This is a genomic window from Synechococcus sp. R5-15 (assembly GCF_047462035.1).
GTDB lineage: Bacteria > Cyanobacteriota > Cyanobacteriia > Thermostichales > Thermostichaceae > Thermostichus.
Genome location: NZ_JANSIK010000039.1, coordinates 1 through 55129 on the forward strand (window position 1 = coordinate 1; position 55129 = coordinate 55129).

The following is a 55129-nucleotide window of genomic DNA, read 5'->3' on the forward strand; positions in this document are numbered from 1 at the left end:
AAACCAACTTCATCCTCTTTCCTCTATAAATTATTCTCTCTATCCTAACATAAGATCAACACGACCTAGGCGACTTCTGGTTGCGCCGGTGGGGTGAAGTTTGTTGAACATTCGATGTAGTCAATTTCGATGTAGTCAATTTTCAGCTCTCGGCCCGAGCGAATCTCTTCCATCGGGGATCCGCAGTTGGGGCAAGCATAGCGCCGGCCTATCTCTGGCTTGTACTCTTGGCCGCAGGGATGGCAATAGGCAATGAGCGGCGTTTCCCGGATGACCAACTGGGATCCCTGTAGGAAAGTACCCTGGGTTTGTGCGGCATAGGCAAAGGTTAGGCTGGCCGGCTCTACACAGGTGAACTGTCCTACCACCAGGTGCACCCGAGCGATCTGAGGCTGTCCCGGCTGACTTTGCCACCAGTCACGTAGTGTTTGGATCAAGGCGCGGGTCATGTCGGTCTCGTGCATCTCTTACCTCCAGTCGCCGGCCATTTCTGGCGTCGCCTCCGGGTGGATGTAGGCGGGCTTCTCTCGGCGCGGCAGTTGCCCAGATACCACCAAATGGGCCAGCGTATCGCAAATAACTCGGGTGGCCATTAGAGCTGTGATATCGCTAATGTCGTAGGGGGGAGAGACTTCCACCACCTCCAGGCCACAGATCGGTGCTTCCCGCACAATGCGCTTGAGCAAGTAGAGCGCTTCCCGCGGCAGCAGCCCACCCGGCTCTGGCCAGCCTGTACCGGGTACAAAGCCGGCATCGATGCAGTCGATATCGAAGCTGATGTACACACAATCGGTGCCGTCTAGGGCTTTTTCGAGGGCGAAATCGGCGGCTGCATCCAAGCCCATTTCGGTGATGTCGGTAACGGTGAGGATGTGGGTGGCCCGCTCCCGGCACACCTTCACCCCTTGCCGTGGCACTTGCCAGCCACCAATGCCCAGTTGCACCAGGTTGTGGGCCGGTGCGTTGCGGATGTTGGTGGCATGAAACCAAGGCTAAGCCTCGACTCATTGTTGCCAGCCGGATAGGGAAAGCCTCGCTTCTTTGGCCAAAGCCGCTTGGGCTTCGGTGGAAAAGCCGTTATTTGCGTTCGATTCGGTGGTCATGGCTGGGATCCCCCGTTAGGTGGTGTATTCGGCGTTGATGCGCACGTAATCGTAGCTGAGATCGCAGCCCCAGGCCACGCCCTGGCCGGATCCCTGATGGAGATCCACGGTGAAGGTCACCGGATCCCCTTTCAAGTACTCAGAGGCTGCCTTGCGATCGAAAGCCAGGGGCATTCCCGCCTGCATGAGCAGAAAATCCCCCAGACGGATATCCAACCGGCGGCTGTCAAAAGGGATCCCGGCTCGGCCGGCGGCGGCTGCCACCCGTCCCCAGTTGGGATCGTTGCCAAAAGCTGCCGCCTTCACCAAGGGAGAGCTGGCGATCACACGGGCCATATGCCGGGCTGCCCCATCATCCACAGCCCCACACACCCGAATTTCCAGCAGCTTGGTAGCTCCTTCCCCATCGCGGGCAATGGCCTTGGCCAGATGAATGCAAACTTGGTTGACCATCTCCGCCAAAGTCTGGGCAGCTTCTGTGCCGGCTTGCAGGGTTGGGATCCCACTTTGGCCGTTGGCCAGAGCCAAGAGCATGTCGTTGGTGCTGGTATCCCCATCCACCGTGATTTGGTTAAAGCTGAGGTCAGCAGCTTGCTTGAGGATCTGCTGCCACAGGCGGGGATCCACAGCCGCGTCACAGGTTAAAAAAGCCAGCATCGTGGCCAAGTTGGGGTGGATCATGCCGGATCCCTTGGCAATGCCCCCGACCCTGACGGTGTACCCGTCGATCTCAGCTTGCAGGGCAACGCTTTTGGTCACCAAGTCGGTGGTGATGATGGCGCGGGCGGCGCTCTCCCCCCCCTCTGGAGAGAGGCTGTCGATAAGGCCAGGCAGGGCTGCTTGGATTTTCGGCATTTCCAGTTGTCGCCCGATGACCCCTGTGGAGGCCGTGAGCACCTGATGGGCCGGGATCCCCAACCGTTCTCCCACCCAGAGGGCCAGTTGGGCGTTGTTGCGCTCTCCTTCTTCTCCGGTACAGGCGTTGGCTTGCCCAGCATTGCAGAGGATGGCCCGCACCGGCTGCTGTTGGGCGAGGATCCCTTGGTTGTAGGTAACACAGGCTGCTTTGACCTGATTGGTGGTAAAAACGCCTGCCCCAACCGCATCGCACTCGGAAACGATCAAAGCCAGATCCGCAGCTCCTGAGGGCTTGAGGCCAGCGGCCACTCCAGCGGCTCGAAACCCTTGCGGGGCTGTAACAGCACCTGCAACCGGTTTAAATGGGGATCCCATGTGTTCCTTGGCCAGAGGGTGGTCGGCAACATCATACCGACTTGCTGCTCCGATTTGGGTCATCGCAAGCTTTCCGTGAGAAACTCTCTGGAAACCGGTTCTGAGGGAAAGAGTTGTAGTTACGCCTACCAAGCAGAGGCGGCAGAGAGGGTTATTTTGAAAGTGTGTGCTTCCTCTGCTCCGGGAATTGCCAGCCATGCCCACCCCTGTCATTACCCTCAACCATGTCAGCAAGGTCTATTCCAATGGCACGGTGGCTTTGCAGGACATGAATATGACCATCCAAGAAGGGCAGTTCGTTAGCTTGGTGGGGCCATCCGGCTGTGGGAAAAGCACAGTGCTACGGTTGGTGGCAGGTCTGGGGCATCTGACCACAGGCTCTATCGAATGGGGGCAAAATCTTGAGAAGGGTGCTCCCCAAGGGGAACCCAAGTTGGCCTTTGTGTTTCAGGAACCGGCCCTTATGCCTTGGGCGACGGTGATGGACAATGTGGGGCTACCCTTAAAGTTGGCAGGTGAGCCCAAGCCAAAAGCCAATCGAGATGTCTTGGAAGCTCTGCAACTGGTGGGCCTGCGGGGGTTTGAGCGCAGTTTTCCCCGCGAGCTATCGGGCGGCATGCGCATGCGGGTTTCCATTGCTCGCGCCCTGGTAACCAAGCCGCAGGTGTTGCTGATGGATGAACCCTTCGGAGCTCTGGATGAAATCACCCGCAGCAAGTTGAACAGCGACCTGTTGGAGCTGTGGCAAGAAAAGCGCTGGACGGTGATCTTTGTTACCCACAACATTTACGAGGCCGTCTACCTGTCCAACCGCGTGGTGGTGATGGCGGCTCGCCCAGGGCGGGTGATAGCCGATATTCCCATCGATGCGCCCTATCCCCGCTCGGAAGACTTTCGCACCTCTTCCCTTTACAACAACTACTGCCGTGAAGTGTCGGCCCGTCTGCACGAGGCCATGCACGGCTCAGCTCAGGATCCCCCCTATTTGCGCCCCCTCTCTGCTGGACGTTTGCGCTGATGGGATCCCTGGCTTAGCGGTGTTCTCTCTGTTGCGTAAGTCCCTTGATGCCCCAACCTCACGATATGTTCGACCTGTTTGTCCAGCTTCTCGAGCCATGGCGCCGTTGGCTGGGATCCCTTGTTGGCTTGGGGGAGAGCTGGCCTCTCCATTGGCCAGATTGGTCTCTGCCCAAGCTGACCGGCGCAGTTGGAGAAAAACTCGGATCCCAACCCACGGATGAGGCAGACATACCGAGTGCCGGCTCAGGGGTGCCTGCAAAGGGGTTGAATCTGGGCCGTTGGTTCAACCTGGAAGTGATTGCCCCCCTTATCGTCGGGATCCTCTTCTTGGTGGGCTGGGAAGTGGCGGTGCGGGTAACGGGAGTGCCCCACTACCTCTTGCCGGGGCCGATTTTGGTGGTGCAAACCCTCATCCGCGACTGGGGAACGCTTTTTCCTTCCCTGTTGATCACTGTGCAAATTACGGTGGTGGCCTTTTTGGCTGCCACAGTGTCGGGGCTTTTGGTCTCGATTGTGTTCACCCAGAGCAAATGGATCGAGCGCAGCTTTTTCCCTTATGCGGTGATTTTACAGACGATGCCCATTGTCTCCATCGCCCCGCTGATCATCATTTGGCTGCGTAACAACACCTTTGCTGCGATGGTGGTGTGCGCCTGGATTGTGGCTTTTTTCCCGATTCTTTCCAACACCACTCTGGGGCTGAACAGCGTCGATCACAACCTGCTCAACCTGTTCCAACTGTACAAGGCCAACCGCTGGCAAACGTTGATCTACTTGCGGCTACCCAGTGCCATGCCCTATTTCATGGGGTGCCTGCGCATCAGCGGTGGCCTCTCTTTGATTGGGGCGGTGGTGGCGGAGTTTGTTGCCGGTACCGGTGGGCAGCGGGCCGGGATCGCCTACCAGATCTTGATCTCCAGCTTCAACCTGCAGGTGCCCCGCATGTTTGCGGCCTTGATCTTGGTCACTGGCTTGGGGATCCTGATCTTTATTTCCTTAAGTGCTCTATCCGACAGGGTGTTGGGCAAGTGGCATGAGAGTGCTGTGCGCCGAGAGAATTGAAAAGTTGAGCTTGTTAGAAATCTATAGTCTTTCAGGTTAGGGCAAGACGCCTGGTTTACTGAGAAAAGCCTTTTGGCCTGGCATATTCACCGTTTTAGGTGTGGGTACAGTGTCTTAGAATAATCACGACATCTAAAAGCAGGTAGAAGACGTCTTCTGGAAAAGCAGAGGAACCGCGCTGCGCTTGCTGTCGGCGGCTATCTCAGTCCTACTTGTGGGTTGCTATCGGAGGGGGATGAACTCGGTGCGGCCAATGACTTGCTGGCCTTGATCCGAAAGAGCATAGTTGATGAAGTCGGCCACCACAGGGCTGGTTCTTTGAGGTGCCACCAAAAACACAGTCCGCGCCAAGGGGTAGCTGCCCCTCTGGATGGCCTCACGGGTGGGCATCTGGCCGTCGATGGGCACAATCCGCACCGTTTGCTGGTTTTGCACCTGATCGACAGTGCTGTAGGTGATGCCATCTTCTCCCAAAGCCCGCAGCAGCGGGGTGGTGACATCTTCTGTGGCGGTGGTGAAGTAGGGAGGGTTATCGGGAGCGAAGGGCAGCCCCAACAACACGAGTTCTTGGAAAACGCTGTAGGTGCCGCTCTGGGGGGCGCGATTGAGGACCCGAATCCGCCGATCCGGGCCGCCCACCTGGCTCCAATTGGTGATCCGACCCTGGAAGATATCGGCCAATTGCTGCAGCGTCAGTCCTCCTTTGTAGGGGTTGTTCACCCCCACCGCCACCGCCAGGGCATCTTTGGCCACCGGGATCGCCTGTAGACCCGCCTGCACTTCGCTGGCATTGAGGGGGCGGGAGCTAGCGGCCATCTGGATGCGACCTTCCATCAGGGCCTTCAGGCCGGCATTGGATCCATTGGGCTTGCCATCCGGGATCCCATAGGTGAGGGGAATGCCGGGGTTGCGCTGGGTGTAGCCTCCCTTCAGGGCCAAGACGATCCGGATCATCGTGACGCTGCCATCCATCTGGAGCACTGCTGGGTTGGGCAGAGAAGTATCCAGATTAACGGCGTTGGCAGGGGGGTTGGGCGCTGTTGGGGCTTGGGGCCGGGTAGCTGGAATCTGGCTGGGGATAGGAGGTGTGTTCTCTCTATTCAGGAATGAGTCCAACAGGCCGGAACGATAGGCATACCAGCCGCCGCCTCCCAGTATCGCGAACAAAAGAATGTAGACGATTGGAGGTGGGCCGGAAGGTCGTGCAGTCATGGGATCCCCCCTAAAGAAAATTCACGATCCAGACTTTTGAGACTTCCCCCTCTGTTGTATCAGCTATCCGCGCAGATTGGGTGAGCAGCAGGTTAAGGTGCATCTATCCGCACATGGCCGCCTCTCGTCCCACCTCGCGCAGCTCAATTACGTCCGCACGGGGATCCGCCTGCACAACTTCCAACTCGATCCAAGCCCCCAGAGGAATCTGGCGTTCTAGGCGCACCGGCACCCGAAAGGCAATCTCATCCAGCATGGCCAACACCAAGTTTTCCTGCTCGCGCAGGTAGCCCAAGACCAGAGCCCGCCAAATTTGCCCCGGTCGCAGGCGCAGGTATTCGATGCTCCAATAGCGCTTGGATTTCCGCTCCACCTGGTTGGCCTCAGCGGTGCCCGGCTCAATCCCCAGCAGCAGCTGCTGCACATCCGCCTCCGTCAACGGCAAGGGATCCCCGCGCAAAAAGGCCTTGATCTGGTAATGGGCCACCAAATCCAGGTAGCGCCGAATCGGGGAGGTAACCTGACAGTAGGCATCGAGACCCAGCCCCGTATGTCGCCCAGGTTGGGTGGCTACTTCCGCCCGCGATAGACAGCGCATGATGGCAAAAGACCGAACTGGCCCCTGGGGATACCTATCCAGCACTTCGGGAGGAGGTAAGTCGGGAGCTGGCTGCAGACGATAGGGCACCGGGATCCCATTTTGGCTGGCGAAGCGGGCCGCCACCTCGCCGGTGAGCACCATCATTTCCGCCACCATCTGCCGCGCAGGAGTATCCTCGATTACCCGGAGGTGGGGGATCTCGTCGATGACCTTGATATCTTGCTCGGGCAAGCCAATTTGGATTGCCCCTTGAGCCATCCGCCAGGCATAACGCCACTGGGCTGCCCGGGCAATAGCCGTCAGTTGGGCCTCTGCCCCCAACTCCAACATTTCATCGGCATCTTCGTAGGTGAGGCGGTAGGTCACTTTGATCTGGCTGAGGCAAATTTCGGAATCCCGGATCTGGCCGTCGGATCCCAGTAGAATGCCAAAGCTAAGGGCAGGCCGCACCTCTCCCTGCACCAAGCTCATCGGGCCGGTGGACAGCTCCGGCGGGAACATCGGGATCACCCGCTCCGGCAAATAGACACTGGTGCCACGCTTGCGGGCTTCCAAATCAAGGGGATCCCCCCACTGCACCCAACAACTGGGATCGGCAATGTGGATCCAGAGCTTCACCGCGTCATCCGACCAAAACTCGACACTGAGGGCATCGTCGATGTCGCGGGTGCTGGCATCATCGATGGTGTAGGTGTGGAGATGGGTGAGATCCCGCCGCAGATGGGGATCCCAGAAAGAGGGAGGCTGGCTGAGCAGGGCTTGGGTGTATCGCTCCACCGCCTTCGGGAACTGGGTTGGGATCCCGGTGAGGCGCAGGGCCAGGTTCTCGTGGCGGCTCCACAGCCCCAGAGCCACCAAAGCCTCAAAGGCCCCCTGCGGAGTGTCAGGAAACCCCATCAGCTCCAGCAGTTGCGAGGCCCGTTCCCGATCCGACGGGTTGAGATTGGAAGAGAGATCCTCGTGGCTGCGAATGGCTGCTGCTGCTCCCTGTAAGGCCAGGCGCTCCAGCAACTCCAAACGGGCCCGCTCGGCAGGAGTCCAGGGATACCCTTGGCCGGGATGAGCCAGAGCCTCCCGCAGGTGGGCCTCAAACTCTGCTTGTTCCTGCTGCCGTTGTTGGGCGACGGCCATTTGATGGAGGATCTCCTTCACCTGAGCCGGAGTGCGGGGTTCGTAGCTCTCCCCCTTTTGCTTGAAGTAGGTGCGATCCTCGCTCAAGAGGCGATAGGCGGCATAGGTAGAGACCGGAGAATCATCAGAAAACAACAGCCGAGCCATCTCCGCCAAGCTCAGGGGCTGACGCTCCTCCTGCACCAGTTCCCAGGCCAACGCCAAACTTTCGGGATCCAACTTTGCCTGCACCGCCTGCCAAAAGCCGGGGATGTCGGAAGCCGTGAAGCTGGATCCCCCGTTCAAAGCAAAGGTAATCTGGCGAGGGTGAACACTATGAACCTGCCCAGAAGGCACCCCCAGCAGTAGGTTCTTCTTGCCCTCGGTGCCCTGAACCACTGCCAACACACGGTCGTTATTGTAACGAAACTCCACCAGTGTGCCCTTTTCCACCCGTTCTCCTTATGTCGGCTGTCGTCAGATTGCAGGCTCTCTTCCATTCTCCACCAGCTCTGTCCGCCTGCCTACCTGGAAACCCCAGCCAGAAGACATACGGGCACTTGAATAGGTAGCAGATGTTAGATATATCGGTACTTAAGCATATAGGTATGTGATATATAGACACACGAGATACAAATTTTTGGGTAGATTGCGGTTATGTGTTGGGCACTGCGATTTCAGAGCAGAGGCCAGCTCTGCCAGGCTTGTGGGATAGGGTTACCAGCCAGGGCTCCTAAATTCCGTAGAGATACTGTTGCCAGCATTTCGCAAGTGAATACTTCCACTTCTTCCATGTGTGATATCCTAGAGACTAGAGGTAGGGCACAGTTACCATAGGCTGCTCCCCAATTGAGCAAGCAAAAGGGTGGTACTCAAGAGTCGTTTCCCTACAGTGAAAGTCACGGAAACAGGGGTTCTGTATTTCTTCACCTAAAACTTTTTAGCTTAGCACTCAAAAGGTGAGCTGTGGACAACCCGAAGCGACTGTTGCTCATCGACGACGATCCGAACTTGATCCTTCTGGCAAAGGATTACTTGGAGTTTCGCGGCTACGAAGTGGTGGCGGCAAGCAACGGTCTGGAGGGGTTGGAAGCGATGCGCCATTTCACACCAGACCTGATCATCTGCGATGTGATGATGCCAGAGATGGATGGCTACACCTTTGTGGAAACCATTCGCTCCAACAGTGCTACGGACTGGATCCCCGTGATTTTTCTGTCGGCGCGTGGGCAAACGGCAGACCGGGTGCGCGGCCTGACCACAGGGGCAGATGTTTACATGGTCAAGCCCTTTGAGCCGGAAGAATTGGTGGCGCAGGTGGAGTCTTCTCTCAGACATACCGAGCGCCTGTTACAAGTGCAGAATGTGGGCATTCAGCCGGTCATAAAACTGGATCGGGAAATTGAACTTACGCCAACGGAAACCAAGGTGATCCAGTACGTGGCCAGGGGCCTGTCCAACCGCGAGATTGCCGAAGTTCTTGGGGTGAGCCAGCGCACCATCGAAAGCCACGTCAGCAACATGCTGGGCAAAACTGGCCTGCACAACCGCACAGAACTGGCCCGCTGGGCAATAGAAAGTGGTTTGGGCAAAAAACCGTTGTAATTCCCGCCACCCCTTTCAACGGCTGGAGAACTCTATCTCCTCGGCGCGATTGGAGATAGGGTAGTGATCGCACTTGAAGGGCAAGGTAACTGGGGTGGGCAAGTCTTTTCAAAAATTGGCGGGGGAGGATCTGCTGGCCTTGCCCCAACGTACATTGGCCGCCGATTTTCACTGCGTTACCCAAAAACTGGGTCTAAAGCCCCGTCCTTCCAGGACAGTTTTTGCCCTGTTATTGTCATTTTAAACAGGAATGAAACATTTCCGTTGCATTGCTTCCTAGCTCCTTTCTCCCTCTGGGACAGGATCTAAAGGTGATTGTGGAAGCGGTGTGGAACGTTTGGGCAGCAGCGGGGGTGTCTCAATCTAGTTTGAAATGACTATAGACCTGCAATGATATAGACCTGCAATGAAATAAACCCATGCTGGTCAGGGAAGCCAAACTCCTCAACGCCGCTCCAGCGCCATACCAAGCCTTGGATGAGGCCCTGCCCGGTTTGTCCGCAACCAATGCTTGCGTCACTGGATGGATGAGCGTGGTGTCAACAAAGCTGCCTTGTACTCCCGATGCAATGTTAACTTGGCAACTGGGATGGGTTTCCCCGCAAGGCTTCCAGGAAGGCAAATACTGCAGGCGGATGCAGCGCAGAGGCCAGAACGGCAGCCCCGATCACCCGCTCCAGTGGGATCGGCAGCCGGCGGATCTGGATCCCTTCGGGAATGGGAATGGCGGCCAAGCGGGGCAAGATGGCAGCCCCCAGACCCTGTGCCACCATGTTCACAATGGTGGAGTCTTCCTTCACCAAGTAGGCCACCTTGAGGGTTTGGTGAGCGGCTTCCCAGTGGTTCCGCACCGCGGTGGTGCATTCGGCGTAGTTGTAGAGAATGTAGGAAAAACGGGAAAGATCCTCCCAGGTCAGGGTTTCCGGCAGGGGCCCAAAACTCAGCGGAACCAACACAATGAACTCATCGCGGGCAATCTCCCACGTCTGTAGATCCTCACCAGCCCGCGGCAGAGGCAATAGACCAATATCCACCTGGCCCGATCGCAACAGATGTTCAACAGTGGCCGGATCTTCCTCTGTAAGGGTGAGGGTAATCTGGGGAAATTGTTGGCGGAAGCGGGCGATCACCGGCGGCAGCAAATGGGTTGCAGCACTGCGAAAAGCGGCAACTCGCACATTTCCCCCCCGCAACCCTTTTTCCAGGTTGGCCTCATAATCCATTTGTTCCCGCAGTTGCAGCATTTTGCGAACATGGCGCAGCAGTCGCTCCCCCACCGGGGTTAGGCGCGCCCCAAAGCGACCGCGCACCAACAGGGTCACCCCCAGTTCTTCCTCCAGGCTGGCAATGGCCCGGCTCACCGCCGACTGGGAAATGTGCAATTGCAGGGCAGCATCGCTGAAATTTCCCCGCTCCACCACAGCCACCAGGGTTTGCAGTTGCGAGATGTTCATGGATCCCATCTATTCGATCTGCGCATAGATGTGATGCTATCTCAGGTTTGAACCCTCCGCCGCGCCTGACTAAACTACGACATAGCTTCCCCTTCACACTGCGAAACAGCGGGAAACAGTGTGAAAACCTCTTTATCTTCCTGTCGTTGGTCAAGTGTCCCTATGTCGAGATCCATGTTTGCCCTGCTGCCATTCCATCAATTTCGAGATACTCCCGGCGTGCGCTTTTTCGACATCACGGTTGCGCGATCCAACGCCCGCGATTTGGTTTACCACGATGGGCCGGCCATCAGTCCCCCCAATAATCCGCAGGGCTATTGGCAGTTTTATATGCATCCACACCAAGAGGACAACCTACTGGCTCTATGGGGCGGACGGACGTTTTACCTGGTGAATTTTAGCTGGAGGGATCCCTTCCATATTGTGCGCCTGGAAGCGAACCGAGGCATTTTGCGCATTCCTCCCGGCACTTTTCACCGTTCCGTCTCCGATCCAGAGGGATCCATCGTATTGAACCAGGCGGTGCGCGACGAAAAAGCCATCTTGGAAAAAGAATTTCGCATCTACGACAGCAGCCGCATCCCCCGATTGCTGCAGGTGACCTCGGCGCCTGCACCTTTGCCCCGCATTTGTGCCTGAGTACAGTTAACCCATGCCCCCCCGCGAGTCAATCAGGGCTCGCAATCGGGCAGCAGCCTGTGTGAGCTGTGCCGAGGGAATGGACACTGTGGGGTCGAAGGGATGCCCTGGTGGGTTGGCTGTGGCCAGAGGCTCAGCCCTCTTTGGGGATCCCTGCAGGTGAAAACTGAAGCTAGAGTAAAGATGGGTGCTGGGGGATCGACCAATGCTCTCTCTGGAGCGCAAGGGCATAGCGGATAGCTCGCTCAATTTGGCGGAGTACATCGACCATACTCTGCTGTTGCCGATGGTTACTCCAGAACAGATTGACCAGGGGTGTGAGATTGCCTTGCGCTATGGCTTCCCCACTTTTTGTGTTCCTCCTTGCTACGTGCTGCGGGTGGTGGAGCGGCTGCACGGATCCCCGGTCAAGGTGAGCACGGTGGTGGGGTTTCCCCTGGGCACAACCACTGCAGAGGCCAAGCTTTACGAGGCCCAACTGGCGGTGGAGCAGGGGTGCCGGGAGCTGGATGTCCGCATCAACTTGGCTTGGCTCAAGGCGGGAGAGCTGGATCGCCTCCATGCCGAGATTGCCCAACTGGTGGAAGAAACGGGGGTTTGCGTCAAGGCCATTTTGGAAACGGCTCTGCTGACCGAGGAGGAGAAAAAGCTGGCCGGGGAGATTTGTATCGATGCGGGGGCGGCTTTTTTGATGACCTCCACTGGCTGGATGGGGGGGGCGACGCCGGCAGATGTGCAACTGTTGTGGCAACTCAGCCGCGGTAAAGTGGGGGTGAAAGCGTCGGGCGGCATTCGCACAGTGGCTCAAGCAGAGGCCATGATCCAGGCGGGGGCCAGCCGTATTGGCACCTCTTGGGGGCTGGAGCTGATGCAAGAGCTGAAAGCCAGAGGAACCCCATGAGTGGCCGCACCTACCGGGTTACGGGCATCAATCTCAAAGGGATCCCCCTGGGAGAGTCGGATCGGATTGTTACCATCTTGACCCGCGAGCAAGGGTTGATCCGGGCGGTGGCCAAGGGATCCCGTAAGCAGCCTTCCAAGCTGGGTGGGCGGATGGAGCCTTTTGTCATCAACGATTTGCTGATGGTGCGGGGGCGCTGGTCTGCCCAAGCAGATACCTCCCAGCGTTTACAACGCATTGTCCAAGCGGAAACCCTCCAGACTTTTCCTCGTCTCAGCCGCAGCTTAGCCCATCTCACAGCAGCGCAGTATTTGGCGGAGGTGGCCTTGCTGTTGGCCTTGCCCGATCAAGCCCAGGAAGAGCTGTTTGTGGTGTTGGTCGAACACTTGGAACGCATCGAGCGGGCTGCTTCGGAACAGGCCGTTCTGCCCTTGCTCACCCATGGGTTGTATCACCTCCTGGCGTTGGCAGGGTTTGCCCCTCAGGTACAAGCCTGCTACTTCTGTCAAGGGGGGTTGGTCGGCAGCGTTTTTTTCAGCCCCCAATGGGGTGGCTTGATCTGTGATCCCTGCCGGGTGGCCCAGCGGCCCAGCCCGATTGCCTGGGTCTCCGCTTCTGCCTTACGTGCCTTGGGATCCCTGCCCAACTCGACATTGCCTCTGCCTGAGGATTCGCTGCCTTTGGCTGCTTGGCTGGAGGCAGAACGTCTGTTGCGGCGTGTTTTGGAGCATCATACAGATCGAGAAATCCGTTCCGCCGAGCTATTGGCCAGTTGCTACGCTGTTCCCACCGCAAACGGCCAGGGATCCCCAGCTTTTCCTGAGGGACATCCCGAAAAATGGGCATCGGTCTGAAAAAGTTGTGAAGGTATGTATCAAGTCCGGCCCAATAGCCGCAAAATAGAGCATCGAGGCGGGTTGGCAGCCGATTTTGGATGATAAATTAGGTTATGGAAAGTAACTTCTTACGAAGGCCTCTCAGGTTTGAGCAATGTTTTTTGGGGAGGAGTGCCTTGCACCAGGTACTGGACAGCATCATCAGGTGGGATTGAAGTTGGAGCTTTTAACAAGATTGAATCCACTGCCGAGAGGGCCTTCTGTTTTGTGCTTGTTTCCCGGAGCTGCATCCCTGAGGTGCGGCTTTGGTTAATTGCAGATGATTGCTTGTGAGTGTTCAATTTCACTCGGTGAGTCTGCCCAACTGAGGAGCAGCCCCTGAGGTTCCTATATCCGCCCAACTCAAGTTAGCGCCCACCTCAGTTCTTTTTCAGATTTCTCTTTTACCGAGTACCGTTAGAAGTTCAGGAGTTGCAGCACCGTGGAAGCACAGCGTAAGGAACGGATTCTGGTGGTCGATGATGAGGCCAGCATTCGACGCATTTTGGAAACCCGTCTGTCCATGATCGGATACGACGTGGTCACAGCTTCGGACGGCGAGGAGGCGCTGGAGGTTTTCCACAAGCAGGATCCCGACCTGGTGGTGCTGGATGTGATGATGCCGAAGCTGGATGGCTATGGGGTTTGCCAGGAGCTGCGCAAAGAATCCGACATCCCCATCATCATGCTGACGGCGCTGGGCGATGTGGCCGACCGTATCACGGGGCTGGAGCTGGGGGCAGACGACTATGTGGTCAAGCCCTTTTCCCCCAAGGAGCTGGAAGCTCGCATTCGGTCGGTGTTGCGCCGGGTGGCGCGGTCGGCCCACGATGGGATCCCCAGTTCCGGGGTGATTCAAGTGGGGGATATTCGCATCGATACCAACAAGCGGCAGGTCTACAAACGGGACGAGCGCATTCGCCTGACGGGGATGGAGTTTAGTCTGCTGGAGTTGTTGGTCAGTCGGTCGGGGGAGCCTTTTTCCCGCTCCGAGATTTTGCAAGAGGTGTGGGGCTATACCCCAGAGCGCCATGTGGATACGCGGGTGGTGGATGTCCACATCTCGCGGCTGCGGGCCAAGCTGGAAGATGACCCCAGCAACCCAGAGCTGATCCTGACGGCCCGAGGCACCGGCTATCTATTTCAGCGCATCGTTCAGGGGGAGGAACAGGCACGGTCTTGAGAAGGGATCCCTCGCAACCTCTCTTCAAGAGCGGCCTGCACCCGCCTCAACACGCCAACCCAGTCTCCCGGTGTGTCTTGTCGAAACAGTCGCATTACCCCGGGGTACCAGGGGCTATCTTCTCGATGGAGCAGCCAGCGCCAATCGGCGGCAAAGGGCAGCAGCACCCATACCGGCTTGCCCATCGCCCCGGCCAAATGAGCAACGGCTGTATCAACGCTGATCACCAGATCCAACTGGGCAACGGCTGCGGCTGTATCGACAAAACTGCGGAAACGGGATCCCAGCTCCAACACTTGGTGCTGCTCCAATAGGGATCCCAGCGGCCTTAGATCTTCCCCCACCTGCAGGCTAACCCACTGGATGGAAGGCCCATGCAAGTGCTGGAGCAGCAGATCCAAAGGACAACTTTTCAGCCTTTGCACGCGGTTGAGCTCAGGATGGGCACGCCGGCCGCTGGCCCACACCAGCCCCACTTTCATCCGCTCCTGGGAAAGCTCCGGCCAGTCTTCCCGCCAGGAGAGGCTCAAAGGGATCTGCGGCCCGCCGGCATGAACGGGATAGACAAGATAGGGGATGCGGGCCGGGATCGTCTCCAGAGTGGTGCCCAACCGCTGCGGCAAGCTGAGCAAGGGCAGATGGCAATCGAAAGAGGGCAAGGGATCTGTTTCCGAGATCACCTGCACCTGGGGAAGGGGGAAGCACCCTCTGAACAGCTCGACAAGGGATCCCTGACAGCGGAGGCAGATTTGCGCTTGGGGATGGGCCTCGGCCAGCAGCGGCAGGTAGCGCACAAACTGAAGCGTGTCCCCCAACCCTTGTTCGGCGTAGATCAGCAGGGTCTGGCGGCCCAGAGGGGATCCCGTCCACAGAGGGGAAAGAAAGCGCGGGTAGGTCGCCCCTTGTCGCTGCAGCCGCCATTCGTATTCTCGCCACCCCTCCTCGTAGCGGCCCAGGGTCAGCAAAGCCGTGCCCAGGTTGTAGTGGATCTCCGGCCAGTGGGGGGCCAACTGCAAGCTGCGCCGATAGGCTTCAATGGCCGCTTCCAACCGGTTTTGTTCTTGCAAGATGGTGCCCAGGTTGTTGTGAGGCTGGGCGTCCCTCGGCAGCAGCAAGATGGCCCGTTGCAGACAATCGGCGGCCTCCTCCAAGCGATCTTGCAGGTGCAGGCAATGGCCGAGGTTAACGAGAATTCGCCCCTCCTGGGGTGCAAGGGCGAGAGCTTGGCGAAACCAGCCTTCCGCTTCCTCAGCTTGGCCATCGAGCATCAGGGCATTCCCCAAAGCTGCCAAGGCATAGACCTGGGGAGGCTGGGCTGCTGCTGCCTGTTGCAACACCTCAATTGCCTGGGCCAATTTCCCCAGGGTGAGCCAACAACTGCCCAATCGGAAAAGCAATTGCCCATCAGCGGGGGCAAAGGCCAGGCCCTGTTCGTAGGCTCGCGCCGCTTCCTCTGGGTTGCCAAGCTGCATCCAGGCATCGCCCAGATCCTGCCAGGCCGGTACCCAATCCCCCCGCAGGTGCAGAGCCAGTTGCAAGGGGGTCAAAGCTTGGCGGGGATCCCCCATCTGGAGATAAAGGGATCCCAGCAACGCCTGAGCGGCGAACAGATGGGGATGGGCGCGGGTAAGCTGCCGGCAGAGGTGCAGAGCAGCTTTCAGATCCCCCGCCTGTCGGTAGCGTTGAACCCACGTCAGAGCCGCCTGCGAAGAGGATGGGATCTCGGATCCCCGCTCTGGATCCTGTGACTCAGCCGCTTGCCGGTTGTCTTTTCCTCGCCCAAAGCCCCGTGGCACGTCTTTGCCTCTTTTTTGCCTCTTTTGAGATCCCTTTCACTTCTTAGCCCCCTCCCCTCAGTGTCCAAATGACAGCGGTGGGACAGGATCCCTACTCAGGCTAACAAAAGGTTCCCACTGCCCCACTTTTCACAGGCCATCCCTGGGGCTCAGTTGCGGCGAAACAGGCTGTCCAAGTAGATGCGTGCCGCCCGCCGGTCGCTCTCCCCGCTTTGGAGCAGGAATAACGAGAGCGCTGCCGTCACCACCCGATCCTGATCCCAGTCGGGATGGCGGGAGAGGTAGTTTTGGAGGGTGTCATGCAGCTCCTCGGGAATTTCGCTCAAAATGCTAACGCTGTGAGAACTCATAGTCCAACCACTCACTCGGGGTCAAGAGGGGAGAAAACGGCATCCCGCAAAACCTGCGGCCACAGCCAAAACTTGGGCAGCTCGAACAGAGCGAACCCGCAACATCAAAACCCAACCTAGATAGGCCAAGAGCCTCAGCAGGCTCGCAAGCAGAAAAGCAAGCAATATAGGTTCATAGCTTGCCCCTATCCCAGCGGATGGGAGGGAGGGCATGCACAACTGTTCCTAAGCCTGTCGTGGGCCGTAGAACAGATGAAGTCTTTTCTTTCTAAGGAGAGCGCTCGGGAAAATCTCCACACCACTCGCCCTCAGGTGGGGCTATTCTGCCCTCTGCCCTATGGGGGATGTCAATCCCAAGCCAGGGATCCAACAGGACAAAAGCTCTCCATTGGCCTTGATGGGATCGGAAAAAACGGCGCGATCCCGTTACGTTTCTCAGGGTGTAGTCGCCTGAACCTTACCCACCTCAACTTTTCCACAGAAACCCCCGATGCCGCCCCCCGAGGAAAAAGCCCTGTGGAAAACGGCCCGCCCGCCTGTGGAAAGCCTGGGGAAAACCTGTGGATTTCTGGGAAATCTGAATTTGTCCAAAAATTTTTGTGTTTGTGTCGAGCATTTCTCAGGGCCACTCGACTCGGTAGCGCAAAAACAGCTCCTTGGAGCCACGGCGGCATTCCAGCAGCTCCAACTGGGGCGGGGATCCCTGCACTTGCCAACCCTCAATGCTGGCAGGGGCATCGGCGTATCCACTCAGCAGCACCGGAGCGAGGGTAACCCACAGCTCATCCAAGGCTCCTGCCTGCAGAAATGCCCCCAAAAGCCGCCCCCCGCCCAACAACCCCACCCGTTCAATGCCCAAGCTGCGCAGGCGGGCCAGCCGTGCCGGCAGATCCCAATCGGCAGCCACCCAGATATCCTCAAAGCCGGTTCGGTTCTGCCAAATTTGGGATCCCTTGGGAGTTGTCCACAGCCAACGGGTGAGGGGCTGGCGAAAAAACGGCAAATCCTCAGGAATATCCCCGCTGTCGGAACAGATGATTGTCAGGGGCTGGGGAGAGAGGCCCTGAGCGGTTCTGCGTTGGATCAACTCGGGATCCCGAATACGCAGACTGGTGCCGTAGGCCCGCAGAGTGGCTGCCCCCATGATCAAAGCCTGTTGCTGAGCAGCTTGGGTTTCCAAATGCCGATAGTCCTCAGGGCTGCTGAAGGAGGGCCTGTGCGCTCGGTGGGCTGCGATCTTTCCATCCAAGCTCTGGGCGAAGATGGCAACCAAGTGGGGACGATTCAAAGGCAAGATCGCTGGGAAAGGGTGGGCAAACCCCACAAATTGACCAGAATAGAGTCAGGCATCGCCGGGAGAACCGTGGCACAGACTGTTGTGCCGGTCACCAGCTCGCCCATGCGGAACGGATATGTTAGGAACATTTCAATCATCCACCATCCGGGTTGAAGTCGAGGCCAGTGCATCGACCGTGCAGCGCTGTCTGACAGAGGTGGGATTGTTGCAGCAGTGGATCTGGCCCCAGCAACTGCAGGGATCCCTTCCCGAAAGGCTGGAGCTGGGCAGCACCTTTGCCGCCCAATGGGGCCCCCTCTCGATCATGCACCAGGTGGAAACCCTGCTGCCGGAACGGCTGCGCCTGCTGATGTGGGGAGGAGCCGATGGCTACTGTGACTGGCTGTGGGGGAACGGCTGGGTGCAGTTGCGGGTAGAGGCCGTCTCTCTCCTGCCCTTGGGCTTGGGACAATTGCTGATGCTGCGGCGGCTGCAACAGTTTGCCCAAAGCCAAGAACAGCGCCCCTCTTAGGACTTAAAAAGCGACCTTCCGGCAAAATCCGTGGATCCTCGGCTTGACAAAATGCGTTTCGGTTGCGGCATGCTACTTCTCTAAGGATTTTCCACTACGATAGTTGTAGCAGAGCTTACTCTTCCCGTCCGAGAGGCCCAATGAATCCGCCGACCAGCCCCACCCCAACCGCCATCGAGCAGGAAAAGTTTGAGATCCGCTTGGGAGAAGCCCTCAACCGAGCAGGACTGCTCACCCCCGCCCAACTGGCTCAGGCCATGTGGGAAAAGGCCGACAACCCCTTGATGTTGGGGGAGCTGTGTATGCAGCACGGCTGGGTTGCCCCCCGAGATCTCTACCCATTGATTCCGGTCGAATTGGTGCGCATCGGCGAGATCTTGATGCTGCATGGGTATCTGGAGCTGGAGCACATCCATCAGGCCCTGATTCAGCAGCGGCAGCACCCGGAGCGCAAGCTGGGGGAGATCTTGGTGCAGCAGGGCTGGGTACAACCCCACTGGTTGGAATGGGCCTTGGACAAGCAGCAGCGGCTGCGGCGCCAGAAAGGAGCTGCCAACAGTTGGGAGGTGATGGTGGAGCAGTGGTCCACCATTCCCGATCAGCCCCCTCTTTACGTCTCACCTCTACAGGTAGCCCAAGAGACCTACAGAGTTACCCAGCAATACAAAGCCCAGCTGGAGCGCTACCAAGAGCAAATTGCCATCTTAGAAGCGCAACTGGAGCAACAGCGGCAGCAGCAACAGCTCCTGGTCGAACAATCGCTGCAGCAGGTTGCCGACCATCAAGCCCGCCAGCAGGAACAGCAGCAGCGCATTGCCCAATTGGAAGCCCAAATTCAACAGGAGACAGAACAACAAAAGGCTGCCCAACAGCGCATTCGGGAACTGGAGGAGCAACTCCAAGCCCAGCAAACTCAGGGATCCGCGCAATTGCAAGCCGCCCAAGCAGAGCTGGAGACCCTGCGGCGCCGCTGCCACGAGTTGACAGAATGGCAATCTCAGGCCAAACACCAGCTGCAAAAGCTGGGATCCCGATTGCAGGAGCAGCAGAAGATACAGCAGGCTCAGGCACAGCAGCTCCAAGAGCAGGCCCACCTGCGTCATACTCTGCAGCAAATGGAAGCCCAAGTGGCCGCCCTGAACCAATCGCTGCAGGAGCACCAACATCAACTCCAACTGGCCCAGTCCACGAAACAGCGCTTAACTGCCGACCTAGCCCACGTTCGCCAAGAAGCTGCCGAGGCCACCCACCGCTTGCAGGTGCAGCTCCAAGAAACCCAAGCCCAACTGCGAGAAACTCAAGATCGCTTGCAGGAAGCCCAAGCCCAAGTGAGCCAGCTCCAGGCCCAACTGCAGGCGGCCCAAGCGGAAAACCGTGCTCTAGCCGCAGCGGTAGCCGAAGCCCGGCGAACTTCCCCACCTGCAGCTGCACCGACCCCAGCTCCAGAGAAAGCCCGGCCAGAGACAGAGGATCTCAAGACCCTGACCGTAGCCGACTGGGCAGCCGAGCTGAGTGCCCCAGAAAGCGAATTGCCCCCGCAGCAGTATTTGGGGGAAGAGGACTTGGAAGCCTTGCAGCGGGCCACCCCCTGGGTACAGCGGGTGTTGACCCAATTGCGGGCGGCTGGCCTAATCGACAATGCCGGCATCGAAACCGTCATTCACGCTTGGGAAAAGGAAGGGGGCACCTTCACGGATGTGCTGGCCCACCACAGTGGCCTCAAGCCGGAGACCGTCAAATTTTTCAGCGAAGGGGGCTACTCCGTTCAACTGGCGGGGGGACGCCACGTGGCCGATTACCTCAAGGCTTCTGGGTTGGTCAGCGCCGCCCAAATCGAACAGATCCAGAAGCACCTGCCGCCAGGGGGATCCCTGTGTCAGGCCCTTGCCCAAGCCGGGATTCTACGCCGGGCCACTGCCCTGTATTTCGAGCGCCACTTCGGCGGGCAAAAGCCCCGCCGCCCGCTGCGGGAAGAGCTTTAGAGGAACCATGCTCTATCGCTGACGCCAACGACCGACAAGGGATCCGAATACAGACACAAGCTGCCAACAAGATGCCAATTAGACTAGAAACTAGATAGAGATAGATCATCAGAAGCGACCGGTTTCTCACCCCTGAGAGACCCAAGTTACTCGGTAGTTGTGTCGATCTCTTCTGCTATGACTACGGAAGCTCCAACTCGACCTGCTCAGCAGTTCTCGCCCTCGAGAACCCAGGTTCGCCAGCCCTACCCCCACTTCAAGGTGATCGTCTTGGATGACGATTTCAATACCTTTCAGCACGTTACGGAATGTCTGCTGAAATACATCCCCGGCATGACTTTGCCCCTAGCGCGGCAACTGACCGTGCAGGTGGATGCCGAAGGGCAAGCAGTTGTTTGGGTCGGCCCTCAAGAACAGGCGGAGCTCTACCATCAGCAATTGCTGCGGGAGGGGTTGACCATGGCCCCCTTGGAGCCGGCCTGAAGCACCAGGCGTTCGTAGCTGCGCTCAACTGCTGCCAACAGCTCCGCTTGGCCCCAACCGGCGTAAAGGCTGCTGGCAATGGCCAGCCCACCCGCCCCCACCCCTTCCTTGACATAGCCCCGCTCGTAAGCCTGTAGAGGCAGATAGCGGCTATTGGCAAAGCTCAGTTGGGTGGCCAAAAGGGGAGCAACCCCCAACAACTCTGCCAAGGCCACCGTATTGCCCGAGGGATCCTCTGCCACCCAGCGGGTAGTTCCCACAACCACGTTCTCCGGGGGCCAAGGGATCCCCTGCTCTTCCCCCCAGCGCTGCATCAAGGCCAGCACCGCCAACATTTGGGTTCCCCCTGCCAGCAGCACCGCTCCCCGTTGCGCTGCGCCCATCGCCAACCCGGCCACAAAGGGCTGCATGGGATCCCCCACCGCCGCCACCACCTCAGCAGCAGAAGCTCCCCTTGGCAGACGGGCCAATCCCTGCCGGGCCAAGGCCAGCTTTTGGGCGTGGTTGCAGACCGGGTGGCTGCTGTTTACCATGCCCTCTGCTGCCCACCCCAGTCCCAACAACACCGCCAGCGCCGTGGTGGTGCCCCCTGCCACACACTCCCCAATCACACAGTAGCCTTGCTCCAGCCGGGATCCGCGGTCGTACCCTTCTTGCCACAGGGATCCCACCTGCTCCAAAGACAGAGCCTGTCCTGTGCTCAAGCAGCGGGCCACTCCCCCAGAGCTCACCATTTCTGCCCCCGGCAAAGGTTCCGGCAAGCCACAATCGAACACTCGGCACGGGATCCCCAACTCCCTCAAGATGGCGCAGCTGATCACCACTGGGGAAGGATAGCCATCCGGAGAGGTGGGCAAGCGGTGAGAATGGCCCGCCAGCAACACTTCCCCATCGGCAAGAGCTGTGTAGCGACGCAAGGAGGGGGTAGCGCCGGCAGCCGAAATGCCCGGAACAAGAGCCGTTTCGGTAAACCCCAAGCAGGCCAGAAACAGAGGTCGGGATCCCTGCACCCGTTCGCACCACCGCCGGGCCACAGCCGGCTGAGTGTAAGCCTTAACGCAAGGAAACGGAAGCATACCGGACACCGAGGCAAACAAGCCAGAGTCTATCCTGAGCCAGAAGGGCGGGATCCCGTACTCGCAGGAGGGGTTGCCTCCTGCTGAGGCAATCGGATTCGGATAGGATGGGTATACCCAATGCAGTTTATTCAGGGCAAACGGAAGGCCATGAGCTTCTTCGACTCTGAGATCGTCCAAGAGGAAGCCAAGCAACTGTTTCAGGATTTCCAAAACCTGATGCAGCTTGGTCAACGGTACGGCCAATTCGACCGGGAAGGCAAAAAAATCTTCATCGAACAGATGGAGGAGTTGCTGGAGCGCCAGCGCATTTTCATGAAGCGGCTGGAACTCTCCGACGACTTTATGGCTCAAATGACCATCAAACAACTGCAAACTCAGCTTGGGGGGTTTGGGCTCTCCCTGACCCAAATGTTTGACCAGATGCACCAGACCCTAGAGCGCATGAAAGCTGAGGCAGACGCTGAGCGTTGACCCCCAAAACGACCTACACGAAGGGATCATGTCTTCTTCCCGCCAGACCCGCAACCAGAAATTGATTCTGGAGGTGCTAGAGCAGCAGTCGCAGCCCCTTTCGGCGCAAGAGATCTTTTTGGAGTTGCGCAATGCCAACCACACCGTCGGTCTGGCCACGGTTTATCGAGTTTTGGATGCTCTGCGCAATGAGGGCAAGCTGCAAGCGGTCAACTTGGGAGACCAGCAGACCTACTACCAGGTTCTGCCCAGCAATGGCCACAACCGCCACCACCTGATCTGCACCGAATGTCGGCGGGTGGTGCCTTTGCCCGATTGTCCGGTGGAAGATTTGGAGGCACAGCTTTCCAGCCGATACCAATTTGCGATCGAGTACCATGTGCTTGACTTCTACGGCGTCTGTGCACAGTGCCGTGGAGGAGTTGGGCCAAGCCCGGATTCACAGCGTTCCTCTCTTCTCAAAGCCAAGCCCAAATGATGAGCTATCTCTGGACGGTGTTGATCGGGCTGGCTGGCGCCCTGATCGGGGTCAAGCTGAGGCTTCCGGCAGGAGCGCTGGTGGGCTCCATGGTGGCGGTGGGTCTGGTGAATGTTTGGGGAGCGATCCCGATTCCCGCTCCCCCAGCCGGGATCCGTTTTGCCATGCAGGTGGTGTTGGGCATTCTTTTGGGTACTAAGCTCACTGCCGATACGCTTCTGGCCCTGAAAGATCTGTGGCGACCAGCCCTGCTCTGTACAGTGATTGCGGTGGGCACGGGGGTCTTGTCGGGGTACCTGATCTCCCGTTGGCTGGGGATCGAGCGCTTGACTGCCATCTTGGGCACAGCTCCAGGAGGCATTTCCGACATGAGCCTGATAGCCCTGGACATGGGAGCCCAAACTAGCACAGTGGTGGTCATGCACTTGGCACGCCTGATCAGTGTCGTCGTGGTCGTCCCCTGGGTGGTGCGGCTGTTGGTTCAGCCGGGCACGAGCTAGGAAACTCCTCGGAGCAGAGATGGTGGGTGGGTTAGACTAAGGGCGATACAGAACTTAACAACTGAACCGCTGCCTTGGAACTTTCCCCTTCTCCCCTCACCTGCCATGCCGACGCTGCCGGATCCCCTTGGAGCGCTGCTCTCCGTTCTGCAGATGGCTCTTTGGGCAATGTCTCCTCTGGCCAAGGCGATTGGTGGCCTCTACAGCTGCATTGGCAGGGGGAGCCAGACCCGGTACAGCCTGAGCTGGTGCAGGTGGATCCCGTGCTGCGCTTGCTGCTTTTGGGGGATGGCTTTACCACCCGTAATCTTGCTGCCTTGATCCAAGAGCCGATTCAGGCTCATCTGCTGGACACGGGCCGGGTTGATTTACAGGCAGAGCAGGGCACTGCCCCCAAGTCCATGCAACAGCTGGCCAGAGATTTGGGGCGGCTGGGATCCCCTTTGATGCGGCGGCGGGTTTGGCTGTGCGGAGTAACCTCTCAACAGCCCTTGCTCTATGCCACCTCTTGGTGGAACTCCGAACATCTGGTTCAATACTTGCCCCATCCCGATCGGCCCATTGGCCAAAATCTGATCCAAGAAAAACTGGAGACCTTTCGCGAGCTGCGCGGCCTTTACCACGGCGAGGCAGACCCGGTTGCCCGGCTGCTGCAGTGTCCCGGTCCCTTCTGGGCTAGGCATTATCTTTTGTTGCACAGGGGCCAGCCTTTGACCGTCATCTACGAGGTGTTTTCTCCACGGCTGGCCGCAAGGGCCCTGTCCCGCTAGCGCGACGGAGACCTCCAACGGCGCACGGCTGCGGTGATGGCGGCTGCCACCTGCGGATCCAATTGGGCGCTGGCGGAGATGCGCTGATAGTCCTCTGGGGTCAGTTGATGGGCGACGATGATCTCGGCAGCAGCAGCCTCAAACTGTTGTTCGATTTGCCGACGTTCCTCGCTGCTGTTGGCCTGTTGGAGGCGATTTTGGGTGCTCTCCAGAAGAGGTTGCACCGCCAGGAGGGTGCGGGCAAAGCGGTCAATCTGCTCAGAAGAAGGTGGAGAGGTGGCTTCAGAAAGACTAGCCGGGGCCGAGGTCATCGTCTCTGAAGAGGTTGCGGGCAGATCCCCATCCCATCCGGAGTCTGGCCTGGGCGAGGGAGAGGGATCCGGGTTGGCAGGAGCCTGGAGGGCCACTCTGCCGGCTGCGTCCAAGTCTTGGGCCGGGTTGAGGGCATTCCAAAGGGCCAAGCCCGCCAAACACAGAGCAGCCCCTATCAGTCCAGCACTCAAGAGGGCGAGCCAACTGACAGAGGTCGCAGTCGGCTCAAGCACCACCTGCACCGGCGCATGAGGAGGCAAGGGTTTGGACATGAGGCTGAGATCGTAAGCCCGACGCTGCTGGCTATCGCTGAGAACTCGGTAGGCGTGTTGTAGCTGGAGGAACTCCCGCTGGGCCAACTGCCGCAACCCTGCGGGGATATCGGCAGGCAACCGATCCGGGTGCAGTTCGCGTGCCCGCTGGCGGTAGGCAGCTTTGATCTCCTCCAGGCTGGCTTGGGGAGAAAGCCCCAGCTGTTGGTAGTAGGTGGGGGAAGCAGGCAGAGTAGGCATGGGAGCAGTTGGTTGCAGAACAGAGGGAGAACCGGCTGCCTTCGAAGGCCAGCCACCTTACCCCAACAGGGATCCCTCCTTTCGGACCAGCATATCCTGCCCGGTTCAGCGAGGCTGCTGGCCCAAGAGCTAAGACACGTAAACCCCTGTTAGAGGCGCGCTCAGGGCTTCTTCCAACTCTGCCAGGCCAAGACGACGCTCCAGGATATCCATCACCTCGCGGCCAAAATCATGGGGGTTGCGATCCCAGGCTTCCAGACACACTTCCCCAAAAAAGGATCCCAGGGGTTCTGGGTTCCAGAGCAGTTTGCGCGCCGTCCAAGGAGTCATGTGCATGGGGTTAAAGCGGTCGTCGATAACACCGATTTTGCGAGCAAAATCTTCCAGGTGGGTGTGGGGTTGCAAGCCGATGAAGAAGATAGCCGGCTCAACTTTGTCGCGGCCAAAAATGGCTTCCAGCTCGCGGTGATACCGTACTGTTTGCCGAATGGTTTCCGGTCGCTCGTCGATGACATTAAAGGAGTAATTGACCGAAACCAGATCGTTGAACCCTGCCTGTTTGAGGTAGCGGCAGCTCTCCAGTACCGTGCGCAGGTTATAGCCCATGCGCATTTTGCGCACCAGTTCCTGGGATCCGCTGGTGATGCCGATCTCGAAGTAGCTCATGCCAGTTTTCACCATGAGCTCGGCCAGCTTTGGGGTGAGGTTGTCGGCCCGAATATAGGCAGCCCAACGAATATCGGTCATGCCGGCATCAAGGATTTTCTGCAGCAATTCCTCCGCATCCTCAATGTAGCGGCGGGCAGGGATAAACTGGGCGTCAGTAAACCAAAAGTTTCGCACTCCTCGCTCGTACAACTGCATCATTTCTCGGATCACCTCATCCACAGGGTTGAGGCGCACCTGCTTGCCTTCGATGACGGTGTAGATGCAGTAGCAGCAGTTGTGGGGGCAGCCGCGCTTGGTTTGTACCCCAATGTAAAAGTCGCCCCCTTCTAAGTAGTAGTCAATTTCCGGCCAAATGGCGGTGATGTAGGTGTAATCACAGGCGGTTTTTTGCAGAGGTTGAGGCGGCTCGTGGATCAAACCTGGGCGAGGTTGCTCCAGCTTGGCCCGATAGCAGCGCTCTGTGGCTAGGCTTTGCCCTTGGATGACTTTTTCCAGCAGCGTTTCTCCTTCCCCCACCGAGATGATGGTGCCTTGGGGCAGGTAGCGGCCCAATTGTTCGTAGAAGACGCTGACTGCCCCACCCCCCAACACCGCTTCAGCGTGAGGTTTGTAGCGCCTGGCTCTGCGGATCCCCTGCCAGACCAGCCGTGTGTTGCGCCAAATCTCGCCATAGTAGGCCAGCACCAGCCTGAGGCTATTCAGGGATCCCCGCAATTTTTTCAGGGGGTTGCGGGCGTAGAAAAACTCAAAAGAGTGTTGCAGTAGATTGCCGGCCCGCCCGTTCACCGGCGCATAGACTTGAATATCCCGCCAAGAGAAAACCAGCAAATCCGGCTGAAACTGATCGATTTGCTCCAGCATGCGGCGGCGAAAATCCAAGGGCGGGAAGGTGCCCATATCGAAGATGCGCTGCTCAACTTGGGGGAACAGCTTGTGGACATGATCGGCCAAATAAACCACCCCAATGGGAAAAATGGGGTTGCAGGGCAGCCGCACATAGAGGATTTTTTGAATCTTCAGGTTCGAGGCCATATAACCTGAGAGCTTACTTTACATCTCTTCACTCACTCTAATCGCTTTTTGAGAGGCGCGGCGGCAGGGATCCAAAAGGGACAAAGATAGGCTAAAGCTGAAGCAACCAGCAGGGTCGGACCTGAGGAGAGGGTATGACTCCAGAGCGTCCAATTTGGCACAGTCGCTATCGGCCAGAGCGGCGATTGAGCAAGCGCAGCGGCAGACACACCTACCTGGCTCAGGATTTGCTCACCTCGGAACAGGTGGTGATCAAGCTGCTACTCTTTGGGCCAGACTTTGATTGGGCCGACCTGAAGCTGTTCGAGCGGGAAGCCCAGATCCTGCAGACCCTCTCCCATCCAGCCATTCCTGAATACCGCGACCACTTCGAGATCAGCCTAGAGGGAGGACGGGGCCTAGCCCTGGTGCAAACCTACATCGACGCCCCCTCGCTGCAGGAGTGGATGGAGCAAGGGCGGCGCTTTGCCGAGCCGGAGGTGCGGGAGCTGGCGCAAAAGCTGCTGCGCATTCTCGTCTACCTGCACGAACTCCATCCCCCCGTCATTCACCGAGATCTCAAGCCCAGCAACATTCTCTTGGGATCCGACCAGCAGGTGTACCTAGTGGATTTTGGCTCGGTTCAGGCGGCTGCTCCACGGGAGCAGGGATCCTACACCGTGGTGGGGAGCTACGGCTACATGCCCCTAGAGCAATTTGGCGGCAGAACCGTGCCCGCTTCCGACCTCTACAGCCTGGGTGCCACCCTAATCCACCTGCTCACCGGCCAACACCCGGCGGATCTGCCCCAGGAGGGAGCCCGGATTGTGTTCGAGCAAGCGGTGCACCTGAGCCCGCCCTTTCGCGACTGGCTGCGGTGGATGACGGAACCTTTGGCGGCAGATCGTCCCGCTTCCGCCCGGCAGGCCCTGGAGGCGCTGGAGCATTTGGATCGTCGTCCCGCCTTGATTCCCTCAGACGCAGCAGCAGTCCCTACTCGACAGCCAGCAGGCAGCCGGATTCAACTGCACAAGTCTGAACAGACCTTTCAGGTGGTGATCCCGGCCCGGCAAACCGGTGTTTTGGCGTTGCTGCCTTTCGCCATCGCTTGGAACTCCGTCATCACCTTTTTCACGATCATATCGGTTGGGCATGCGCCTTTTCCGGCCAATCTGTTGTTTGGCCTATTCATCCTGCCCTTCTGGACGGTGGGGTTGGTGATGGTGGGCGTGATCCTCTACGGTCTATTCGGCAAAGTCCACCTACGGATCGACACAAAATACATTCGCCTGGTTTACGAGGTGTTTGGCCTGCGCTTTCGCAGAGTTCCCCCCAGTCGGCGATGGGATATTGACCGGCTAGAGCTGATCCCACGCCAAAGCCCACAGTTGAACATCTGGGCGGGCAACCGCAAATACGAGTTGGGAGCGGGGATCCCTTTGCAGGAGCCAGAGCTGGAGTGGTTGGCCTCGGAACTAAGCCGTTGGCTGAAGATCCCAGTTGAACGGCAAAAGGTGTAGTCGTTAGGTTTTTTGCATTTAGTTATGATAAGGACAGTTTTTGGGTAAGGTCTGATGAGTTATCTTGCTGCAGATCACAGCAAATAAAATAGCAAAAAATTATAGCTTTCCTGAAAACAGAATCCAGATCCACATCGGCAAAGAGGCAGGATGCAAACAGTTTATCCAAGGCCTGCTGTAATAGCTCGCTCTGGATCCCCGTGGCGCTACCTCCCAAAAAGATATGGAAAATGATACACCAGAGATTCCATCGCTGGAGTTGCTTGGGAGTTTGGGAAAGACCCTGACTTAGAGCATCTTATCCTTGACTCAACTGTCGTTCGTGCTCACCCCTGGGCAGCCGCAAAAAAAGGGGAGCAAGCTTTGGGGAGGAGTCGAGGTGGATACAGCACTCAGATCCATGTGAGTGTGGATGGTTTGGGGAAGCCGTTAGTGTTTAGAATCACAGCAGGGCAAAGCAGGATATTACCCAAGCAGAGGCATTACCAGAGAGTTGGCAAGAAGAGCATACGAAGGTGATAGGGGATAAGATTCTCAGGAATTCAGGGAGAGGATAGACAAGGGAAGGCCGGGTGCTGATTCCTTCTAAGAGGAATAGGAGGGTGGTGGGAGATTTGACCGGCACGTTTACAGGGAGAGGCATTTAGTCGATAAAAGATTTTTTTACGATTTAACACGAATTGCTATATTGGTGCTTGTGCTGAGAATTATCTGGCCAAATTGCTGTGGCTAAAGTTTAAGGGTATATGTGGCAAGCGTGGCTTCTGAGTCAGTGGGGGGTGGCACTCTGGCTCAACCTGGCTCTGGTGGTGCTGGGTCTGCTGAGCCCTCAGAAGGCTTTGACGCGAGCAGGGGTCATCCACGCGGGCCTGCTGGGCCTGCTGGTGTGGGGGGGGCTGGGGGGGCGGGGCTACGCGGTGGTAGCTGCCTATTTTTTAGTGGGAACAGCCGTAACCAAACTGGGGATCCGGCGCAAGCAGGCGCAGGGGATCGCCGAAAAGCGAGAGGGGGCGCGAGGGCCGGAGAACGTCTGGGGATCCGCTTTAACCGGGGCAGTATGTGCGCTAGGATACGCTTTCTTCCCGCATCCCCTGTGGTGGTTGGGATACAGCGCCAGCTTTGCAGCGAAATTGGCCGATACCGTCAGCAGCGAGGTGGGGAAAGCCTATGGCCGCAAGACCTTTTTGATCACCACCTTCCAGTCCGTGCCGGCGGGCACAGAAGGAGCTGTAAGCCTAGAGGGATCCCTGGCGGGAGTGGCGGCAGCGGCAGGGATGGCCGGGTTGGCCTGGGGGATTGGCGGGGAATGGGTAGGGGGCAGCCCATTCTGGTTGGTCATCTGCTGGCTGGCCGGGATCCTGGCCACCTTGGCAGAAAGCTGGATGGGAGTGGTGTTGCAACCCCGCCTGGCCTGGATGAGCAATGAAGTGGTGAACGGCATTCAAACAACCTTGGCCGCTCTCCTGGCCGTGGGGTTGGGAGCGCTTTTGGGGATCGGATCCTGAGAACAGGGTTGCTTCGGGACAGTTGCCCAACTCTGGCCCAGAGCAACTGCGCCGCTAACGCCAACACGGGACAAACTGTTGCCCTGCAATCGGGAAGGCTCCCGTTGGATCCCCTCGCATAAGAAAAAGGAGAGAGACGCTCCAGAAGCTCTCTCCCCCAAGCTGGTCAAAACTCTGAACCTCTCTCAGCGCAGGCCGCTGGGCTTGTAGACCAGGAAGCTGAGCACTTGGCACTGCTTAATGTTGTCGAACCCCACCACGCGAATGAAACAGTTGGGGTAGGCGCTGCGGCAAGCCTGCACTTCGCTGAGCACCTCCTGGGGAGAAGTGGCGCTGAACAGGGGCAGCTTCCACAGCGTCCAATAGCGAACCGTTGGTTCAGACGATTCGTTGAACTCTATGGCCGGGATGTAGCCCTGATCCAAGATGTACTGCACCTGCTTGATGATCTGCAGATCCGTCAGCGGCGGCAAGTAGGAGAGGGTTTCGTAGCGGCGCTCTTTTGGTAAGGTTTGCATGATGGGTATCACTCCGTTTCGGGTCTAGGGTTTTGTGGGGGGGATCCCGCTTCCGGGTGGGTAACGGGTAGGGATCCTGTTGCTGAGGTGATCCGTTCTAGATGATTGCGGCGGTGCTCCATGTTGGCTTGCTGGATGCCGGCTTTGGCCATTTCCGGCAGGTAATCGACCACCTCCGCAGCAATGTGTTCACGAACGGTCATGATGCGATAGGCCAACTCAGGACGCTCAGCCAGCAAAGCCCGCAGGTAGGCTTCCCCATCCTGAAGGTTTTGCCGAGCGGAGAACTGCTGTAGCCAAAGAGCCCTGGGGGGATCTGTTTCGCTCAGTTGAGCCAGCACCGTGCGCATCGCCTGATAAGTCAGGTAGCTGATCAAGGTCTTGGCGGTGTCTTTGGCGATCTGTTTCAGATCCATTGCCGATCCAGGGAGGGAGCCAGTAGGGCAAGAGAGCCGTGGGGATCCCTTGCCCCCAGCAGATCTCTAGAGGGTGTCGACGGCCTTGAACTCGAACTTGATTTCCTTCCACAGCTCGCAGGCAGCCGCCAGCTCTGGCGACCACTTGGCTGCTTCCCGGATAATGTCGTTGCCTTCGCGGGCCAGATCTCGACCTTCGTTACGAGCTTGGATACACGCTTCCAAGGCCACCCGGTTGGCGGTTGCGCCCGGCGCGTTGCCCCAGGGGTGTCCCAAGGTTCCGCCGCCAAACTGCAGCACCGAGTCGTCGCCAAAGATTTCCACCAGCGCCGGCATGTGCCAAACGTGGATCCCACCGGAAGCCACCGGCATCACCCCTGGCATGGAAGCCCAATCTTGGGTGAAGAAAATGCCGCGGGAGCGATCGGCCTCTACGTAGTTTTCCCGCATGAGATCCACAAAGCCCATCGTGATGGCGCGGTCGCCTTCCAGCTTGCCCACCACCGTACCGGAGTGCAGGTGGTCGCCACCGGACATGCGCAAACACTTGGCCAACACCCGGAAGTGGATGCCATGGTTCTTCTGCCGGTCGATCACCGCGTGCATGGCCCGGTGGATGTGCAGCAGAATGCCGTTATCCCGGCACCACTTGGCCAGGCTGGTGTTGGCAGTAAAGCCGGCTGTCAAGTAGTCGTGCATGATGATAGGGGCGCCCAACTCCTTGGCAAACTCGGCCCGCTTGAACATCTCTTCACAGGTGGGCGCCGTTACGTTCAAGTAGTGGCCCTTGATCTCGCCGGTTTCCGCTTGGGCCTTGTGGACAGCCTCCATCACGAACAAGTAGCGATCTCGCCAGCGCTGGAAGGGCTGGGAGTTGATGTTTTCGTCATCTTTGGTGAAGTCCAAGCCGCCCCGCAGAGCTTCATACACGGCCCGCCCGTAGTTTTTGGCAGAAAGGCCCAACTTGGGCTTGATGGTGCAGCCCAGCAGCGGACGGCCATACTTATTCAATTTGTCCCGCTCCACCTGAATGCCATGGGGAGGGCCCTGGAAGGTTTTCAGGTAGGCCACCGGGATCCGCACATCTTCCAGCCGCAGCGCCTTTAGGGCCTTAAAGCCAAAAACGTTGCCCACAATCGAGGTGAGCATGTTGGTCACCGAGCCTTCCTCGAACAGATCCAGCGGATAGGCGACGAAGCAGAAGTACTGGTTGTCTTCGCCGGGAACCGGCTCGATGTCATAGCAGCGGCCTTTGTACCGATCCAAGTCGGTAAGCAAATCGGTCCATACCGTTGTCCAGGTGCCCGTCGAAGACTCAGCCGCCACAGCCGCCCCGGCCTCTTCGGGAGGAACACCCGGCTGAGGAGTAACCCGGAAACAGGCCAAGACGTCGGTATCCTTAGGCGTGTAGTCGGGAGTGTAATAGGTGAGTCGGTAATCCTTCACACCGGCTTGATAGCCGCTTTTGGATTGGGTTGCTGAATAGGCCACGTTGATCTCCCTCTGAACGAATCACAGAACCAGAAAATGCCATTCACGGATGCAACCAAGAGGAAAAAACCCAGGGCCAAAACTCAAGACCACCGAGTTTTCGTGAACGAACTCGCCCCACAACCGCGAGGCCAAAGTTGGGCCTTAAGACACTCTTCATCCCAGGGGATGGAAGCCCCAAACCCTTCTTTTCGAGTGCCTTCAATTGCTAGCTTGGACTCCCTGGACTTGCAAATCCAGTAGAAAGATTTTTATACAGTGCCTAAGCTAGAATCTCGGCAAACACAACTCTATATAGGTTTAATCCTAAGCTACCATCCGCAATAATGGGCTGATCATTACTTTCTTTATGAGTTTGATTAGTTTAATTAAAGTGAGGCCCCCTGCTTCCCGCTGAGAATACAGATTTCTTTGGCTTTCTTAATATCTTTTGGGTGGGATCCCCGGCCAAAACCAAAAGCTCCCTTCTTTGAGGGAGCGGAGCAAGTCCACCCACAGGATCTGGAGGGTCAAGAAACGGCTGCCAGGGTTGGCTGGGGTCTCTTGCTGATCACCTGGTCGATAAGGCCGTACTCTTTGGCTTGTTCTGGGGTCATGAAGTTGTCGCGGTCGGTATCTCGTTCGATGCGCTCTAGAGGTTGGCCGGTGTGGTAGGCCAGCAGGCTATTGAGGCTGTTTTTGATGAAGAGGATCTCTTTGGCCTGAATTTCAATATCGGTAGCTGGCCCCTGAGCTCCACCAAGGGGTTGGTGGATCATGATGCGGGCGTGGGGAAGGGCAATGCGCTTGCCTTTGGTGCCCCCTGCCAGCAGAAAAGCTCCCATGCTGGCAGCCAAACCAATGCAGATGGTGGAGACATCCGGCTGAATGTGCTGCATGGTGTCGTAAATGGCCATGCCGGCATAGACAGAGCCACCGGGGGAGTTGATGTAGAGGTAGATGTCTTTTTCGGGGTCTTCCGATTCCAAGTAGAGCATCTGGGCCACAATCAGGTTGGCAATGTCGTCGTCCACCTGGGTGCCCAAGAAAATGATCCGATCCCGCAAAAGACGCGAGTAGATGTCAAAGGCGCGCTCGCCTCGCGCAGATTGCTCAATAACGGTGGGAATCATGCCAGTCCAAGCGATGGGTCAGTCCTTACTAGTGTAGTCTAAGCCACCGGACGGATGCTTTGCTCAGGACGACTCACCGGCCCGCCTCCGTACGGGGCTCGATGGGGTGTGAGCCGGCTAGAACAGCAAGGAGACGGGGTGGTTATAGCGGGATCCCTCTTCTTCTGGGATGTGGAACGGGTCTGAGGTGTGGCTCTTTGTGATGTGGTGAGGTGAAGCCAAGATGGACGTGATCCCAGATGAACCGATTGTGATTGCCAGCCTGCTGAGCCTGGCTTTGCTGGGGATCTTGATTCTGAACTTGGCAGGGCGTGGGTCTGGGGATGCAGATTAAAAGGTTGACAAGCTTACTTGTCCTTCTTTAGGATTAGGATCGCCTTGTCAGAGAGCGCCCCCATCGTCTAGAGGCCTAGGACACATCCCTTTCACGGATGCGACAGGGGTTCGAATCCCCTTGGGGGTATTGGGTCAGAGTTATAAGATAAAGCCGTCAACAGGGGATCCCTGGCAGCGGTGACACCTTACTCAGACTTTACTCAGAGAGGCTTTGCCGCCACAAACCACTCCAGATACAAGCTGGGAGAGCGGGTCATCTGGGATCCCCATACAAGCGGCATGGGCAGCCAGCCAACTGCCACTCCGTCGAGGGGGATCCCTATTCCACCCTTACTCCTCAACAGGGGAAAAATCTCCAAAGCAGCGGCCTAGAAGGTTAGGCTTAGTTGTCCAATCGGCTACGGCTTGGGTTTGAGCAGACCTAGGGCCTGCCAGGATCAGGTGCTGGCCACCAGAGCTTCAGCCGGCGTGGCGGCGACCAACAGCTCATCTTTGATAAGCTCTGCCAGCTCCTGCAGTTGGCGAATCGCCTCTGCCCCTTCCAATTTCATAAGCTCCCGGTCATCCCGCATTTCTGTCCAGCTAATGGAGCATTCGGAAACCAAAAAGCGGATTAGGTGCCCCTCTCGTAAACTGACCATAAACGAGGCACTCTCGAAAGACGTACCACAGGTGTAGCAAGAGGCTGGGTAGCCCCGCTTCTCCAAAACGATGGCCAGAGCCTGCAAACTCATCACCAGATCTTGAACATAGCTGCGGTATTGTTCCGCCAACCGTGTGAACATCACACTCCTCCCTAATGGATTGGCACTTTTGGGGCTCAGCCTAGCTGCAAATGACCTAACTAGTAATTTATGCTTAGGACTAGGATTACATCTATCATAACAATCGACAACCCCTCAAGGAAGTGATTAAGGCCACAGAGTAGGCAAAGTCTACTTCAGGGAAATGTAGTATTCAACACTTCTCTTAACAAAGACATCAAAATTTACCTCGAGTCAATGCTCTTATCTATCGGGATCCTCACCCAGTGCTTGGCCCAGTCTTTTCTCAAAATGGCTCAGGGCTGCTCGTGTCAGCAGGACAGTTGCCTCAAAGCTTTCTCTTGCAAGGGTCTCACCGATCGCGAAGTAAGACGCGGTCTTTTGACAAGAGACCGGCGGGAGTGTCAAGTGGGCCAAGGCTTGTAGACGAATGCAGATCAAGGTGGGTTCCCGCCCGATTATGCTGAGAAAATTCTCGGCATGGACAATTGAGAAGGAACGGCTTGATGCTGACACCTGTTGATCTGGAAAAACGAGTGGCTTATTTGCAGAGTCCCCAAGCCATTCGGGATCGCTGTCAGTTGCTATTGGAAAGGGTTTTGGCCGATGAATCAGAGCACTTTCGCCTCAACCTGAATCGGATGGGATCCGTAGCCGACTATGTGATCACCACAATGCGGGCCCATTATCCCAACGGGGAAATTCCCTTCCACAGCCGCTGGCAACATTTTCAGGTGGGATCCGGGGAGCGCCTAACCCGTCTGGAAAATCGACTTAAAGACATGGATCCGCTGGAGCGGCTGCGATGCAAGTGGGATCTGGCCATCGTCAGCGTGTTGCTGGACGCAGGCGCAGGCTCTGCCTGGAAGTACTGGGATCCAGAAAGTCAGACGGTGGTGGGTCGTTCCGAAGGTTTGGCCTTGGCCAGTTTCGACTGGTTCTGGCAAGGTGGGTTTTCCAGCGATCCCCAGCAGCCTCTGCAGGTGGATGCGGCGGGCCTGGAGCGGATCACCTTGGCGGATTTGGCAGCAGCTTTCCAGGTGGGGCCGGAAAATCCTTTACTGGGACTGGAGGGGCGCTGGCAACTGCTGCAAAGGTTGGCACAAACTTTGCGGGCTCAACCTCATTACTTTGGATCTGGTCACAATCTTCCCCGTCCTGGCCGGTTGTGGGACGCTATCCAGCCTGAGGATCCCAGCGGTGGGATCGAGGCAGCACAGGTCTTACAGGCGGTTCAGAGGGGGGTTGGCCCCATTTGGCCTGGGCGAGTCTCGCTGGCCGGGATCCCTCTGGGAGATGTCTGGCCCTATCCCCACCTGCCCCAAACAGAGCCGGGGAGCCATTGGGTGCCTTTTCACAAGTTGTCCCAATGGATGACCTATTCCCTGCTGGAGCCGTTGCAGCAGGAGGGGATCCCGATCTGGGGTTTGGATGAGCTGACGGGTTTGGCGGAGTATCGCAACGGGGGGTTGTTTGTGGATTTGGGGGTGATCCAACTTAAGCAGCCGGAGATTGGTCAGCAACCGTATCCTCCAGATTCGACGGTGATTGTGGAGTGGCGGGCCCTGACGGTGATTTTGCTGGATCAAGTTGCCTCCTTAATCCGGGAAAGACTGGGTTGCTCTGCCCAGGAGTTGCCCCTGGTGAAAATACTGCAAGGGGGAACCTGGACGGCAGGACGGCAAATAGCGGCCCAGCTTAGGCCAGATGCTTCTCCTCCCATCCAACTGCTCAGCGATGGCACGGTTTTTTAGGGATCCCCTTTCGAGATTCTTAAGAAGTTCTGTAATAATCTCAGGGCCAAATCAGGACGGGATCCCCAGTGCAGATGCAGGTACGAAGCGTGAAGACGCTCGGTGGCCCATCCTTCCTGTTGAAGCTGGGCGGGGGATCCCCAGCTGTAGATTGGGCTGGGGGAGATGGGGGTGCTGCGGGAGCGGTGAAATTCATGCCCGCGCAGGCGATCCCCAGCTGGCGCCAGCAGGGTTGGGCGCAAAACGGCAGCTGCGCGGTAGCCCAAACACAGCCGGTCGGCCATGTCTACCTGGATGGGTAATAGCCCGGCCATCGGGTAGGTCTTTCCCTGAAAATCGGTAAGGGATTGGCCCAGCACCATCAGTCCGCCACACTCGGCGTAGAGGGGTGGGTGGGCGGGCGGGGGAGGTTGTTGGTTAATTCTCTCAGATAGAGGTGCTGCAAACAATTCCGGGAACCCTCCCCCCAGCAGCACGCCATCGCAGGGCTCCGGTGGCCATAGTCCCACCTGGAGGGGGGAATACTCCAGCAGCTCGGCTCCACAGGCCCGCAACAGATCCAAGTTGTCGGCGTAGTAGAAGTTAAAGGCGTGGTCTTGGGCCACCGCCACCCGTACCTGTTCGCAGCGGCGGGGCGGAGTCCTTTCGGTGAGAGGGGGGATCCCTGGCCACAGCTCTCCTACCGCTGGAGGAAGCCTCCGAATCAGGGGCAATAGGCCATCCCAATTGACGTGTTGCTCCGCCAGCTCGGCCCAGGCAGCTTGCCAGTGGGGGAAGTGATCCAGTTCTGAGACAGGCACCAACCCCAGGTGTCGGCTGGGCAACCGCAAATCCTCCCGCCGGGGAAACTGGCCCAAGACCGGGATCCCCGCTGCAGCCGCTGCCTGCTGCAAGATTTGTCCATGCCGCTCCGAGGCCACCCGGTTGAAAATCACCCCAGCAATGGAGAGGCGGGGATCCCAGCGGCTCAAGCCGTAGAGCAAAGCGGCCACCGTCGTTCCCATGCCGCTGCCATCGATCACCAGCACCACAGGGATCCCGAGCAGGCGGGCCACATGGGCGCTGCTGGCAAAAAAAGGCTCCGTCCCGCTCCCAGGGAGGGGTAGGGATCCAGGCGCTCGCCCATCGAAGAGGCCCATTACCCCCTCCACAATGGCTCCATCCTTGCCCTGGCAATGGTGGCGAAAGCAGCGCTGCACAAAGTCCTCGTCGGTCAAGAAGGGATCCAAAGTGCGACAGGGGATCCCGCTCACCGCCGTGTGAAACAGAGGATCAATGTAATCCGGCCCCACCTTGAAAGGTTGGATGCGCAGGCCCCGTCGCCTCAGAGCGGCCAACAGAGCCAGAGTGATGGTGGTTTTGCCGCTGCCGCTTGCTGCCGCCGCCAGCAGAATGGCCATCTTTCCTGCCCAAGGGTTAGAACTCGATGCCGATTTGCGCCTTGATCCCCTGGTCGCGGAAGGGATGTTTGACCAAAGTCATCTCCGTCACCAGATCGGCTCGGTCGATCAACGCTGCCGGCGCGCCCCGCCCCGTCAAGATCAGGTGAACCCGCTCCGGTTTCTCCGCTAGCCCGGCCAACACCTCGTCCGGCGAGAGATATCCCAACTTGAGGGCGACATTGATCTCATCCAGAAGCACCAACTGAAACTCCCCGCTGGTGAACAGCTCCCGCCCCTTTTCCCAGGCCGCCTGTGCATGGGCGATGTCTCGCTCCCGGTCTTGGGTTTCCCAGGTAAAGCCCTCTCCCATGGCGTAAAAAGCTATTTTCCCCAGGCCCAGCTCTGGATGCTCGGCCAATTTCCGCAATAGCTTGGCTTCTCCTGGATCCCAGGCCCCCTTGATAAATTGCACCACCCCCACCGACAATCCCTGGCCGAGGGCGCGGAAGATCATGCCGAAGGCAGCCGTGGTCTTGCCCTTGCCCTGCCCCGTGTGCACGATGATCAAGCCCTTGTCATCTCGCATGCCCGACAGACGCTGCCGCTGGATCTGCTGGCGTTTTTGCATTCTTTGGCGATGCCGCCAGTTTGGGTCGGCCTCTGCGCCCGGTGAAGACTCCGCACCGCTATCGCAAGCGTCCTCAAGTTCTGTTGTCGAGAGGGGTTGGGATCCGGAAGCCGGTGCAGGCAAGCCAGACAGGGCGGGTTGGGCCATAATCAAAAGGAATCGAGATTCGCCACACAGGCTGAGGGGAACTGCACCACTGGCGCGACCGTCGGGGCAAACCCAAGTTCCCCACAGTGAACCGCCTTTATCCTAATCCGGTTTCATTCGGCTGGGATATGAGAGAACCGGCTGCCGCTTTCCGAGATAGCCTGCTAATGTACTGCTTCATCTGGGCAGTGCTGGCAATAGGGTGTTTTCAAGTCTTGCCCCGCATCCAAGTCGTATCTGCCGCCGAGTTGCAACCGTGGCTAGCGCCCAGCTACTTTGCAGGTCTGGGGGGATCCCTATTGGCAGCCTTGGGATCCCTGTTGGCCATCTCAGCCGAAACGACGCCAAATCCTGCCGACAAAAAGCATCTGCACCGCTTGGCTTGGGGATTGGGGACAGTTGGCTTTCTCGGCGTTCTCTCCCCCCTGGGCTTGGCCGGCGCATTCTTTCTCAAAGCCGCTCAGGGGACAGACTGGTGGCAGGGTCTGTTTGGCTGAAGCCGCCCACAGCTTATTTTTTTGACAAATGGGCGGAGGTTGGGGGTACTATAGGGACAAGTTCCGTTCTTTATCCAGAGCAGACTGAGGGACCAGGCCCAATGAAGCTGCGGCAACCCGGCGGAAGCCTCCGCTACGGTGCCAATTCCTGCGGTTAGTCAGTAACCGAAAGATAAAGGCAATAAAGTTTTCTCTAGAGGATAGCCCTCTTTGGCGGGGGACTTTTCTGGCAACTTTATCCTTTAGCAGCTCCCATAGCTCTGGTCGCGGCAGCGGGGCAAGGCCTTCGCGGCAGTGCTGGTGCGTCAGCGGTGCAGAACGCTTGCTGGTTGCTGGGCCTTTCCTCTGGCTGAGTTGGGGCTGGTGCGGAGCACCTGGGGATCCCTGGTTGGCTCTTTCTCCGACGGATAATGAACGAGCGGGTGAGCCTTGTTTTTTGTTCAGGTTCTCAGTTCTAGCTTTTAAGGAGAAGGTTCGTTGTCCAAGTCGTTTTTGTTTTCCTCGGAGTCGGTGACGGAGGGGCACCCCGACAAAATCTGCGATCAGATCTCCGATGCCATCGTGGATGCCCTCTTGACGGCGGATCCCCTCAGTCGGGTGGCCGCCGAGGTGGTGGTCAATACGGGCCTGGTTTTGTTGACCGGGGAGATCACCTCGCAAGCGCAGGTCAACTTCACCCGTCTGGTGCGGGACAAGGTGGCCGAAATTGGCTATACCGATGCCAAGAATGGGTTTTGTGCAGAAAGCTGCGCGGTGTTGGTGGCTTTCGATGAGCAATCTCCCGATATTGCCCAAGGGGTGAATGTGGCCCTGGAAAGTCGCGGCTCCCAGGAAGATCAATTCGACTTGGTCGGGGCCGGGGATCAGGGGTTGATGTTTGGCTTTGCCTGCGATGAAACTCCCGAGTTGATGCCCTTGCCCATTAGCTTGGCCCACCGCCTCAGCCGCCAGTTGGCCACGGTTCGCAAAAACGGCACCCTGCCCTATCTGCGCCCGGATGGCAAAACGCAGGTGACTGTGGCCTATGAGGAAGGTCGCCCGGTGGGCATTCACACCCTGCTCATCTCCACCCAGCACACACCCACGATTGGCGCCATTACGGAAGAGGCGGCGGTGCAAGAGCGGATCCGCGCCGATCTCTGGGAGGCAGTGGTCACGCCGGTGTTTGCCGAGCTGCCCATCAAGCCGGATAGCCACACCCGCTTCCTCACCAATCCCACCGGCAAGTTTGTCATCGGCGGCCCTCAGGGAGATGCGGGCCTGACCGGACGCAAGATCATCGTCGATACCTACGGCGGCTATTCTCGCCATGGGGGCGGGGCCTTCTCCGGCAAGGATCCCACCAAGGTGGATCGCAGCGCTGCCTATGCGGCTCGTTACGTGGCCAAGAACATCGTGGCAGCTGGCTTGGCGCAAAAATGTGAAGTGCAGGTGAGCTACGCCATTGGGGTAGCCCGCCCCATCAACATTTTGGTGGAAACCTTTGGCACAGGGCGCATCCCCGACGAAGAGCTGTTGCGGCTGGTGCAGCGCCACTTCGATCTGAGGCCGGCAGCCATTTTGGCCCAGTTCCAACTGCGGGAGCTGCCCCGCCAACGGGGGGGACGCTTCTACCAAAATGTAGCGGTCTATGGTCACTTCGGGCAAACTCACCTGGATCTGCCCTGGGAGCGCACCGATAAAGCCGCTCTGCTGCGGGAGGAGGCTCTTGCCAAGGCGACTGCCCTCTTGGCCTAAGAGGGGATCACTAAGACGGCCTGCTGCCTCAATGCTTGCCCTGGTGCAGTTGCTTAACCAGGTGGGGTAGCTCCGGCAGGATCAGGCTGCGCATAGCCAGTTGCACGGCTGCTGGGGAGCCAGGCATGGAAAAGATCAAGCACTTTCCGTGGATCCCGGCGATGGCCCGAGAGGCGATGGCCCGACTGCCAATCTGGGCATAGCTGAGCTGGCGGAAGATCTCCCCAAAGCCGGGCAAGGTCTTTTCCAGGAGAGCCTCGATGGCGTCGTAAGTGGTGTCGCGGGGGGCGATGCCTGTGCCACCATTCAACAAGATCACCGGCAGGGATCCGGCCCAATCCTGAACCTGCTCTCGAATGAGCTGCGGTTCATCTCGGAGAATGCAATATCTCTCCACCCGGTGGCCGGACTCCTGGAGGGCTGTGCAGATAAACTGGCCGCTGTGATCGGTTTCAGGGGTGCGCGTGTCGCTGACGGTGATCACCCCACAGGGCAAGGAGGCAATGTGCTCTGCACCGCTGTCGCGATCAAGGGGAAAGGTCATGGCGGGGATCCCTGAGGAAAGAGAGTGGCAAGCCCATCAAGACTGTCCCTGAGGGGGCTCGGCAGGAGTTGGAGGGTCAACGACCGTCTGCTGGAGCTCTAGGATCCCTGAGGACTCTGCCCCACCAGCACGGGCGAGTTGGGGAGGAGGGGACTGGGCAAGCAGGCGGCGCAGCTTGGGGGGAAGCTCCTGCAACTGCTCCAACAACAAGTTTAGAGATATGGCCGGTTCTCTGGAAAACAGGGATCCCGCGGGGGGTACCGGCGGCAGAGGAGAACAGGCAAAGGCAGCCGCAGCCAAAGAGCGGATCCGCTCCTGCTGCTCCTGCCAAAGGAACTGGCCGATTTCTGGGGGAAAGGTAAGATGAGGAGAGCCGCGACGCTGCCAAAGGCGGAGAAGCTGCTCCACAGAGGTGGCCTTGTACCGCCCCTGGTAGAGGGCTTCCAGCAAGGCTGCCGGGATCCAAAGATCCGGGAACAACTGGCTCCAGCGCTCCACCCAAACCTGGCTGGGTTGACCTTCCAGCTCAAACCCATAGTGCTCCAGAAAGGTGGCAGGATCCATCAGCCCATGGCAGCCCAAGGAAACTCAACCCAAGCTAGTCCAGATCCGCCGAGACAAAGGGGAGATAAAGCCTTTCTCCCTGGATCTCGCAAGACAGCTCTCGTCCAAGAATACCCCTATTTGCCTTTCATGAAGGCTCTGTGAAGAGGCTATAAAGCTGCAAAGCTGCGGTACGCTTAAAAACTCAGTGGCTGACGGGCCCCAGCTCAAGCGCTGCCTCCAGAGCGCGCTCGCTATCAGGAAACTGCGTCAGCAGCCGTCCTAGGAAGGCGACATCTCCCGTCAGGCCGTACAGAGCCATGAGCACATCCCCAGCATAGCGGCTCTGGGGGAAGCGGTTCAGCAGCTCATTGCCGGCGTAGATCGCCTGGCGGGCATAGCCATCCTGCAGGGCTTTGGCTTCCAGAAAGTAGCTGTAGCTGAGGCTGCCAGGATCCACGTAGTCCGGCAGTGACGTGTCGAACAAGCTGGTATCTTCTGTCACTCCTGGGGGGAAGCCCGGCAGCGGATAGATGGCTGCCGTTTCCTCGGGAGGGTAGGTGGTGTACTGGCGGTAGAGGATCAGCACCTGCCGCTACAGGCTTTCTTCCTGAAGATGGGCAGGGGCGGTGGGATCCGCCAGCACAGAGCCGAGTAACTCTGCTGCTACAGCATGGTGATTGGCCCGCTGATAGTCCGATAGAGAACTGGAGGAAGCTGGTTGCGGCGGCCCGCTTCCATCAGCATCCCCACTCAGGCCACCGGCACGGGTTTGGTTAAACAGCCACAGGTACCCATTGCGCCAACCGTCGGCAGCGGCCCAGTGGGCGGCCAGTTGATAGCGTTGTTGGGGAGTGGATTGGGCTTGCCAACGGCTCAATTGGCGCCAGCGTTCTCGTTGGGCCTGGATTTTCGGTTGCAGAGGGGTGCGGCTGGCGGGCACGGGATCCCAGTCGTCCAGCCAGTAGCCGCCATCCAGCAAGGGGTAGCGATCCAACACAGCATCCAAAGCCAGATTTTCCGTCAGCTGCAGGGCTAGGTCGTAGCGGTGTTCGCGGGCGAAGCGAACCGCCAGAGCATAGCGGACGGCGGCGGCCAGAGGATGCTCGCCGTGGCGGTCGAGAAAAGCTTGCAACTCGCTGGGGGTTGCACCGCTGTCTAAGAGCAAAAGCAGGCGGCGGCGCAAGACGTAGCGCATGTCTCCATCGCCGAAGGGATCCGCCAGCCAATTGGCCAAAAGGACCAGTGCTTCTTCCCTTTTGCCCTGCCACTCCAAGGTGCGTGTCAGCCAGAGGGGCGGCTGCGCCGCTTTTCTAAAACCCTTGCCTTTGACCATTCCTGCAGTGCATCCCCCGATTTCTTGGAGGCCTGAGTTGCCAGCACCCTTTCAGGATAGGCTCTCCCTTAGCCGGCGGTTGCCATGGCCTTCAACCCCTTCAAAATCAGGTAGTCCAGAATACTGGTGTTCTCCTCGCCGCGATAATTAAAATTGGAGCGCACCAGCCACAGCCCCTTCTGAGTGCGGCAACAGAGGTTCAGCAGCGTGCGGGCCAAAATCTGTTGACGCGCCTGTAAATCCCGCGCCGCATCGAAAACCTCCCCGTCCCATTCCGGCGTCAGCACACGGCTGTTGTAGAGCACATGCCAGAGGGAGCGGGACCAGCTGGGGTTGGTGATATCAAACCAAAATTGGTAATCCGCCTCCAAACCCCGAGTGATGTAGGCCCCCGGAGTTGCAACTACCAAGTAACGGGAATAGTCGGGCTCGAAGCGGCTGCTGCTGGGGGTCTGTCCCGAGCGGATCATGGCCAAAAAGGCGGGATCCCCTTCGGCGGGGAAGGCCTGGCGAAACCGCCGTGCCGCTTCCATCAACACGCGCAGCAGCTCTTGATCCTGAGGGGAAGCAATCGCCGGGGCTAAGTGATCGGCAAAAAACTGCTGGAAGAAAGCGGCCAATGAAGGGCCGGGATGATAGCCGCGCAGCCAATCGAACAGTCGCTGGTAGCGCTCCAGGTTGGCAAACCCCACCCGCTCCGGCTGCCGTACTGCTGTTCGGGGACGCAGAGAACGCCCCACCGGATCCCAGGTATCTTCGGCCAACAGAGCCGCCCGGATGGGATCCAGCCCCAGCACCCAGCTCAACATCAGCCGCCAAGCCGGCAAAGTGGGAAAAGCACCCCACTCGGGATGGGCCAATTCTGCTGCCGTCAGCACCGCCCGCACCAAGGGATAGCGGATCAACGCCGGGAAGGGGGCAATCGACAAAACCGGCACTTCCGACAACTGCTCCTGCAAGCTCAGGCTCACCCCCACATCCATACGGGGCAGCAAAACAGCAATGCGATGGGCCGGGATCCCGGCCCCCAAAAGCCGGCGAATTTGGGCAACCATCACCTCCACTGCCGCAAACTGGGTCTCTTCCTCCAGCGTTTGCACCAGCGGCAGCTCCCCCCCCTTCGGCTCAGGCAGCGGATGAGAAAACGGGGGATCCAGCACCCGCGCAATCTGCACCCCCAAGCGGATCATGCCTGCTGAAGCGCGATGGCTCCCCTCCAGAAACTGAACCTGCGTTTTTTCCATCAAGAAGTCGGCCACAGCTTCCGGGATCCCGGTCAAGGAAACCCCACCACCAAGGGTGTAGCTGAAAAATTGACTTTGCAGATGGGATTGCCCCTGCCGGTAAAACTCCAGCGCCACCCCGCAACTGTCTTCCGCCTGATCCACAATCAGGTGATCCCACTCTTGCCAAAACTCCGCCAGCGGCAGGATGTGCTCGCCAAACAGCCGAATTTGCAGGCCAAAATCCAGGGATCCCAACCGAAGCGCTGCCTCCCACAGCCGCCCCACACAGCAGCCCATTGCCTGTAAGGCCTCTGCCCGCCGTGGATCCGCCTCTTCCGGCCAAGCCCTGGCCAGCCGGGATCCCACCACTTCTGCCGACAAACCCGAAGCCCCCGCAATGTAAGCAGCACTGCTAATCTGATCCCAGATCTGGAACTCCTTGAGCCCGACGCCGGCAAAGGCTTCCCCATGCCGAGGGCACAAAGCGCAGGCTCGTTCGCAGAGAAATTGAGTGAGATCTTTGGCCAAGGGGATCGGCTCCAACGAGCGTGGCAACTGGGGGACACGCTCACACACCTGTGGCCAATGATCGGCCAACGAGCGTCCCACCCGCTGCAAGAACGTTTCGATCCGCCACGGCCCCACCAAGCCCGAACTGGACTGCTGCAAGCGCCGCAGCACCTCATCCGCTTGCCGTTGACTCCGCACCAAAAATAAGACCCGGCCCGGATCGGCTCCCGCCTGCAACAAACTTCGATAGTGATCCACACAAGCCTGGGTCAGCCCACTGCCTGCCCAGCCCATCACACTTTTGAAGGGAGATGGCTTCCCCCGCCAATGGCTCTTTTCTTCCACTTGAGCTGCCCTTACCCTCTCCGGCCTCTCCAACCAACCCATTTTCTCAGCAAAAGTCTGGACAAACGGGCCTTCGCTTCATTATGATTGTTTTCCGTTGCCAACTGAGTCCATCCGCTTTGGCGACCCGGCGCGCTGCTACACCAGATACTGCCTCTTTAGCAGGTAAGTCTGAGCAGCTCTCAACAAAAGCAGTTTGGCGTGCAGCTTTGGGGGTGAACTAAGCAAAAGGCTCAGCGTTGCCGGCGCTGAACTTGGCCTCGGGGTATCCCTACCTTGCTCTTTCGCCTCAGCCGGCAGACTCAGCTTTGTCTTGAGCTTCCTGCTGCCACGCTATTGCTGTATGCCTATCCATCCGGCTAACTGAGCCATTGGCCTACGGCCCGCTTCGCGAACGGCTAGCCGATTGTCGGAGTGAGCTGGCTCTCAGTTGATGAAAACGAGTCGTGCAGGCTCGATTGGAGGTTCTTGTGGCACTTGGCATCCTCGGAAGAAAAGTCGGCATGACCCAGATCTTCTCTCCAGAAGGGCTGGCCATTCCGGTCACTGTCGTGCAGGCGGGGCCTTGCACCGTGACCCAGATCAAAACCCAAGCCACAGATGGCTACAACGCCATTCAGTTGGGCTACTTGCCCACCACTGAAAAGCATCTCACGCGGGCGCAGCGGGGCCACCTCACCAAAGCAGGGGTGACAGAGCTGCTGCGCCACCTGCGAGAGTTTCGCGTTGATCAGCCGGAAGCTTACCAATTGGGGCAGAAAATTACCGTCGAGATGTTTTCCCCCGGCCAGTTGGTGGATGTGGCAGGTACCTCCATCGGGCGAGGGTTTGCCGGCTATCAAAAGCGCCACCACTTCGGTCGTGGCCCCATGTCCCACGGCTCCAAAAACCACCGCCGACCGGGCTCCATTGGCGCCGGTACAACCCCAGGCCGCGTGTTTCCGGGGATGCGCATGGCGGGGCGGCTGGGAGGTGGCCGAGTCACCACCCGCAAATTGCAGTTGGTGCAGGTGGATCCGGAGCGGGATCTGTTGGTGATCAAGGGCTGCGTGCCCGGCGTAGAAGGAGGGCTGCTGGAGATCACCCCTGCCAAGCAGGTGGGCAACAAGCGTTAGGGGAGGGATCCCTGGCAAAGGCTGACCCGCATCCGCAAAGACGAGGAAACCATGGCAAGTTGTGTGGTGAAAAATTGGCAAGGGGAAACGGTGGGCAGCGCGGAGCTGAGCCTTAAAGTTGCTCGTCCCGAAACAGCCGCCCACATCCTCTATCTGGCACTGCGCCGGCAGATGACCAATGCTCGTCAGGGCAACGCCCACACCAAGACCCGAGCTGAGGTGCGCGGCGGCGGTCGCAAGCCTTGGAAGCAGAAAGGCACCGGTCGGGCCCGTGCCGGCTCCATCCGCTCCCCACTTTGGCGCAAAGGGGGGGTGATCTTCGGCCCCCGCAAGCGGGAATACAACCTGGCCATGAACCGCAAAGAACGGCAACTGGCCCTGCGCACCGCTCTGCAAAGTCGGGTGGAAGACCTGATCGTCGTGGAGGATTTCCAGGAGCAGCTCAACCCGCCCAAAACCCGTGCTGTGGCCCAGGCTTTGCTGCGCTGGGGGGTGATGGAAGATCAATCGGCTCTGCTCATCGTTGCCGAACGCTCGGAAGCCGTAGAGCGGGCTGTGCGCAACATCGCCCGCGTTAAGCTGATCGGCCTGGATCAGATCAACGTTTTCGATCTGCTCAACGTCGATTGGGTGCTGATCACCGTTTCTGCCCTAGAGCAGCTCAAGGCCCGTTGGGGATCCGACGCTGCGCCGGCAGTTCTGGAGACTCCCTCTGAGGATGCACCTCAGGCCGACATAGCCGAAGATCAGGCCCTGCCCGGAGATGGGCCGGAAGATCAGGCCGTTCCAGAAAGCGAACACGAGGAAGCAGAGCAAACCCCAGCCCAACCTGAGGCCCAGGAAAACCAAGCTGCCCTCCAAGGACGTCCAGCAGATCCGCAGGGGCCAGAAGAGCAAACCGAAGAGCCCCAAGATCCAGCAGAAGAACTGGCTCAAGGAGCAGAGCCGTCAACGGTAGAAGAGGCCGAAGCAGCCCCAGCAGAGGAGGAAAGCGATGACTGAGAGCAAGCGGATCCTGGCCGACGTCCTGTTGCGCCCCGTCATCACCGAAAAGGCAACCGCCTTGATGGAGCAGCGCAAATATGTCTTTGAAGTGCTGCCCACCGCCACCAAGCCGCTCATCCGAGCTGCCGTCGAAGAAATGTTCCGCGTGCGAGTTACTTCCGTCAACACCCTGAAGCTCCCGCGCAAGCAACGGCGGGTGGGCCGCTTTGTGGGCTACCGCACCCGTCCCAAGCGAGCCATCGTGACCTTGGCGGAGGGAGATTCCATCACCCTCTTCCCGGACACCTGAACGCCCCTTTTGAGCTGTTGTTGTCCCGTCCCCCACCCCTACCTGAGCCATGGGCATTCGTACTCTCCGACCCTACACCCCCAGCACCCGTCACATGACGGTCTCTGACTTCGAGGAGCTGTCCCGTGACGAGAACGGCAAGCGGCCCAGACCGGAAAAGTCGCTGCTGCAATTTATTCACCGCAAGAAAGGGCGCAACAACCGTGGCGTCATCACCTGCCGGCACCGCGGTGGTGGCCACAAGCGGCTTTACCGCATCATCGACTTCCGTCGCGACAAGCGGGGGATCCCGGCGACCGTCAAAACTGTGGAGTACGATCCCAACCGTAGCGCCCACATCTGCCTGGTGGAATACGAAGACGGCGAGAAACGCTACATCCTCGCTCCCCGCAACCTACAGGTGGGATCCACCATCATGGCCGGGCCAGAGGCCCCCTTTGAGATCGGCAATGCCATGCCCCTGGAGCGGATCCCCTTGGGAACGGTGGTTCACAATGTGGAGCTGTATCCCGGTCGCGGCGGGCAGATCGTTCGCGCCGCCGGGGCTGGCGCTCAAGTGGTGGCCAGAGAAGGCAAATATGTCTCCCTCAAGCTGCCCTCCGGCGAAGTCCGCATGATCCGCGGCGAGTGCTACGCCACCATCGGCCAACTGGGCAACGTTGACCACAACAACATCAGCCTGGGCAAGGCGGGTCGTAGCCGTTGGTTGGGGCGCCGTCCCAAGGTGCGTGGCTCGGTGATGAACCCTGTGGATCATCCCCATGGCGGCGGGGAAGGGCGAGCCCCCATAGGCCGCAGTACCCCTGTCACCCCTTGGGGCAAGCCCACCCTGGGGTACAAGACCCGCAAACGCAACAAGCCCAGCAGCAAGTTCATCGTGCGCGGTCGTCGTCGCGGGGGCCGTCGAGACAAGGGCGGAAGGGCTGCTCAGTAGCCGCTGGCCATTCGCTCCCCGAAGCTTTTTCGACAGTGAATTGCTTATCAAACGGTTGAGGTTCTTATGGGACGTTCGCTGAAAAAAGGCCCCTTTGTGGATGCCAAGCTGCTTCTCAAGGTGGAGAAGATGAACGAGCGCAACGAGAAGCACATGATCAAGACTTGGTCGCGGGCCAGCACCATCTTGCCGGTCATGATCGGCCACACCATCGCCGTTCACAACGGCAAGCAACATGTGCCCATCTACATCACTGACCAGATGGTGGGTCACAAGCTGGGGGAATTTGTCCCCACCCGTACCTTCCGTGGCCACGCGGGTAGCGACAAAAAAGCCGCCCGCCGTTGAGATAAACAACGAGTAGGACAGTATTGAGCAGGAGGGAGAGCGCCATGGCTGATTCATCCCCTGAGGTTAAAGCGGTAGCCCGCTATATCCGCATGTCCCCCTTTAAAGTGCGGCGGGTGTTGGATCAGATCCGTGGGCGCACCTATGCCGATGCCCTGATTCTTTTGGAGTTCATGCCCTACGCTGCCTGTGAGCCGGTTCGTAAGGTGCTGCGCTCGGCGGTGGCCAACGCAGAGCACAACAACGGCTTGGATCCCCGGGATCTGGTGATCAGCCAGGCCTATGCTGATCAGGGGCCCGTCCTGAAACGGTTTCGCCCCCGCGCCCAAGGGCGGGCCTACCCCATTCGCAAGCGCACCTGTCACATCACCATCGCCGTCCGGCCCATAGAGGAAGCTGAAGCGGCGACGGCCTCTTAACCTCCTGTATTTCTAGCCCTTTACCCTTCAACCGACACCACCATGGGACAGAAGATCCACCCCACCGGTTTCCGCCTCGGCGTGATTAAGGAGCATCGCAGCCGCTGGTTTGCCGATCCAGCCCGCTACCCAGCCTTGTTACAGGAGGACGACCAGATTCGCACCTACCTGACCAAGCAACTGAGCAGTGCTGGTTTGGCCGATATCCAAATCGAGCGCAAAGCGGATCAAATTGACCTGGAGATCCGGGCTGCTCGCCCTGGGGTAGTTGTGGGTCGGGGCGGATCCAGCCTAGAGACTTTGCGCCAAGGTCTACAGAAAGAGCTGTCCGCGCTAGCGGGACAAAGCCCTGGTTCACGAGGTGGTGGCGAGCGAACCATTCGCATCAATGTAGTAGAGGTCACCCGTGCCGATGCCGAGGCGACCTTGTTGGCGGAAAACATTGCCCAACAGTTGGAACGGCGGATTGCCTTTCGCCGCATCGTGCGCCAGGTGATCCAACGGGCCCAGCGGGCAGGCGTACAAGGGATCAAAATCCAAATTGCCGGGCGTCTGAACGGGGCCGAGATTGCCCGCACCGAATGGACGCGGGAGGGGCGGATCCCTTTGCATACTTTGCGGGCCGACATCGACTACGCCGAGCACCTCGCCCACACCACTTTCGGCATCATTGGGGTCAAGGTCTGGGTCTTCAAAGGGGAAGTTCTGCCCGGGCAGGAACGCCACGAACAGAAGTTTCCCCTGCAACAGCCCAAACGTCGGCAGCAGCGGCGGCGGCCCACCTTCGAAGATCGCTCGGCTCAGGAGGCCTGAGGGCCAACACCGGAACGTCCAGGGATCCCTATCGCAGTTGACTTAAGGAACGGCCATGTTAAGCCCCAAACGCACCAAATACCGCAAGCAGCAGCGCGGGCGCATGAAAGGCAAAGCGACCCGTGGCAACCGCATCAACTTTGGGGAATACGGCCTTGTGGCCCTAGAACCCGCCTGGATTACAGCTCGACAGATCGAGGCCAGCCGTCGGGCCATGACCCGCTATGTTCGGCGGGGTGGCCAAATCTGGATTCGCATCTTTCCCGACAAGCCCGTTACTCAGCGAGCTGCTGAAACCCGCATGGGATCCGGCAAAGGCAACCCTGAGTACTGGGTTTGTGTCGTCAAGCCGGGCCGTATCCTCTTCGAAATGGGGGGAGTGGCAGAGCCCATCGCCCGCGAGGCCATGCGCCTTGCCGCCCAGAAGCTGCCCATTAAGGTCAAGTTTGTAACCAAAGCCGACTTTGAAAAGCCAGAGCCCGCCCAGGCAACGGCTTCAGAGGTGGCCACCAGCAGTGTATGAGGAGAGTTCAGCCATGCCCATGCCCAAAATTGCTGATGCCCGTGCCCTATCGGATGAAGAGCTGAGCAACGAAATCTACGCCGTCAAGAAAGAGCTGTTTGAGCTGCGTTTGCAGCAGGCCACGCGGCAGTTGAACCAGCCCCATCTCATCCGGCTGCGCAAACACAAGCTGGCGCAACTACTAACTGTGGAGGGAGAGCGTAAGCGGGGCAAACGCCCAACCAAGGAGGAGTAATGGCTGTTCGGGAGAAGATTGGCATTGTGGTCAGCAACAAGATGCAAAAAACGGTGGTTGTTGCCGTAGAAAATCGGGTCGCTCACCCGAAGTACGGCAAGATCGTCGTCAAGACCAAGAAGTTTAAGGCCCACGACGAGGAAAACCGCTGTCAAGAAGGGGATCTGGTGCGCATCACGGAAACCCGTCCCCTTAGCCGCACCAAGCGTTGGCAAGTTGCCGAAATCCTGAGGGAGGTGAAGAAACTATGATTCAGCAGCAAACTATGCTGACGGTGGCCGACAACACCGGTGCTCGCAAGATGATGTGTATTCGCGTGCTGGGCAGCAGTGGCCGTCGCTACGCCAGCTTGGGCGATGTGATCATTGGTGTCGTCAAGGATGCCCTGCCCAACATGCCCGTCAAAAAATCCGATGTTGTCAAGGCCGTTGTTATCCGCACCGTCGATACGGTACGTCGCCCTGACGGCATGTGCATCCGCTTCGACGACAATGCTGCCGTGATCATCAACAATGATGGCAATCCCCGTGGAACTCGTGTTTTCGGCCCTGTAGCCCGCGAGCTGCGGGAGAAAAACTTCACCAAGATCATCTCCCTGGCCCCGGAGGTACTCTGATGGTTCGCCCCCTCAAACCCAGCCAAATTCAGCGCCTAGTTCGGCGCCCCGGCATTCGCAAGCACCGCAACAGCCTGCGCTACAAAATGTGTATCAAGCAAGGGGATACCGTGCAGGTGATCTCCGGCGATGACAAAGGCAAAATCGGCGAGGTGCTGCGCGTTTTTCCCGAGCGCAACATGGTTTTGGTGGAAGGGGTTAACATTGTTACCTACCACCGTAAACCCCAGCGAGAAGGGGAAAGTGGCCGAATTGAGACCAAGGAAGCTCCCATTCCCGTCTGCAAAGTGATGGCCTATTCCAAGAAGCAGGAGGTGGCCAGCCGTATCGGCTATCAAATCACCGCCGATGGTCGCAAGGTTCGCGTCCTTAAGAAAACGGGTGAGATTCTCGACTAAGCTTTTGATCCCTTTCCACCATTGGTTTGGCTCTGACCCAGCCCAGAGCCACAAGGAGAAGCCACCATGCCCCAGCGTCTGCAAATCCACTACAACACCGTCATCGTCCCCAAGCTGCAAAAGGAGTTGGGCTACACCAACATCCACCAGGTGCCCCGCCTGGAGAAGATCGTGATCAACCGCGGCTTGGGGGAAGCTTCCCAAAATGCCAAGGCTCTGGAATCCTCCATTGCCGAGATCAGCGCCATCACCGGTCAGCGTCCGGTGATCACCCGCGCCAAAAAGGCAATTGCCAGCTTCAAGATTCGCAAGGGCATGCCGGTTGGCCTGATGGTAACCCTACGGCGGGAGCGCATGTATGCGTTTTTGGATCGCCTGATCAACATTGCTCTGCCCCGTATCCGTGACTTCCGCGGCGTCAGCCCCAAAGCCTTTGATGGACGAGGCAACTACACCCTGGGCATCCGCGAACAACTGATTTTTCCCGAAATCAACTATGACTCTGTAGATCAGTTGCGAGGTATGGATATTTCAATTGTGACCACTGCTAAAACCGACGAAGAGGGCCGTGCCCTGCTCAAAGCGTTTGGCATGCCCTTTGCCTCCTAGGTTGCCCACCCTGACTTTTCTTGATCTGCATCGATCTTCCGAGGAGCACTGACCCACCGATGGCCCACACCAACGACACGATCGCCGATATGCTCACCCGCATTCGCAATGCCACCATGGCTCGGCACGAGTCGGTGGCAGTTCCGGCCACCCGCATGACCCGCAGCATCGCTCGCGTTCTTCATGAGGAAGGGTTCGTCAGCGAATGGAAGGAGGAGGGAGAAGGGATCCAAGCCCGGGTGGTGTTGCGATTGAAGTACAAGGGCAAAGGCCGCAACTGCAGGCCCATCATCAATGGCTTAAAGCGGGTGAGCCGACCCGGCCTGCGGGTTTACCGCAACCACAAAGAGCTGCCCCGAGTGCTGGGAGGAATTGGGATCGCCATCATCTCCACCTCCAACGGCATCATGACCGACCGGGAGGCTCGTAAGCAGGGCATTGGTGGTGAAGTCCTCTGTCTTGTCTACTAGACCTTAAGTTTTCTCTGGTCAGGAGTTTTTCCCATGTCCCGTATCGGTAGACGCCCCATCGCCCTTCCTGCCAAGGTGGAGATCCAGATCGACGGCCAACACATTGCAGTGAAAGGCCCGAAAGGTCAACTGTCCCGCAGTTTGCCGCCCTTGATCACAGTCCAGCAAAACGCTCAGATGCTCACGGTCAGCCGTCTCAACGATTCTCGTCCTGCCCGCCAACTGCACGGCCTCTGCCGCACTTTGGTCGCCAACATGGTAGACGGAGTGTCCAAGGGATTTGAGCGGCGGCTGGAATTGGTGGGCGTGGGCTACCGGGCTGCCATCCAAGGCAGCAAGTTGGTTTTGAACGTCGGCTACAGTCACCCTGTGGAGATCCCCTTTCCCCCCGGCATCCAAATTGCCGTTGAGGGAAACAACATCATTGTTGTCTCAGGCACAGATAAAGAACTGGTGGGCAATACTGCCGCCCGCATCCGAGCGGTCCGGCCTCCGGAGCCCTACAAGGGGAAAGGGATCCGTTATCTAGGGGAACAAGTTCGCCGCAAGGCAGGTAAATCGGGGAAAGCGAAGAAGTGAATAGCCTATGAAAACCAGCCGCAAAATCACCACCCAACGTCGTCATCGACGCATTCGCCGCAAGGTCTTTGGCACTGCCGAGCGGCCTCGCCTGGCCGTGTTTCGCTCCCATCGACACATCTACGCCCAGGTGATCGACGATGTAGCCCAGCATACCTTAACCTCCGCCTCCACCTTGGACACGGAGCTGCGCGAAAAATTCAAAGAAACCGGGACGGCTACTCAAGAAGCGGCTGCCTTGGTGGGCCGCTCAGTTGCTGAACGAGCCTTACAGATGGGCATTTCCCGCGTGGTTTTCGATCGGGGGGGCAAGCTTTATCACGGGCGCGTTCAAGCCCTGGCAGAAGCTGCCCGAGAAGCAGGGTTACAGTTCTAGCTACTGAGGACACAGCACATGGCTGAGCAGAGGGAACGTCGCAGAAGCAAGAAAAGCCGCGAAGAGCAACCCACCGAGTGGCAAGAGCGGGTCATCCAGATTCGGCGCGTCACCAAGGTGGTCAAGGGCGGCAAGAAGTTGAGCTTCCGCGCTGTGGTGGTGGTCGGCAACGAGCGCGGCCAAGTCGGGGTTGGCGTAGGCAAAGCCAACGACGTGATTGGAGCAGTACGCAAGGGGGTTGTGGACGGTAAAAAGCACCTCATTGAGGTGCCCCTCACCAAAGGTTTGTCCGTACCCCATCCCATGCAGGGGGCAGGCGGCGGTGCCACTGTCTTGGTCATGCCAGCAGCTCCTGGCACAGGAGTCATTGCAGGGGGGGCAGTCCGCACCGTTCTGGAGCTGGCGGGTGTACGCAACAGCTTGGCCAAGCAACTGGGATCCAGCAACCCCCTCAACAATGCCCGTGCTACCATCGATGCGCTGCGGCGGATGCGTACCTTTAAGCAGGTGGCCCAAGACCGAGACATCGATGTGCGCCGCCTATTGGGCAAGTGATGGACAGGTGATATTGAGCAAGTGAGCTAGAGGTAGACATGCGACTGGAAGACATTCGGCCTCAAGCAGGTTCGACGCGGCGGCGGCGGCGGCTAGGTCGTGGCGTTTCTGCCGGGCAGGGGGCCTCCTGTGGCAAGGGGATGCGGGGGCAAAAGGCCCGCAAGGGGGGTGGTACACGACCCGGCTTTGAAGGGGGGCAGACTCCCCTCTACCGGCGTTTGCCCAAGCTTAAGCATTTCCCCCGCTACACGCGGCGTCTGGAATACACCCTGGTCAACCTGCGCGCCTTGGCGGATCTGCCTGCCGGCAGCGAGGTCAGCCTGGAAAGCCTGATGGAACGAGGGATCGTCACCACCAACGATGGCCCGCTGAAGATCTTGGGAGATGGGGAAGTCAGCGTGCCCCTGACGATCAGGGCGGCGGCTATTACCGCTTCAGCCAAAGCCAAGATCGAGGCAGCCGGAGGTCGGGTGGAAATCTTGGGATCCTAGACCGCCCCTTCCCGTTGCTCTGGCCGGCTTCTGCCGGGTGGCGCTGAGTTGCACTTTTTTGATTTTGCTTTGATTTTGCCGACTGCTCCACCAGCAGCGTAGAGTGGTAGATAGCTAACCTTGCCCTTTGCTCCCGCGAGATTCTCTTCCCTATGGTTGACACACGAGGTTCCGCCCCCTCTGCCCAAGAGACCTTTATGCAGATGGCTATGGCCTCTGGCCTGCGCAGCCGTCTGTTTCTCACCTTGGGCTTGCTGCTGTTGGTCAGACTGGGCATTTACATCCCCATTCCCAGTATCGATCGGGCCCGCTTTGCTGCCGAAGCTGCCAACAGCCCTGTGTTTGGCTTGCTGGATGTCTTCTCCGGCGGGGGGATTTCTGCTTTGGGAATTTTCGCCCTTGGGATCCTGCCCTTCATCAATGCCTCAATTATCATGCAGTTGCTGGTCTCGGCCATTCCAGCCTTGGAGAACCTGCAGAAAAACGAGGGAGAACAGGGGCGGCGGCAGATTTCTCAATACACCCGCTATGTCACCTTGGTTTGGGCCATCATCCAGGGCATTGGCATTTCCTTTTGGGTGCGGGAGTTTGCCAGTACCACCAATGAGTTGGCCTTCATGGCCTCCACCACCTTGGCTCTGGCGGCAGGATCCATGTTTGTGATGTGGCTGGGAGAGATGATCACGGAGAAGGGGGTGGGAAGTGGCCCTTCGCTCTTGATCTTCGTCAACATTGTTGCCACTCTGCCCCGTGCCCTCGGACAGACTATTAGCCTGGCCCGTGCCGATAGCAGCACCATCGGTGGCATCTTGCTGTTGCTGGCA

At 58.5% G+C, this 55129-nt stretch carries 60 protein-coding genes, 1 tRNA gene, 3 pseudogenes and 1 riboswitch (1 of these 65 cut by a window edge); of the genes and pseudogenes, 40 read left to right on the plus strand and 24 right to left on the minus strand.

From position 1 onward, the window contains the following. Positions 1–65 precede the first annotated feature (65 nt). The 3 genes and pseudogenes from hypA to argJ form a co-directional block, all read right to left on the minus strand. Positions 66–464 (minus strand): hydrogenase maturation nickel metallochaperone HypA, encoded by a 399-nt coding sequence (gene hypA / locus NW839_RS03835; RefSeq protein WP_011434106.1) that lies wholly within the window; start codon positions 462–464, stop codon positions 66–68. A 3-nt stretch (positions 465–467) separates the two neighbouring features. Next, positions 468–992: pseudogene (locus NW839_RS03840) on the minus strand (arginase family protein); the annotation flags it as partial. A 126-nt stretch (positions 993–1118) separates the two neighbouring features. Beyond that, positions 1119–2336, minus strand: a complete 1218-nt coding sequence (gene argJ, locus NW839_RS03845) for a bifunctional glutamate N-acetyltransferase/amino-acid acetyltransferase ArgJ (RefSeq protein ID WP_414349622.1) — start codon at positions 2334–2336, stop codon at positions 1119–1121. Positions 2337–2532: 196 nt separating this feature from the next. Between argJ and NW839_RS03850 the strand changes: the two genes are divergently transcribed. Together NW839_RS03850 and NW839_RS03855 are read left to right on the plus strand one after the other, a co-directional pair. Next, positions 2533–3354 (plus strand): ABC transporter ATP-binding protein, encoded by an 822-nt coding sequence (locus tag NW839_RS03850; RefSeq protein ID WP_414349620.1) that lies wholly within the window; start codon positions 2533–2535, stop codon positions 3352–3354. 47 nt (positions 3355–3401) lie between these two features. Further along, positions 3402–4418, plus strand: coding sequence for an ABC transporter permease (locus NW839_RS03855; RefSeq protein ID WP_414349618.1), 1017 nt, complete (start codon positions 3402–3404; stop codon positions 4416–4418). A gap of 222 nt (positions 4419–4640) precedes the next feature. On the opposite strand, the gene NW839_RS03860 is transcribed toward NW839_RS03855, so the two are convergent. Continuing rightward, the gene (locus NW839_RS03860; RefSeq protein WP_414349616.1) at positions 4641–5630 is read right to left on the minus strand and encodes a phosphate ABC transporter substrate-binding protein; all 990 of its coding nucleotides are present in this window, start codon (positions 5628–5630) and stop codon (positions 4641–4643) included. 103 nt (positions 5631–5733) lie between these two features. Then, positions 5734–7794, minus strand: a complete 2061-nt coding sequence (locus tag NW839_RS03865) for a ribonuclease catalytic domain-containing protein (RefSeq protein WP_414349614.1) — start codon at positions 7792–7794, stop codon at positions 5734–5736. Positions 7795–8307: 513 nt separating this feature from the next. Here NW839_RS03865 and NW839_RS03870 point away from each other — a divergent pair. After that, entirely contained in the window at positions 8308–8946 is a 639-nt protein-coding gene (locus tag NW839_RS03870; RefSeq protein WP_414349613.1) for a response regulator transcription factor, read from the plus strand. A gap of 572 nt (positions 8947–9518) precedes the next feature. Here the strand turns inward: NW839_RS03870 and NW839_RS03875 are convergent. Beyond that, on the minus strand, positions 9519–10400 hold the full coding sequence (locus NW839_RS03875) for a LysR family transcriptional regulator (protein ID WP_011434114.1): 882 nt from the start codon (positions 10398–10400) through the stop codon (positions 9519–9521). Between the two features lie 174 nt (positions 10401–10574). On the opposite strand from NW839_RS03875, the gene NW839_RS03880 reads away from it, so the two are divergent. From NW839_RS03880 to rpaB, 4 genes are all read left to right on the plus strand, one after another. Beyond that, complete coding sequence (locus NW839_RS03880; RefSeq protein WP_414343843.1) at positions 10575–11039, plus strand: redox protein; 465 nt, start codon at positions 10575–10577, stop codon at positions 11037–11039. 205 nt (positions 11040–11244) lie between these two features. Continuing rightward, positions 11245–11940, plus strand: coding sequence for a deoxyribose-phosphate aldolase (gene deoC, locus NW839_RS03885; protein WP_414349612.1), 696 nt, complete (start codon positions 11245–11247; stop codon positions 11938–11940). Beyond that, positions 11937–12794, plus strand: a complete 858-nt coding sequence (recO, locus tag NW839_RS03890) for a DNA repair protein RecO (RefSeq protein ID WP_414343828.1) — start codon at positions 11937–11939, stop codon at positions 12792–12794. The genes deoC and recO overlap by 4 nt, the downstream gene beginning before the upstream one ends. A 463-nt stretch (positions 12795–13257) precedes the next feature. Further along, positions 13258–13998 carry a response regulator transcription factor RpaB gene (gene rpaB / locus NW839_RS03895; RefSeq protein ID WP_011434119.1) on the plus strand — a complete coding sequence of 247 codons (741 nt, stop codon included), beginning with the start codon at positions 13258–13260 and terminating at the stop codon, positions 13996–13998. Here the strand turns inward: rpaB and NW839_RS03900 are convergent. The 3 genes from NW839_RS03900 to NW839_RS03910 form a co-directional block, all read right to left on the minus strand. Then, entirely contained in the window at positions 13971–15794 is a 1824-nt protein-coding gene (locus tag NW839_RS03900; RefSeq protein WP_414349611.1) for a tetratricopeptide repeat protein, read from the minus strand. The two genes, rpaB and NW839_RS03900, sit on opposite strands and share 28 nt — an antisense overlap. Before the next feature lie 149 nt (positions 15795–15943). Further along, the gene (locus tag NW839_RS03905; protein WP_041436785.1) at positions 15944–16144 is read right to left on the minus strand and encodes a DUF2811 domain-containing protein; all 201 of its coding nucleotides are present in this window, start codon (positions 16142–16144) and stop codon (positions 15944–15946) included. A gap of 619 nt (positions 16145–16763) precedes the next feature. Next, positions 16764–17432, minus strand: coding sequence for a RibD family protein (locus NW839_RS03910; RefSeq protein WP_414349610.1), 669 nt, complete (start codon positions 17430–17432; stop codon positions 16764–16766). Positions 17433–17556: 124 nt separating this feature from the next. Here NW839_RS03910 and NW839_RS03915 point away from each other — a divergent pair, with 124 nt between their 5' ends. The 3 genes from NW839_RS03915 to clpS all read left to right on the plus strand — a co-directional run bounded on the left by NW839_RS03915 (position 17557) and on the right by clpS (position 20417). Beyond that, a complete protein-coding gene (locus tag NW839_RS03915) occupies positions 17557–17952 on the plus strand; it encodes a hypothetical protein (protein WP_414349609.1) in 396 nt (131 codons plus the stop codon). 140 nt (positions 17953–18092) lie between these two features. Continuing rightward, the gene (locus NW839_RS03920) at positions 18093–19934 is read left to right on the plus strand and encodes a hypothetical protein (RefSeq protein ID WP_414349608.1); all 1842 of its coding nucleotides are present in this window, start codon (positions 18093–18095) and stop codon (positions 19932–19934) included. Positions 19935–20111: 177 nt separating this feature from the next. Continuing rightward, positions 20112–20417 carry an ATP-dependent Clp protease adapter ClpS gene (gene clpS / locus NW839_RS03925; RefSeq protein WP_011434126.1) on the plus strand — a complete coding sequence of 102 codons (306 nt, stop codon included), beginning with the start codon at positions 20112–20114 and terminating at the stop codon, positions 20415–20417. On the opposite strand, the gene cobT is transcribed toward clpS, so the two are convergent. After that, the gene (gene cobT / locus NW839_RS03930) at positions 20366–21493 is read right to left on the minus strand and encodes a nicotinate mononucleotide-dependent phosphoribosyltransferase CobT (RefSeq protein WP_041436788.1); all 1128 of its coding nucleotides are present in this window, start codon (positions 21491–21493) and stop codon (positions 20366–20368) included. The two genes, clpS and cobT, sit on opposite strands and share 52 nt — an antisense overlap. A 150-nt stretch (positions 21494–21643) precedes the next feature. Here cobT and NW839_RS03935 point away from each other — a divergent pair, with 150 nt between their 5' ends. The 4 genes from NW839_RS03935 (at position 21644) to NW839_RS03950 (ending at position 23715) form a co-directional block, all read left to right on the plus strand. After that, the gene (locus NW839_RS03935) at positions 21644–21967 is read left to right on the plus strand and encodes a DUF1825 family protein (RefSeq protein ID WP_011434128.1); all 324 of its coding nucleotides are present in this window, start codon (positions 21644–21646) and stop codon (positions 21965–21967) included. Between the two features lie 28 nt (positions 21968–21995). Then, positions 21996–22445 carry a Fur family transcriptional regulator gene (locus NW839_RS03940; protein WP_414330729.1) on the plus strand — a complete coding sequence of 150 codons (450 nt, stop codon included), beginning with the start codon at positions 21996–21998 and terminating at the stop codon, positions 22443–22445. Beyond that, the gene (locus tag NW839_RS03945) at positions 22442–22945 is read left to right on the plus strand and encodes an AbrB family transcriptional regulator (protein WP_414330730.1); all 504 of its coding nucleotides are present in this window, start codon (positions 22442–22444) and stop codon (positions 22943–22945) included. The genes NW839_RS03940 and NW839_RS03945 overlap by 4 nt, the downstream gene beginning before the upstream one ends. 74 nt (positions 22946–23019) lie before the next feature. Then, positions 23020–23715, plus strand: coding sequence for a chorismate pyruvate-lyase family protein (locus NW839_RS03950; RefSeq protein ID WP_414330733.1), 696 nt, complete (start codon positions 23020–23022; stop codon positions 23713–23715). On the opposite strand, the gene NW839_RS03955 is transcribed toward NW839_RS03950, so the two are convergent. Then, a complete protein-coding gene (locus tag NW839_RS03955; protein ID WP_011434132.1) occupies positions 23712–24539 on the minus strand; it encodes a DnaJ domain-containing protein in 828 nt (275 codons plus the stop codon). The genes NW839_RS03950 and NW839_RS03955 overlap by 4 nt on opposite strands. A gap of 129 nt (positions 24540–24668) precedes the next feature. After that, on the minus strand, positions 24669–26240 hold the full coding sequence (locus NW839_RS03960; protein WP_414343837.1) for a photosystem II high light acclimation radical SAM protein: 1572 nt from the start codon (positions 26238–26240) through the stop codon (positions 24669–24671). 134 nt (positions 26241–26374) lie between these two features. Here NW839_RS03960 and NW839_RS03965 point away from each other — a divergent pair, with 134 nt between their 5' ends. The 3 genes and pseudogenes from NW839_RS03965 to NW839_RS03975 all read left to right on the plus strand — a co-directional run bounded on the left by NW839_RS03965 (position 26375) and on the right by NW839_RS03975 (position 29244). Then, positions 26375–27739: a serine/threonine protein kinase gene (locus NW839_RS03965; protein ID WP_414349606.1), complete on the plus strand. Its 1365-nt coding sequence runs from the start codon at positions 26375–26377 to the stop codon at positions 27737–27739. Between the two features lie 98 nt (positions 27740–27837). Further along, positions 27838–28412, plus strand: a pseudogene (locus NW839_RS03970) (IS5 family transposase); the annotation flags it as partial. Between the two features lie 73 nt (positions 28413–28485). After that, positions 28486–29244: a TIGR00297 family protein gene (locus tag NW839_RS03975; RefSeq protein ID WP_011434135.1), complete on the plus strand. Its 759-nt coding sequence runs from the start codon at positions 28486–28488 to the stop codon at positions 29242–29244. Between the two features lie 185 nt (positions 29245–29429). Here NW839_RS03975 and NW839_RS03980 read toward each other — a convergent pair whose 3' ends face one another. From NW839_RS03980 to clpP, 4 genes are all read right to left on the minus strand, one after another. Then, positions 29430–29762 carry a ribulose bisphosphate carboxylase small subunit gene (locus NW839_RS03980; RefSeq protein ID WP_011434136.1) on the minus strand — a complete coding sequence of 111 codons (333 nt, stop codon included), beginning with the start codon at positions 29760–29762 and terminating at the stop codon, positions 29430–29432. 8 nt (positions 29763–29770) lie between these two features. Then, complete coding sequence (gene rcbX / locus NW839_RS03985) at positions 29771–30178, minus strand: RuBisCO chaperone RbcX (RefSeq protein ID WP_414349604.1); 408 nt, start codon at positions 30176–30178, stop codon at positions 29771–29773. 66 nt (positions 30179–30244) lie between these two features. Then, entirely contained in the window at positions 30245–31669 is a 1425-nt protein-coding gene (locus NW839_RS03990) for a form I ribulose bisphosphate carboxylase large subunit (protein WP_011434138.1), read from the minus strand. Positions 31670–32178: 509 nt separating this feature from the next. Then, positions 32179–32781 carry an ATP-dependent Clp endopeptidase proteolytic subunit ClpP gene (gene clpP, locus NW839_RS03995; protein ID WP_011434140.1) on the minus strand — a complete coding sequence of 201 codons (603 nt, stop codon included), beginning with the start codon at positions 32779–32781 and terminating at the stop codon, positions 32179–32181. A gap of 390 nt (positions 32782–33171) precedes the next feature. Between clpP and NW839_RS04000 the strand changes: the two genes are divergently transcribed. Beyond that, positions 33172–33244, plus strand: a tRNA-Glu gene (locus NW839_RS04000). A 310-nt stretch (positions 33245–33554) separates the two neighbouring features. Here the strand turns inward: NW839_RS04000 and NW839_RS04005 are convergent. Continuing rightward, complete coding sequence (locus NW839_RS04005; RefSeq protein ID WP_011434143.1) at positions 33555–33902, minus strand: DUF1815 family protein; 348 nt, start codon at positions 33900–33902, stop codon at positions 33555–33557. A gap of 485 nt (positions 33903–34387) precedes the next feature. On the opposite strand from NW839_RS04005, the gene NW839_RS04010 reads away from it, so the two are divergent. Then, positions 34388–35635 (plus strand): URC4/urg3 family protein, encoded by a 1248-nt coding sequence (locus NW839_RS04010; RefSeq protein ID WP_414349602.1) that lies wholly within the window; start codon positions 34388–34390, stop codon positions 35633–35635. Here NW839_RS04010 and NW839_RS04015 read toward each other — a convergent pair. Together NW839_RS04015 and cobO are read right to left on the minus strand one after the other, a co-directional pair. Beyond that, positions 35632–37035 carry a cobyrinate a,c-diamide synthase gene (locus tag NW839_RS04015; RefSeq protein WP_414349601.1) on the minus strand — a complete coding sequence of 468 codons (1404 nt, stop codon included), beginning with the start codon at positions 37033–37035 and terminating at the stop codon, positions 35632–35634. The genes NW839_RS04010 and NW839_RS04015 overlap by 4 nt on opposite strands. A 16-nt stretch (positions 37036–37051) precedes the next feature. After that, positions 37052–37645: a cob(I)yrinic acid a,c-diamide adenosyltransferase gene (gene cobO / locus NW839_RS04020; RefSeq protein WP_414344311.1), complete on the minus strand. Its 594-nt coding sequence runs from the start codon at positions 37643–37645 to the stop codon at positions 37052–37054. 275 nt (positions 37646–37920) lie between these two features. Here cobO and NW839_RS04025 point away from each other — a divergent pair, with 275 nt between their 5' ends. Next, the gene (locus tag NW839_RS04025) at positions 37921–38289 is read left to right on the plus strand and encodes a hypothetical protein (protein ID WP_011434147.1); all 369 of its coding nucleotides are present in this window, start codon (positions 37921–37923) and stop codon (positions 38287–38289) included. 67 nt (positions 38290–38356) lie between these two features. Then, a riboswitch (SAM riboswitch) is annotated at positions 38357–38468 on the plus strand. A 298-nt stretch (positions 38469–38766) separates the two neighbouring features. Continuing rightward, complete coding sequence (gene metK / locus NW839_RS04030) at positions 38767–40026, plus strand: methionine adenosyltransferase (RefSeq protein ID WP_414349600.1); 1260 nt, start codon at positions 38767–38769, stop codon at positions 40024–40026. A 28-nt stretch (positions 40027–40054) separates the two neighbouring features. Here metK and NW839_RS04035 read toward each other — a convergent pair whose 3' ends face one another. The 5 genes from NW839_RS04035 to NW839_RS04055 form a co-directional block, all read right to left on the minus strand. Beyond that, complete coding sequence (locus tag NW839_RS04035) at positions 40055–40570, minus strand: MogA/MoaB family molybdenum cofactor biosynthesis protein (protein WP_414344296.1); 516 nt, start codon at positions 40568–40570, stop codon at positions 40055–40057. Between the two features lie 36 nt (positions 40571–40606). After that, positions 40607–41134 (minus strand): hypothetical protein, encoded by a 528-nt coding sequence (locus NW839_RS04040; RefSeq protein WP_414349599.1) that lies wholly within the window; start codon positions 41132–41134, stop codon positions 40607–40609. A gap of 184 nt (positions 41135–41318) precedes the next feature. Beyond that, positions 41319–41702 (minus strand): tetratricopeptide repeat protein, encoded by a 384-nt coding sequence (locus NW839_RS04045; protein ID WP_414344292.1) that lies wholly within the window; start codon positions 41700–41702, stop codon positions 41319–41321. A 6-nt stretch (positions 41703–41708) separates the two neighbouring features. Then, positions 41709–42449 carry a hypothetical protein gene (locus NW839_RS04050; protein WP_414344290.1) on the minus strand — a complete coding sequence of 247 codons (741 nt, stop codon included), beginning with the start codon at positions 42447–42449 and terminating at the stop codon, positions 41709–41711. A gap of 68 nt (positions 42450–42517) precedes the next feature. Next, the gene (locus NW839_RS04055) at positions 42518–44530 is read right to left on the minus strand and encodes a hypothetical protein (RefSeq protein ID WP_414349598.1); all 2013 of its coding nucleotides are present in this window, start codon (positions 44528–44530) and stop codon (positions 42518–42520) included. Positions 44531–45000: 470 nt separating this feature from the next. Between NW839_RS04055 and rplC the strand changes: the two genes are divergently transcribed. From rplC to secY, 19 genes and pseudogenes are all read left to right on the plus strand, one after another. After that, positions 45001–45645 (plus strand): 50S ribosomal protein L3, encoded by a 645-nt coding sequence (gene rplC, locus NW839_RS04060; RefSeq protein ID WP_414349597.1) that lies wholly within the window; start codon positions 45001–45003, stop codon positions 45643–45645. Positions 45646–45696: 51 nt separating this feature from the next. Beyond that, positions 45697–46323 (plus strand): annotated as a pseudogene (gene rplD, locus NW839_RS04065) (50S ribosomal protein L4); the annotation flags it as partial. 316 nt (positions 46324–46639) lie between these two features. Next, positions 46640–46939 carry a 50S ribosomal protein L23 gene (locus tag NW839_RS04070; protein ID WP_414330452.1) on the plus strand — a complete coding sequence of 100 codons (300 nt, stop codon included), beginning with the start codon at positions 46640–46642 and terminating at the stop codon, positions 46937–46939. A gap of 49 nt (positions 46940–46988) precedes the next feature. Then, positions 46989–47873: a 50S ribosomal protein L2 gene (rplB, locus tag NW839_RS04075; RefSeq protein WP_414349595.1), complete on the plus strand. Its 885-nt coding sequence runs from the start codon at positions 46989–46991 to the stop codon at positions 47871–47873. Between the two features lie 66 nt (positions 47874–47939). Next, positions 47940–48221, plus strand: a complete 282-nt coding sequence (rpsS, locus tag NW839_RS04080) for a 30S ribosomal protein S19 (protein ID WP_414331934.1) — start codon at positions 47940–47942, stop codon at positions 48219–48221. 44 nt (positions 48222–48265) lie between these two features. Then, positions 48266–48640, plus strand: coding sequence for a 50S ribosomal protein L22 (gene rplV / locus NW839_RS04085; protein WP_011434157.1), 375 nt, complete (start codon positions 48266–48268; stop codon positions 48638–48640). A gap of 42 nt (positions 48641–48682) precedes the next feature. Further along, positions 48683–49453, plus strand: coding sequence for a 30S ribosomal protein S3 (gene rpsC / locus NW839_RS04090; protein ID WP_011434158.1), 771 nt, complete (start codon positions 48683–48685; stop codon positions 49451–49453). Between the two features lie 55 nt (positions 49454–49508). Next, positions 49509–49976 (plus strand): 50S ribosomal protein L16, encoded by a 468-nt coding sequence (gene rplP / locus NW839_RS04095; protein ID WP_011434159.1) that lies wholly within the window; start codon positions 49509–49511, stop codon positions 49974–49976. Between the two features lie 13 nt (positions 49977–49989). Further along, complete coding sequence (gene rpmC, locus NW839_RS04100) at positions 49990–50211, plus strand: 50S ribosomal protein L29 (RefSeq protein ID WP_011434160.1); 222 nt, start codon at positions 49990–49992, stop codon at positions 50209–50211. Next, positions 50211–50462, plus strand: a complete 252-nt coding sequence (gene rpsQ / locus NW839_RS04105; RefSeq protein ID WP_011434161.1) for a 30S ribosomal protein S17 — start codon at positions 50211–50213, stop codon at positions 50460–50462. The genes rpmC and rpsQ overlap by 1 nt, the downstream gene beginning before the upstream one ends. Further along, positions 50459–50827, plus strand: a complete 369-nt coding sequence (gene rplN, locus NW839_RS04110; RefSeq protein ID WP_011434162.1) for a 50S ribosomal protein L14 — start codon at positions 50459–50461, stop codon at positions 50825–50827. Before rpsQ ends, rplN begins: the two co-directional genes overlap by 4 nt. Beyond that, positions 50827–51225, plus strand: a complete 399-nt coding sequence (gene rplX, locus NW839_RS04115) for a 50S ribosomal protein L24 (RefSeq protein WP_414349594.1) — start codon at positions 50827–50829, stop codon at positions 51223–51225. Before rplN ends, rplX begins: the two co-directional genes overlap by 1 nt. 66 nt (positions 51226–51291) lie before the next feature. Then, positions 51292–51834, plus strand: coding sequence for a 50S ribosomal protein L5 (rplE, locus tag NW839_RS04120; protein ID WP_414328930.1), 543 nt, complete (start codon positions 51292–51294; stop codon positions 51832–51834). Between the two features lie 59 nt (positions 51835–51893). Further along, positions 51894–52304, plus strand: coding sequence for a 30S ribosomal protein S8 (gene rpsH / locus NW839_RS04125; RefSeq protein WP_011434165.1), 411 nt, complete (start codon positions 51894–51896; stop codon positions 52302–52304). 33 nt (positions 52305–52337) lie between these two features. After that, positions 52338–52883, plus strand: a complete 546-nt coding sequence (rplF, locus tag NW839_RS04130) for a 50S ribosomal protein L6 (RefSeq protein ID WP_011434166.1) — start codon at positions 52338–52340, stop codon at positions 52881–52883. Positions 52884–52890: 7 nt separating this feature from the next. After that, positions 52891–53259 carry a 50S ribosomal protein L18 gene (gene rplR / locus NW839_RS04135; protein ID WP_414349593.1) on the plus strand — a complete coding sequence of 123 codons (369 nt, stop codon included), beginning with the start codon at positions 52891–52893 and terminating at the stop codon, positions 53257–53259. An 18-nt stretch (positions 53260–53277) separates the two neighbouring features. After that, positions 53278–53814, plus strand: a complete 537-nt coding sequence (gene rpsE / locus NW839_RS04140) for a 30S ribosomal protein S5 (protein ID WP_414344276.1) — start codon at positions 53278–53280, stop codon at positions 53812–53814. A 38-nt stretch (positions 53815–53852) separates the two neighbouring features. Next, a complete protein-coding gene (gene rplO, locus NW839_RS04145) occupies positions 53853–54305 on the plus strand; it encodes a 50S ribosomal protein L15 (protein WP_414349592.1) in 453 nt (150 codons plus the stop codon). Between the two features lie 152 nt (positions 54306–54457). Then, positions 54458–55129, plus strand: partial view of a preprotein translocase subunit SecY gene (gene secY / locus NW839_RS04150; protein WP_414349591.1) — the 5' portion only. 627 nt of this gene lie beyond the right edge of the window; only the first 672 of its 1299 coding nucleotides appear in the window; it begins with the start codon at positions 54458–54460; its stop codon lies beyond the right edge, outside the window.

Excerpts from the sequence above, each read along its gene's own strand:
- cobT (WP_041436788.1), bottom strand. The coding sequence starts at position 21,493 with ATGCTTCCGTTTCCTTGCGTTAAGGCTTACACTCAGCCGGCTGTGGCC.
- rplV (WP_011434157.1), top strand. The coding sequence starts at position 48,266 with ATGGCTGATTCATCCCCTGAGGTTAAAGCGGTAGCCCGCTATATCCGC.
- NW839_RS04025 (WP_011434147.1), top strand. The coding sequence starts at position 37,921 with ATGAGAGAACCGGCTGCCGCTTTCCGAGATAGCCTGCTAATGTACTGC.
- NW839_RS03975 (WP_011434135.1), top strand. The coding sequence starts at position 28,486 with ATGTGGCAAGCGTGGCTTCTGAGTCAGTGGGGGGTGGCACTCTGGCTC.
- NW839_RS03940 (WP_414330729.1), top strand. The coding sequence starts at position 21,996 with ATGTCTTCTTCCCGCCAGACCCGCAACCAGAAATTGATTCTGGAGGTG.
- rpsH (WP_011434165.1), top strand. The coding sequence starts at position 51,894 with ATGGCCCACACCAACGACACGATCGCCGATATGCTCACCCGCATTCGC.
- cobO (WP_414344311.1), bottom strand. The coding sequence starts at position 37,645 with ATGCAAAAACGCCAGCAGATCCAGCGGCAGCGTCTGTCGGGCATGCGA.
- rplX (WP_414349594.1), top strand. The coding sequence starts at position 50,827 with ATGGTTCGCCCCCTCAAACCCAGCCAAATTCAGCGCCTAGTTCGGCGC.
- rpsE (WP_414344276.1), top strand. The coding sequence starts at position 53,278 with ATGGCTGAGCAGAGGGAACGTCGCAGAAGCAAGAAAAGCCGCGAAGAG.
- NW839_RS04035 (WP_414344296.1), bottom strand. The coding sequence starts at position 40,570 with ATGACCTTTCCCCTTGATCGCGACAGCGGTGCAGAGCACATTGCCTCC.
- NW839_RS03850 (WP_414349620.1), top strand. The coding sequence starts at position 2,533 with ATGCCCACCCCTGTCATTACCCTCAACCATGTCAGCAAGGTCTATTCC.
- NW839_RS04040 (WP_414349599.1), bottom strand. The coding sequence starts at position 41,134 with ATGGATCCTGCCACCTTTCTGGAGCACTATGGGTTTGAGCTGGAAGGT.
- rplO (WP_414349592.1), top strand. The coding sequence starts at position 53,853 with ATGCGACTGGAAGACATTCGGCCTCAAGCAGGTTCGACGCGGCGGCGG.
- rplR (WP_414349593.1), top strand. The coding sequence starts at position 52,891 with ATGAAAACCAGCCGCAAAATCACCACCCAACGTCGTCATCGACGCATT.
- NW839_RS04050 (WP_414344290.1), bottom strand. The coding sequence starts at position 42,449 with ATGGTCAAAGGCAAGGGTTTTAGAAAAGCGGCGCAGCCGCCCCTCTGG.
- NW839_RS03880 (WP_414343843.1), top strand. The coding sequence starts at position 10,575 with ATGTTTGCCCTGCTGCCATTCCATCAATTTCGAGATACTCCCGGCGTG.
- rplN (WP_011434162.1), top strand. The coding sequence starts at position 50,459 with ATGATTCAGCAGCAAACTATGCTGACGGTGGCCGACAACACCGGTGCT.
- NW839_RS03905 (WP_041436785.1), bottom strand. The coding sequence starts at position 16,144 with ATGAGTTCTCACAGCGTTAGCATTTTGAGCGAAATTCCCGAGGAGCTG.
- NW839_RS03855 (WP_414349618.1), top strand. The coding sequence starts at position 3,402 with ATGCCCCAACCTCACGATATGTTCGACCTGTTTGTCCAGCTTCTCGAG.
- NW839_RS04010 (WP_414349602.1), top strand. The coding sequence starts at position 34,388 with ATGCTGACACCTGTTGATCTGGAAAAACGAGTGGCTTATTTGCAGAGT.
- rplF (WP_011434166.1), top strand. The coding sequence starts at position 52,338 with ATGTCCCGTATCGGTAGACGCCCCATCGCCCTTCCTGCCAAGGTGGAG.
- rplB (WP_414349595.1), top strand. The coding sequence starts at position 46,989 with ATGGGCATTCGTACTCTCCGACCCTACACCCCCAGCACCCGTCACATG.
- NW839_RS03935 (WP_011434128.1), top strand. The coding sequence starts at position 21,644 with ATGAGCTTCTTCGACTCTGAGATCGTCCAAGAGGAAGCCAAGCAACTG.
- deoC (WP_414349612.1), top strand. The coding sequence starts at position 11,245 with ATGCTCTCTCTGGAGCGCAAGGGCATAGCGGATAGCTCGCTCAATTTG.
- hypA (WP_011434106.1), bottom strand. The coding sequence starts at position 464 with ATGCACGAGACCGACATGACCCGCGCCTTGATCCAAACACTACGTGAC.
- NW839_RS04015 (WP_414349601.1), bottom strand. The coding sequence starts at position 37,035 with ATGGCCATTCTGCTGGCGGCGGCAGCAAGCGGCAGCGGCAAAACCACC.
- recO (WP_414343828.1), top strand. The coding sequence starts at position 11,937 with ATGAGTGGCCGCACCTACCGGGTTACGGGCATCAATCTCAAAGGGATC.
- NW839_RS03920 (WP_414349608.1), top strand. The coding sequence starts at position 18,093 with ATGAATCCGCCGACCAGCCCCACCCCAACCGCCATCGAGCAGGAAAAG.
- NW839_RS03980 (WP_011434136.1), bottom strand. The coding sequence starts at position 29,762 with ATGCAAACCTTACCAAAAGAGCGCCGCTACGAAACCCTCTCCTACTTG.
- rpsC (WP_011434158.1), top strand. The coding sequence starts at position 48,683 with ATGGGACAGAAGATCCACCCCACCGGTTTCCGCCTCGGCGTGATTAAG.
- NW839_RS03860 (WP_414349616.1), bottom strand. The coding sequence starts at position 5,630 with ATGACTGCACGACCTTCCGGCCCACCTCCAATCGTCTACATTCTTTTG.
- NW839_RS03955 (WP_011434132.1), bottom strand. The coding sequence starts at position 24,539 with ATGCCTACTCTGCCTGCTTCCCCCACCTACTACCAACAGCTGGGGCTT.
- rpsQ (WP_011434161.1), top strand. The coding sequence starts at position 50,211 with ATGGCTGTTCGGGAGAAGATTGGCATTGTGGTCAGCAACAAGATGCAA.
- rplP (WP_011434159.1), top strand. The coding sequence starts at position 49,509 with ATGTTAAGCCCCAAACGCACCAAATACCGCAAGCAGCAGCGCGGGCGC.
- rpsS (WP_414331934.1), top strand. The coding sequence starts at position 47,940 with ATGGGACGTTCGCTGAAAAAAGGCCCCTTTGTGGATGCCAAGCTGCTT.
- rplE (WP_414328930.1), top strand. The coding sequence starts at position 51,292 with ATGCCCCAGCGTCTGCAAATCCACTACAACACCGTCATCGTCCCCAAG.
- NW839_RS04070 (WP_414330452.1), top strand. The coding sequence starts at position 46,640 with ATGACTGAGAGCAAGCGGATCCTGGCCGACGTCCTGTTGCGCCCCGTC.
- NW839_RS03960 (WP_414343837.1), bottom strand. The coding sequence starts at position 26,240 with ATGGCCTCGAACCTGAAGATTCAAAAAATCCTCTATGTGCGGCTGCCC.
- NW839_RS04005 (WP_011434143.1), bottom strand. The coding sequence starts at position 33,902 with ATGTTCACACGGTTGGCGGAACAATACCGCAGCTATGTTCAAGATCTG.
- clpP (WP_011434140.1), bottom strand. The coding sequence starts at position 32,781 with ATGATTCCCACCGTTATTGAGCAATCTGCGCGAGGCGAGCGCGCCTTT.
- rcbX (WP_414349604.1), bottom strand. The coding sequence starts at position 30,178 with ATGGATCTGAAACAGATCGCCAAAGACACCGCCAAGACCTTGATCAGC.
- rpmC (WP_011434160.1), top strand. The coding sequence starts at position 49,990 with ATGCCCATGCCCAAAATTGCTGATGCCCGTGCCCTATCGGATGAAGAG.
- NW839_RS03965 (WP_414349606.1), top strand. The coding sequence starts at position 26,375 with ATGACTCCAGAGCGTCCAATTTGGCACAGTCGCTATCGGCCAGAGCGG.
- clpS (WP_011434126.1), top strand. The coding sequence starts at position 20,112 with ATGACTACGGAAGCTCCAACTCGACCTGCTCAGCAGTTCTCGCCCTCG.
- NW839_RS03875 (WP_011434114.1), bottom strand. The coding sequence starts at position 10,400 with ATGAACATCTCGCAACTGCAAACCCTGGTGGCTGTGGTGGAGCGGGGA.
- NW839_RS03915 (WP_414349609.1), top strand. The coding sequence starts at position 17,557 with ATGTTAGGAACATTTCAATCATCCACCATCCGGGTTGAAGTCGAGGCC.
- NW839_RS03945 (WP_414330730.1), top strand. The coding sequence starts at position 22,442 with ATGATGAGCTATCTCTGGACGGTGTTGATCGGGCTGGCTGGCGCCCTG.
- argJ (WP_414349622.1), bottom strand. The coding sequence starts at position 2,336 with ATGGGATCCCCATTTAAACCGGTTGCAGGTGCTGTTACAGCCCCGCAA.